Source organism: Pseudomonadota bacterium (genome assembly GCA_039196715.1).
In the GTDB taxonomy this organism is placed as follows: Bacteria; Pseudomonadota; Gammaproteobacteria; order CALCKW01; family CALCKW01; genus CALCKW01.
The window spans coordinates 1-43275 of record JBCCUP010000036.1; the positions used below are offsets into that span (position 1 = coordinate 1).

The 43275-nt window shown below is 67.2% G+C and carries 41 protein-coding genes and 1 riboswitch; of the genes, 10 read left to right on the forward strand and 31 right to left on the reverse strand.

All coding sequences use genetic code 11. From position 1 onward, the window contains the following. The 10 genes from AAGA11_13150 to AAGA11_13195 all read right to left on the reverse strand — a co-directional run. The coding region (locus AAGA11_13150; GenBank protein ID MEM9603806.1) for a cobalamin biosynthesis protein at window positions 1-1104 on the reverse strand (1104 nt) is incomplete at its 3' end. Then, window positions 1101-1820, reverse strand: coding sequence for a precorrin-2 C(20)-methyltransferase (cobI, locus tag AAGA11_13155; protein ID MEM9603807.1), 720 nt, complete (start codon window positions 1818-1820; stop codon window positions 1101-1103). The genes AAGA11_13150 and cobI, both read right to left, overlap by 4 nt. Further along, window positions 1813-2541 carry a sulfite exporter TauE/SafE family protein gene (locus AAGA11_13160; GenBank protein MEM9603808.1) on the reverse strand — a complete coding sequence of 243 codons (729 nt, stop codon included), beginning with the start codon at window positions 2539-2541 and terminating at the stop codon, window positions 1813-1815. The genes cobI and AAGA11_13160 overlap by 8 nt, the downstream gene beginning before the upstream one ends. 16 nt (window positions 2542-2557) lie before the next feature. Further along, entirely contained in the window at window positions 2558-3886 is a 1329-nt protein-coding gene (gene cbiE, locus AAGA11_13165) for a precorrin-6y C5,15-methyltransferase (decarboxylating) subunit CbiE (protein MEM9603809.1), read from the reverse strand. Then, window positions 3883-4533: a precorrin-8X methylmutase gene (locus AAGA11_13170; protein MEM9603810.1), complete on the reverse strand. Its 651-nt coding sequence runs from the start codon at window positions 4531-4533 to the stop codon at window positions 3883-3885. The genes cbiE and AAGA11_13170 overlap by 4 nt, the downstream gene beginning before the upstream one ends. Beyond that, window positions 4530-6137, reverse strand: a complete 1608-nt coding sequence (locus AAGA11_13175; protein MEM9603811.1) for an ATP-binding protein — start codon at window positions 6135-6137, stop codon at window positions 4530-4532. Before AAGA11_13175 ends, AAGA11_13170 begins: the two co-directional genes overlap by 4 nt. A 125-nt stretch (window positions 6138-6262) precedes the next feature. Continuing rightward, window positions 6263-6449, reverse strand: a riboswitch (cobalamin riboswitch). Window positions 6450-6573: 124 nt separating this feature from the next. Beyond that, window positions 6574-7491, reverse strand: a complete 918-nt coding sequence (locus AAGA11_13180) for a DMT family transporter (protein ID MEM9603812.1) — start codon at window positions 7489-7491, stop codon at window positions 6574-6576. 25 nt (window positions 7492-7516) lie between these two features. Next, entirely contained in the window at window positions 7517-8395 is an 879-nt protein-coding gene (locus AAGA11_13185) for an NAD(P)-dependent oxidoreductase (protein MEM9603813.1), read from the reverse strand. Between the two features lie 180 nt (window positions 8396-8575). After that, a complete protein-coding gene (locus AAGA11_13190) occupies window positions 8576-10078 on the reverse strand; it encodes an altronate dehydratase family protein (protein MEM9603814.1) in 1503 nt (500 codons plus the stop codon). Between the two features lie 24 nt (window positions 10079-10102). Then, window positions 10103-11044, reverse strand: coding sequence for a phytanoyl-CoA dioxygenase family protein (locus AAGA11_13195; GenBank protein ID MEM9603815.1), 942 nt, complete (start codon window positions 11042-11044; stop codon window positions 10103-10105). A 173-nt stretch (window positions 11045-11217) separates the two neighbouring features. Between AAGA11_13195 and AAGA11_13200 the strand changes: the two genes are divergently transcribed. Continuing rightward, window positions 11218-12615 (forward strand): DUF3179 domain-containing (seleno)protein, encoded by a 1398-nt coding sequence (locus AAGA11_13200; GenBank protein MEM9603816.1) that lies wholly within the window; start codon window positions 11218-11220, stop codon window positions 12613-12615. Window positions 12616-12640: 25 nt separating this feature from the next. Here AAGA11_13200 and AAGA11_13205 read toward each other — a convergent pair whose 3' ends face one another. From AAGA11_13205 to AAGA11_13230, 6 genes are all read right to left on the reverse strand, one after another. Beyond that, entirely contained in the window at window positions 12641-13246 is a 606-nt protein-coding gene (locus AAGA11_13205; protein MEM9603817.1) for a 2-dehydro-3-deoxy-6-phosphogalactonate aldolase, read from the reverse strand. A 3-nt stretch (window positions 13247-13249) separates the two neighbouring features. After that, window positions 13250-14161: a 2-dehydro-3-deoxygalactonokinase gene (locus tag AAGA11_13210; GenBank protein MEM9603818.1), complete on the reverse strand. Its 912-nt coding sequence runs from the start codon at window positions 14159-14161 to the stop codon at window positions 13250-13252. Between the two features lie 13 nt (window positions 14162-14174). After that, entirely contained in the window at window positions 14175-15338 is a 1164-nt protein-coding gene (locus AAGA11_13215; GenBank protein ID MEM9603819.1) for a mandelate racemase/muconate lactonizing enzyme family protein, read from the reverse strand. Between the two features lie 257 nt (window positions 15339-15595). Next, window positions 15596-17179, reverse strand: a complete 1584-nt coding sequence (locus tag AAGA11_13220; protein MEM9603820.1) for a TRAP transporter large permease subunit — start codon at window positions 17177-17179, stop codon at window positions 15596-15598. Between the two features lie 5 nt (window positions 17180-17184). Continuing rightward, a complete protein-coding gene (locus AAGA11_13225) occupies window positions 17185-17763 on the reverse strand; it encodes a TRAP transporter small permease (GenBank protein ID MEM9603821.1) in 579 nt (192 codons plus the stop codon). Between the two features lie 152 nt (window positions 17764-17915). Further along, entirely contained in the window at window positions 17916-18926 is a 1011-nt protein-coding gene (locus AAGA11_13230) for a TRAP transporter substrate-binding protein (protein ID MEM9603822.1), read from the reverse strand. 186 nt (window positions 18927-19112) lie between these two features. Here AAGA11_13230 and AAGA11_13235 point away from each other — a divergent pair, with 186 nt between their 5' ends. The 6 genes from AAGA11_13235 to AAGA11_13260 are packed head-to-tail and all read left to right on the forward strand — an operon-like array spanning window position 19113 to window position 25202. After that, window positions 19113-19793, forward strand: coding sequence for a GntR family transcriptional regulator (locus AAGA11_13235; protein ID MEM9603823.1), 681 nt, complete (start codon window positions 19113-19115; stop codon window positions 19791-19793). Between the two features lie 23 nt (window positions 19794-19816). After that, window positions 19817-20833, forward strand: coding sequence for a D-erythronate dehydrogenase (gene denD, locus AAGA11_13240; GenBank protein MEM9603824.1), 1017 nt, complete (start codon window positions 19817-19819; stop codon window positions 20831-20833). Window positions 20834-20845: 12 nt separating this feature from the next. Beyond that, window positions 20846-21589, forward strand: coding sequence for an SDR family oxidoreductase (locus AAGA11_13245; protein ID MEM9603825.1), 744 nt, complete (start codon window positions 20846-20848; stop codon window positions 21587-21589). Continuing rightward, window positions 21586-23379 (forward strand): IlvD/Edd family dehydratase, encoded by a 1794-nt coding sequence (locus AAGA11_13250; protein ID MEM9603826.1) that lies wholly within the window; start codon window positions 21586-21588, stop codon window positions 23377-23379. Before AAGA11_13245 ends, AAGA11_13250 begins: the two co-directional genes overlap by 4 nt. Window positions 23380-23392: 13 nt before the next feature. After that, window positions 23393-24238: a fumarylacetoacetate hydrolase family protein gene (locus AAGA11_13255; GenBank protein ID MEM9603827.1), complete on the forward strand. Its 846-nt coding sequence runs from the start codon at window positions 23393-23395 to the stop codon at window positions 24236-24238. After that, on the forward strand, window positions 24231-25202 hold the full coding sequence (locus AAGA11_13260; GenBank protein ID MEM9603828.1) for a 2-hydroxyacid dehydrogenase: 972 nt from the start codon (window positions 24231-24233) through the stop codon (window positions 25200-25202). The genes AAGA11_13255 and AAGA11_13260 overlap by 8 nt, the downstream gene beginning before the upstream one ends. A 13-nt stretch (window positions 25203-25215) precedes the next feature. Here AAGA11_13260 and AAGA11_13265 read toward each other — a convergent pair whose 3' ends face one another. Genes AAGA11_13265 through AAGA11_13290 form a run of 6 tightly spaced genes read right to left on the reverse strand, consistent with a single transcriptional unit; the run spans window position 25216 to window position 30756 of the window. After that, window positions 25216-26115, reverse strand: coding sequence for a DMT family transporter (locus tag AAGA11_13265; protein MEM9603829.1), 900 nt, complete (start codon window positions 26113-26115; stop codon window positions 25216-25218). After that, window positions 26112-26906, reverse strand: coding sequence for an ABC transporter permease (locus AAGA11_13270; GenBank protein ID MEM9603830.1), 795 nt, complete (start codon window positions 26904-26906; stop codon window positions 26112-26114). The genes AAGA11_13265 and AAGA11_13270 overlap by 4 nt, the downstream gene beginning before the upstream one ends. Further along, window positions 26899-27837 carry an ABC transporter permease gene (locus tag AAGA11_13275; GenBank protein MEM9603831.1) on the reverse strand — a complete coding sequence of 313 codons (939 nt, stop codon included), beginning with the start codon at window positions 27835-27837 and terminating at the stop codon, window positions 26899-26901. The genes AAGA11_13270 and AAGA11_13275 overlap by 8 nt, the downstream gene beginning before the upstream one ends. Beyond that, window positions 27834-28559: an ATP-binding cassette domain-containing protein gene (locus AAGA11_13280; GenBank protein MEM9603832.1), complete on the reverse strand. Its 726-nt coding sequence runs from the start codon at window positions 28557-28559 to the stop codon at window positions 27834-27836. The genes AAGA11_13275 and AAGA11_13280 overlap by 4 nt, the downstream gene beginning before the upstream one ends. After that, window positions 28553-29236: an ATP-binding cassette domain-containing protein gene (locus tag AAGA11_13285; GenBank protein ID MEM9603833.1), complete on the reverse strand. Its 684-nt coding sequence runs from the start codon at window positions 29234-29236 to the stop codon at window positions 28553-28555. Before AAGA11_13285 ends, AAGA11_13280 begins: the two co-directional genes overlap by 7 nt. Continuing rightward, complete coding sequence (locus AAGA11_13290; GenBank protein MEM9603834.1) at window positions 29233-30756, reverse strand: ABC transporter substrate-binding protein; 1524 nt, start codon at window positions 30754-30756, stop codon at window positions 29233-29235. The genes AAGA11_13285 and AAGA11_13290 overlap by 4 nt, the downstream gene beginning before the upstream one ends. Window positions 30757-30950: 194 nt before the next feature. On the opposite strand from AAGA11_13290, the gene AAGA11_13295 reads away from it, so the two are divergent. Further along, window positions 30951-31370: an Rrf2 family transcriptional regulator gene (locus AAGA11_13295; GenBank protein ID MEM9603835.1), complete on the forward strand. Its 420-nt coding sequence runs from the start codon at window positions 30951-30953 to the stop codon at window positions 31368-31370. Between the two features lie 6 nt (window positions 31371-31376). Here AAGA11_13295 and AAGA11_13300 read toward each other — a convergent pair whose 3' ends face one another. The 5 genes from AAGA11_13300 to AAGA11_13320 form a co-directional block, all read right to left on the reverse strand. Continuing rightward, entirely contained in the window at window positions 31377-32048 is a 672-nt protein-coding gene (locus tag AAGA11_13300; protein ID MEM9603836.1) for a hypothetical protein, read from the reverse strand. A 166-nt stretch (window positions 32049-32214) separates the two neighbouring features. Beyond that, entirely contained in the window at window positions 32215-33123 is a 909-nt protein-coding gene (locus tag AAGA11_13305) for a LytTR family DNA-binding domain-containing protein (protein ID MEM9603837.1), read from the reverse strand. After that, window positions 33120-34079, reverse strand: coding sequence for a DMT family transporter (locus AAGA11_13310; GenBank protein ID MEM9603838.1), 960 nt, complete (start codon window positions 34077-34079; stop codon window positions 33120-33122). The genes AAGA11_13305 and AAGA11_13310 overlap by 4 nt, the downstream gene beginning before the upstream one ends. A gap of 40 nt (window positions 34080-34119) precedes the next feature. Continuing rightward, window positions 34120-34308 (reverse strand): CPXCG motif-containing cysteine-rich protein, encoded by a 189-nt coding sequence (locus AAGA11_13315; GenBank protein MEM9603839.1) that lies wholly within the window; start codon window positions 34306-34308, stop codon window positions 34120-34122. A gap of 2 nt (window positions 34309-34310) precedes the next feature. Continuing rightward, a complete protein-coding gene (locus AAGA11_13320; protein ID MEM9603840.1) occupies window positions 34311-35471 on the reverse strand; it encodes an FAD-dependent oxidoreductase in 1161 nt (386 codons plus the stop codon). Window positions 35472-35541: 70 nt separating this feature from the next. On the opposite strand from AAGA11_13320, the gene aroQ reads away from it, so the two are divergent. Next, the gene (gene aroQ, locus AAGA11_13325; protein ID MEM9603841.1) at window positions 35542-36000 is read left to right on the forward strand and encodes a type II 3-dehydroquinate dehydratase; all 459 of its coding nucleotides are present in this window, start codon (window positions 35542-35544) and stop codon (window positions 35998-36000) included. A 14-nt stretch (window positions 36001-36014) separates the two neighbouring features. Here the strand turns inward: aroQ and AAGA11_13330 are convergent, their stop codons facing one another. From AAGA11_13330 to rpsO, 3 genes are all read right to left on the reverse strand, one after another. After that, complete coding sequence (locus AAGA11_13330; GenBank protein ID MEM9603842.1) at window positions 36015-36797, reverse strand: DUF547 domain-containing protein; 783 nt, start codon at window positions 36795-36797, stop codon at window positions 36015-36017. Window positions 36798-36996: 199 nt separating this feature from the next. Then, window positions 36997-39090, reverse strand: coding sequence for a polyribonucleotide nucleotidyltransferase (gene pnp / locus AAGA11_13335; GenBank protein MEM9603843.1), 2094 nt, complete (start codon window positions 39088-39090; stop codon window positions 36997-36999). 20 nt (window positions 39091-39110) lie between these two features. Beyond that, a complete protein-coding gene (gene rpsO, locus AAGA11_13340; protein MEM9603844.1) occupies window positions 39111-39383 on the reverse strand; it encodes a 30S ribosomal protein S15 in 273 nt (90 codons plus the stop codon). Window positions 39384-39773: 390 nt separating this feature from the next. On the opposite strand from rpsO, the gene glgA reads away from it, so the two are divergent. Next, the gene (gene glgA / locus AAGA11_13345; protein MEM9603845.1) at window positions 39774-41270 is read left to right on the forward strand and encodes a glycogen synthase GlgA; all 1497 of its coding nucleotides are present in this window, start codon (window positions 39774-39776) and stop codon (window positions 41268-41270) included. Between the two features lie 78 nt (window positions 41271-41348). Here the strand turns inward: glgA and AAGA11_13350 are convergent, their stop codons facing one another. Further along, entirely contained in the window at window positions 41349-43106 is a 1758-nt protein-coding gene (locus AAGA11_13350) for a hypothetical protein (protein MEM9603846.1), read from the reverse strand. Window positions 43107-43275: the final 169 nt, after the last annotated feature.

Sequence of the window (43275 nt, forward strand, 5' to 3'; positions counted from 1 at the left end):
CACCTGCTCCACCGCCGGCAAGCGCCAATCCGGCTGACCTGGACCGGTGCCGATCAGGTGCAGCGTGCCGCGCGACCGACCGAACTCGACCGACTCGAACACACCGCTCTGCCGCGTTGCCACCGCACAGGTAGCCCGTGCAGACTTGCATTTCTCGACCACCAGACGCCCCGCGGGCCCGACCGCTGCGAGGGCGGCCGCCTCGGCCACACCCGGCACGCCCACCTCGGCTGCGACAATCGCCGACGGGTTGGCCAGACGCGGCGCCTCGGCAGCGAGGGCCTCGCGTGAGAAAAACCGTGCCGGCACGCCGAGTTCCGCAGCCAGCGCATGGACCGCGGGTTCGTCGGACTTGAGGTCGAGCGACGTCACCGCGGCGATCGCGTGGCGCGAAATGCCGTGCGCCGCGAGCGTGTCGAGCGCCAGGGTGCGCAGCTCCTCGGCCGAGCAACCGCGCTCACAGCCGACACCGAGAACGTGATCGAGCGGTGCGTAGTGCAACTCACCACGCTCGGACGGCAACGCCTCCGAGGTCACGGTGATGCCCAGCGTGCCGTCGCCGCGCGGCAGGCTGTCGCCGCCTTCGCCCACCACTGGCGGTGCATCGCTGTCGTGGCGCAGGGGTTCCCCCGCCAGCAGCCGGGACACCGCGTTCGGATAGTGCTCGGGGGTGGCAAGGCGGTAGCCCGCACGTGGCTCGTCGAGCGCCACGCCGAGGGTGACATCCGCCGCCGTGGTGATCGCCGCGTGTCCGCCCAACGCGGAGGCGAGGTCGCGGGCGAGTGCGTTTGCCCCCCGGTGGCCACCGATCAACGGCACCACGCTCGATCCGTCGCTGGCGACCGCCAGCACCGGAGGTTCGCGGTGTTTGTCCGCAAGCGCAGGGCCGAGACACCGCATCAGGATGCCACTGGAGCACACGCCGACGATGCGCACGCCCTCGCGGTAGAGCTGGGGCAACAGCACACTGGCAAGCTCGAAGGCCTCGTCACAGTGCCGCACGCGATTGACGCGGCCGTAGACACGCGCTTCCGGCAAGGCGGTCTGCAGCTGCCGCACTGTGGGCTCGGCGATGTTCGCCAGGGTGACAATAGCGGTTCTCACACCGGCTCACTCCGTCGTCGGTTCACTTGTATCAGGGAAAAATACGGTGCGGTGACGTCGCCGAGTTCGGCGAGTGGCAAGCAGGCTTGCTGTGCCGTGCCCAGCCGTTCCATGTAGGTCGCGTGCGCGGTCAAACCCACTTCGGCGATGACGCCGCGCACCTTCTCGAGGTGACGTCCCACCTTCATGAACACCACGTTGTCGTGCGACGCCAGCAGCGCGACCAGCCGGTCACGCGGCAGTGGGGCGGGCGCGACAGCAAAGGTTTCAGACAGCGAGGCGAGCGGCGTCGACGCCGTTGCGCCACCGGCCATGATCGAGGACACGCCCGGCACTACGACACAGGGATGCTGCGCCACCATCCGACTGTGCAGGTACATGAAGCTGCCGTAGAAGAAGGGGTCACCTTCGCAGAGCACCACAACACTGTCCCCGGCATCAAGGGCAGCGCCCAGCGTGCGCGCCGCGTCGTCGTAGATCGATTGCACCGGAAAGCGGTCGGTCTTCATCGGGATGGTGATCGCGTACTCGCGTGTGCCCTCAGGCACGAACTCGGCGACGATCTGGCGCGCGAAACTCGGGCCGGTGTCGGGGGCCGGATAGGCGATCAGCGAGGCCGCGCGAATCAAACGCAACGCCTTGAGCGTCAGCAGTTCCGGATCGCCAGGCCCGACCCCGACGCCGTACAGTGTGCCCGCCACGTTCGTCTCAGCCATGCCAGGGAATCCCGTAGAGCGCCGCACCGCCGATCAGCACGTAGGCCACGGTGCGAAAGAGCTTCTCCCGCTCGGGGTCGAAGAGCCTCGCCCCGGTCCAGCAGGCGAGCATGTAGGGCGGTATCAACAGCACCCCGAGCAACAGCGGCTCGAGCGCAAGCATGCCGAAGCCGGCGAAGGCCGCGAAAACGATGGCGTCAAAGATCAGCAGGTAGAGGTTCACCGTGGCGCGCACCTCGGCGGCCCTTCCCGGCCCGCTCATGTACAGCAGGATCACCGGCGGCCCGGGCACACCGGCCACACCGCCGAGCAAACCGCCCAGAGCGCCGACCCCGACCACACCGGGCGGTTGCAGGTAGTGCGCGTAACGCCACCCCGAGACCAACACGGCGAGCAGCACGCCCGCAAGCAACGACGTGCCCCAGCGAAAGGCGGTTGGGTCAACGTCAGCCAAGAGCCAGACGCCAACAGGCACGCCGACGCACAAGCCCAACGCGAGCATCACGAGGTCAGGGCGGCGGGCGCTGCGCACCGATTCGGGCACCAGCGGCAGCGGCCCGATGAGGTCGTACACCAAGATCGTCATGACCACCCACACCGGCGGTATCACCAGCCCCGCAAGCGGCACGTAGACCAGCGCCGTGCCGAAGCCGGCAAAACCCCGCACAAGCCCGGCGAGGCCGACGGCGAAGCTCAACCACAGCAAATCAGACCCGCTCACGCTGGGCAGCCAGGTTTCAATCACGCCGGGCCCCGTCGTGCTGCGCGCGGTCCGCGGACGGCGCCGGCAGCCGCGTCCAGCACCACTGCAACACCGCCATCGACGGCTGCAGGGCGGTGTACCGCCCGACCGCCTGACTCGTCGAGACCATCAACCGTTCGAGATCGCCGCCGTGTCGTGCCTGCGCGGCCACCAACGCGGCCTCGGACGCCAATGTGACGGCGTTGGCCACCAACCGCCCGCCGACCGGCAAGGCCTCGATGCACCGCGCGATCAGCGCGAGCGCGCGCGCGGTGTCATCCGTACCGCCGTCGCCCCGCCACTGGGTCAGGCCGCCGCCGACGAAGATGGCCGAGGGGGGTGGCAAGCGGTCGATCACGTCCGCGGTGTCACTGGCGTACACCGCGAGTTGAGGGGTTCCCAGCGCCACGCGGTTGTGCTCGAGCATGCCGACCCTCGCCGGGTTGCGCTCGACCGCACAGGCCAGCACGGTGCCGGCCGGCGGCGTGCCGGGGGACAGGGCGAGCGCGGCACGCACCCACTCGATCGCCACCGAACCGCAGCCGGCACCGAGGTCCCACAGACACTGGCCGGGCAGCGGCCGCAACTTGGCCAGGGTCGCCGCCCGCACACTCCGTTTGGTCAATTGGCCGTCGTGGGCGAACGCCTCGTCCGGCAAGCCTGGCATCGCACCGACGGCGGTGTGCTGCACGGTGTCCGGCACATCGAGCGCCACCAGGTTGAGTTCGGCGTAGCACCCGATGCCGTCAGCCGGCGACAACCAGGCGCTGCTGGCCTGCCGTGGCCCGCCGAGGTGCTCGAACACCCGCAGCCGCACCGCGTCGAGTTTCAAGTCACGCAATCGCGCGGCTATCTCTCTCGGGGCGTCGGCGCCGTCGCTCAACAGCAACAGCCTGGCACCGGGGTAGCACCAAACAGCGAGCATGGCCAGGTCGTGTGCGTGCAGGCTGCGGCAGTGGGTCTGCTCGAGGGGCCACGACAGCGCCGCGGCTGCGAGGCTGAAAGCACCGACCGCTGGCACGACCGTCACCGCGTCGCCGCCATAACGCGCAATCAGTGTGGTAGCGATGCCGTGCCACTGCGGTTCGCCACTGGCGAGCACCACGACCGATTGACTGCCCCGCGCATCGAGACGTGCGAAGCTGTCCTGCAGCGGCCGCGACCACGGCACCCGCTCGACGGCTGGCAACGCGGCGTCAAGCAACTCGAAATGGCGCGCACCACCGAGCACCCAATCGGCGCCGGCCAGCGCGTCGCGCGCGCGCACGCTCAGGGCCGCATCGCCCGCTTCGGTGACCCCCACGACGGTGATCGGCGCGTTCAAGGCGCAGCGCCCAGCCGCGCCGCGACGGCGTTGACCACGGCACTGGCGACCGCGGACCCACCGAGGCGACCGCGCACGGTGACAAACGGCAGACCGAGCGCCTCGGCGTCCTCCGCAAGGGCAGCCTTGGACTCCGCGGCGCCCACGAAACCCACCGGGATGCCGATGACCGCCGCCGGCGACGGCCAACCGGCGTGCAGGCCCTCCAGCAGGGCAAACAGCGCGGTGGGTGCATTGCCAATCAGCACCACCGCACCGGCGAGTTCGTCGCGCCAGAGTTCGACGGCGGCGGCCGAGCGCGTCGTGCCCAATCGGTTTGCCAACGCCGGCACATCGGAGTGTGTCAGGCAGCACCGGGGGGCGCTCGCGGCCGTCGGCAGGATCCGCTCGATCACGCCGCGACGCACCATCTCGCAGTCGCAGAAGATCGGCGCCCCCGCGCGCAGCGCGCGCTCCACCGCCGGCACGAAACCGCCGCCAAACACCACATCATCGGCGATCGGCACGTGGCCGCAGGCGTGTACCATCCGCACGGCGATGTCGGCTTCGGCCGCATCGAAGCGCGCCAGATTGGCCTCGCGGCGCACGGTCGCAAAGCTCTCGCTGTAGATGGCCGCGGGGTCGCGCGCGTATTCGTAGCGGCTCATGCGGCGCGCCGCACGAGGCTGTCGAGTGCGCGGCTCTCGCCACCGAGCTGCGTGGCCAGGCGTCGGGCGTGGCCACCGGCGCCGCCGAGCGTGTCGACCACGGTCACAGCGCAACCCGGGTCAGGCAGTGTCTGTCGAGGCACCCGACCGTCGGTGAACAGCCAGAGTTGCCTGTCGGTGGCGTCACCGGCGGCGCGGTGCACGAGTTCGCGGACCGCGGCAAGCCCAGCCGCCAACGGCGTGCCCCCGCCGCCCTGAACGACCCGCACGCACAGTGGCGTCCGTTTGGGCGCGCGGCCGAGCGGCACCAGGGTCTCGACCCCGTCGCCACCGAACCGCAGCACAGCGATGTCACGGCGTTGCCAATACGCCTGGCGGACCAGGTCGGCTACCGCGCCCTGGGTGCGCGCGAGCACGCCACCGCGCAGCATGGACGCTGAACAATCGAGCAAGACAATCCAGGCACCGCCTTGTTTTCGATACCGCGCACGGTGGCGAATTGCCTCGATCGAGGTCGGCACGCCGCCCGCGTGACGCAGGGTGCTGGCCCAGGCCACGGCGGCGCCGGTCTCGACCCGGCGCGCTGCACCCGCGCGGTCGCGCGTGGCGGCAGTCTGCCCGCGCGCTCCCCGCCCGACACGGGCCTCCGCGCGCGCAGAGTCACCGTCTCGCGCCAACGATGGCACGCTGGCAGCCACCGCTGCGCTGTCCGGCCGCGTCGATTGCCGGCTGTCGTTCGGCCGCCGCCCGGTCGGTGGCTCGGGTGGCTGCTCCGGCAACCGGTGGCGCAAGGCCAAATCACGTGTCACGGCGAGGTCGTCGTCTTCAACCCGCGAACGGCCGTGGAGCGCCGCGTGGGCACGCGCTGCTGCCAGCCAGGCCAGGTCCCCGCGCAAGCCGTCAACGCCGGCGTCGGCACAGGCCACCGCCACGCGTTCACACATGTGTGCCACGGCCACCGCGGCCAAACCCGCCCGCGCTGCACGCAAGCGGGCCCGCGCCGCGTCTTCCGCGGCGGCGTGCTCGGCGGCAAAGCGTGCGCCGTCGTGTTGCGCCTGAAGGCGTTGGTGCAACACGGCGCTGCGCTCGCGCGGGTCCGTCGGCGTGAGCACGTCGACGCACAGACCGAAGCGGTCGAGCAATTGAGGCCGCAAGTCGCCCTCATCCGGGTTCATCGTGCCGACCAGCACGAAGGCCGCATCGAAACGCCGGCTCACGCCTTCGCGCTCCACCTGCACAACCCCGGACGCCGCGGCGTCGAGCAACAGGTCGACAAGGTGGTCCGGCAGGAGATTGACCTCGTCGGCATACAGTACGCCGCCGTCGGCACGCGCGAGCAAGCCCGGTTCGGCGCGCACGTGCTTGTCCTGCAACACCGCTTGCAGGTCGAGCGACCCGACCAGTTTGTCCTCGTCCGCGCCCAACGGAAGGTCGACGAAGGGCGCGCCGTCCAGCCAGGCCGCCAGCCCACGGGCCATCGAGGATTTCGCGGTGCCACGCGGGCCACGCAACAGCACACCGCCAAGGCTCGGGTCGATGGCCGCGAGTTGCAGCGCGAGCTTTGCCTCCGCTTGCCCGACGACGGCGCTCAGAGGCAGCCTCACCACGCCCTGCCCTGCCGCGCTGGGTTCACGGGATTCGGCTCAAAAGGCACTGGGATTCGGCAACGCATGGTTGCTCCGCACGGCCAGCTGGACGGCTGGCCGCATCTGACTGAAACACCCCGTCCAGAGTTACACGGCACACAGGCAGGTTTCCTGGCTCGGCGTCTCCGGCGTTGCGCGCCTTCCCAGGCCAAAGCCCAGTGGCACATGCGCAATCCTCAGCCTGACAGTCGCGGGGGCGGCACGGGATTTCCACCCGTTTCCCTCTCAGCCACCAACGGGGTTGGGGCCACCTGATGCAAGCCGTCTAGTATATCGCCCGCGCCCACTCCCGAGCCAGAACCGCGCACCGGGGCGGCGTTGTCAAACCGACACCCACTTGGCGCAGGACGACGGGAGTCCGACTCCCCCATCCCGTTGTTGCGGCACCGGGTTCTCACCCCAGCGGGCGGCTATCGGGCACAGCAGCCGACCGCCGCCGTTCACGCGCCCAGATCACGAGACCAGCCGCGATCACCGTGCCGGCACCCACCAGCGTCGCCACGTCGGGCACGTGGCCGAACACGGTGTAGCTCCAGAAGCCCATGAACGGCAGCAAGCTGTAGAGAAACGGCGACAGGACACTCGCCGGCGCGTGCGCGTGCGCACGCGTCATGATCTCGTGACCCACCCAGGCGAGCCCGCCCACGCCAAGCAACAGGGCCCAGTCGAGCCCGTTGTCGGGTGATTGCCAGACCGACAGCGTGACCGGCCCAAGCGCCAGCACGCCGAGCAGTCCGGTGTAGAGCTGTTGTGCCTCGGGCGAGACGCGGCCGGCGAGCTTCCGGGTCAGCAGCGTGTAGCCTGCAAACGACAAGGCCGTCGCCAACGACAACACCATGGCCCAGTGAAACTGCGCGGAGAACGGGCGCATCGCGATCAGCACCCCCACGAAACCCACGGCCACCGCGCCCCAGCGCCACGGCCCAACCCGCTCACCCAGCACGGGTCCGGACAGTGCGCAGACAATCAACGGCACGGTGAACATGATCGTGGCCGTCAGCGTGAGCGGCAAGTAGCGAATGGCGATGAAGTTCAGCACGGTGCTCGCCAGAATGCACAGCGCGCGCAGCACCACCAGCGCCCGTTCGGACGGCGCCACGTGCACCGCCCGTTGGCCGTGACGCACGACGACGGCGAGTGAGAGCACGGCGTGCCCGGCGTAGCGCATGAACGCGAGCTGAACTGCGGCAAAGCCAACTGCACTCAACCACTTGACGCTCGCGTCGACGCCCGAGAACAGGAAATAGGCGCAGAGCATCAGCCCGATCGCAAACACCACGCGGTCGGGCCCGCGCTGCGCTATTGCGTGCACCGCGGCACGTCCCGGTGGGGGCAGATCAGTCCGGCGCGAGTGTGTCGATCAGAGTCGACACCATACGGTCACCCGCTCCGGCGTCGACCGCTGCCTCGATCAGGCCGCGCGCCGCCGACCCGGTCTGCGACGTCAGCCCCGCGTCGGCCGCCATGTCGGTGGCGTAGCGCACGTCCTTGCGGGCGTTGACCAGACTGAACGCGAGCGCCTCGGGGTTGCCCTTCAGGGCGTACTCGGCGACGAAGCCCATCATGCCGGAGTGGTTGGGCCCGGCGGCGACCACGTCGTAAAACTGCTTGCGGTCGATGCCAAGGCCGTCACACAGCGCAAACGCCTCCGCTGTGGCCGAGGCAACGGTCATACCGAACAGGTTGTTCAGCAGCTTGATCGTGTGGCCGGTGCCGAGGGCACCGAGGTGAAAGACGTTTTCACCCACCACGTCGAACACGGGTTTGACGCGGTCAAACACCGCCTCGTCGCCCGACGCCATGATGTTGAGCTTGCCTTCGCGTGCGTGGCTTGGCGTGCGACCGAGCGGCGCGTCGAGCATGTGGCCGCCGGCCGCTGCAACGTCGGCGCCGAGCGCCCGCGTCGACCCCGGCAAGGACGTGCCGAAATCGACCACGACAGCGTCATTTTGCAAGCCTGCAATCACCCCGTCGTCGCCGCGCATGCGCGACTCGACGGACGCGGATGTGTCGACGCACAGCATGATCAGGTCGCAGGACTCGGCGAGGGCGCGCGCGCTGCCGTACTCGACCGCCCCGCGTGCCACGGCGGCGTCGACCGCCGTCCGGCTGCGGTTGGCAACCACGCCGAGCGCGAGTCCGGCACCTTGCAGGCACTCGACCATCGCCGACCCCATGAGGCCAAGACCAATAAAACCGATTCGCTCAAAAGACATAGGGGGCTTCCAGTTGGGTGTCGGGCGCACGGATCCGCGCGTGGGTCGCGCCGCGTGCATTCGAGAAATTGCGAATGCCTATTCTACCGCGTCGACCCGATGCTGCGCCGCCCTTTTGCGCCGCAGCGCCTCAGCGGGAGCACACGATGGCGGCCTGGGGTTGTGCGCGGCCGTAGCCGGTCACACCGTCGCGCCGATCTGCCAGGGCACGAACTCGAAGTCACCGAGCCCATAGGCTTCGGAGTGGGACGGATCACCGGAGGCCACTTCGAGCAACCGCGCGTAAATTTCACGGCCCACCGTCTCGACCGGCAGGTTCTCGCTCAGCACGCGCCCCGCATCGATGTCCATGTCATCTTGTTGCCGCGCATAGAGCTGACTGTTAGTGGACACTTTGATGCACGGTGCCGGCTTGGACCCGAAGGCGGACCCGCGCCCGGTTGTGAACACAACGAGGTTGCAGCCACCCGCGATCTGACCGGTCACGGACACCGGGTCATAACCGGGTGAGTCCATGAAGGCAAAGCCCGGTTCTGTGACCGCTTCGCCGTACTGATACACGCCGGTCAATTGCGTCGTGCCGCCCTTGGCAGCCGCGCCGAGGGATTTCTCCAATATCGTTGTCAAGCCACCTTTCTTGTTACCCGGGCTCGGGTTGTTGTCGAGGCTGCCCCCGTTGCGCGCCGTGTAGTCCTCCCACCAGCGGATGCGGTCGAGCAGCTTCTCACCGACGTCGCGGTTCACGGCGCGGCGCGTCAGCAGGTGCTCGGCCCCGTAGATTTCCGGTGTTTCAGCGAGCACACCGGTGCCGCCCTGCGCCGCGAGCAGGTCGACGGCATAGCCAAGCGCGGGGTTTGCTGTGACGCCAGACCAGGCGTCCGAGCCACCGCACTGCAGCGCGACTTGGAGATCGGATGCCGGACAGGATTCGCGTGCCACCGCGTTGGCGAGCGGCAACATCTCGCGCACCAGCGCCACCCCGCGCTCGACTGTCGCCCTGAGGCCGTTGCAATCCTGAATGTTCATGGCCTGAAACAGGGGTCCGGATTGCAAGCCGTAGCGCTCGAGCAGCGTGTCGATCTGCAACATCTCGCACCCGAGGCCGACCAACAGCACGCCCGCGTGGTTCGGGTGCTGCGCGTACCCGTGCATGACACGGCTCAAGGCCTCGAAGCTCTCTTTGCCGGACATGCCACAGCCGGTGCCGTGCACGTAGGCGACCACCCCGTCAACGTTCGGGTAGGCACCGAGATCCGCGTCGGTGAAGGCCTGCGCGATGTACCGCGCCGCAGTGGCCGAACAGTTCACTGACGTCAGTACCGCAATGTAGTTGCGCGTGCCGACCTTGCCGTTTGCGCGGCGGTACCCCTGGAAGGTGTCGACACGGTCGGGCGCAGCGGGTGCAATGGCGTCGGTGGCGAAATCGTAGGCCGTCGACACCGGCTGGAAATCGAGGTTGTGCGTGTGCACGTGGCTGCCCGCTTCGATGGCCCCGTTGGCCGTGCCGATGCGTTGCGCGTATTTGTACAACGGCGCGCCGTCGGCGATGTGTTGCGTCGCCACCTTGTGGCCTTGGGGCACGTCGTCGCGCAGCGTCAGCCCGTTGATGACGCTGCCTGCGGCCCCGTCTTCGGTCAGGGTGATCACGTTGTCCTGCTCGGACAGTCGCACAAAGGCGTCCATGTTCGGTCTCCGGGTTGCCCAGCGTCAGGCGCAGGCGGGTGTGTTGCCGTCCCAGCGGTGAATGGGAATGTGTGGCTGTTGCGCCAGCCGGTCGCGCGCAGCTCGCCAGGCGTCGCGCATCGCCTCCCAGTGCGCGACCGGCGTGTGATTCACACTGCGCACAACGAAACTCGGAAAATGCGCGCGGCCGCTCGGTTCGCCCAGGCGGTGGTAGCGCAGGTCGAAAGACCATCGTATCCCGGTGCTCCGGTTCGGCAGCGAGGCGTGCGGTGTCGAGGGGTGCAGGACCACCAGCGACCCCGCCGGCACCGGCAGCGGGCGGGCACGGTCCATGTCGAGCAGGCTCGCCGGAATGTGGGTCTGTCCGGCCGGACAGTGGTCGATCAGGCCATCGTCGACGGGCCCCGGGACGACCGTGAGACAGCCGTTCTCGACCGTGGCATCGGTCATCGCCACCCAAACGGTCACCATGGGGGTCCGGTCGGCGTCGGCGTGCGCCACGCCCCGATCCTGGTGCCAGGCCGTGAGCCCCACGTGGGCGCGGTCTTCGGTCGAGGCGAGCTCGTCGGCGGGCGGCTTCAGGCGCACGTGCTGAATCGGGTTGAGCGCGAGTTCGGGGCCAATCAACGCGGCGGCGACGTCGAGCAGCGTCGGGTGCGTCATGAGATCGAACACCGCCGGCCCGATGTGAAACGGCGTGTCCGCGTCGATCTCACCGCCTGGCAAGGAGATGTCGAGGGGCTGAAACCAGTCCACGCCGCCCTGGTGCAGCGCCCGCAACCGGGACAGGAACCCGCCCACCGGCGGCGCAGCCAGCTGCCTCCGCGCCAGCGCGCTGCCGACCAGCGGGTCCAGGAGACGGTCGTACTCGGCCTCGACCCGGTCCAACAGCGTCGGTTCGACGCACGCCGGCACCACAAGGTAGCCATCGCGTTCGAACGCCGTGCGTTGTGCATCGCTCAACATGGGGACGGTCTCCGCTTGCAAGACCCCCAGTATATCGCCCCACGGCGACGCGAACGGCCCTGGCGCGTGCGTCGCCACCACACGGCACGCCCGGTCGGTGTAGGGGTTTACCCTGATCTGAACTCGTGCACCGAGGGGGCATCCGAGACAGAGCCCCACTCGAGGATCGCGATATGTCTCATCTCATCCCAAGCCCGCGTTGGGCTCTGGTGGTCGCCACGTTGGGCAGTTCCCTGTTCGCCGCCACGGTTGGCCATGCCGCCGATGACACCATGGCCAAGCCCGACCCCCTGCCCGCATACGTGATCGAGCAGTTCGGCCCGCCGCCATCGGCCCGGGGCACCGTCGACGACGACACGCTGGTGCAGCACCTGCAGACAGCCTTCATCGACAGTGTGGTCGACAGCACCTGGCGCGAGCCGCAGGAAGCCGCCCTCGATGCCCTTGTCGCATCCGGCGACCCTCGGGTCGTGTGGCCGATGAGCGACTTGATGCGCTTCGTCGGCAACTCGGGTCTGAACGCGGTGCTGGCCGATGCGGCGTCGCAGCTTCTCGGCATCCAGTACCCGGACGGCAACATCTGGGGCAGCACCACCGACCACCTGATGGCGTGGCGTATCCCCGAGCCGCCGAACTACCTCGAGACCAAGCGCGCCATCTTCACCAACCTGGTGCCGGGCTGGGACAAGCTGTTCGTGCCCGGGGACATCGACTGGCGCCACGTCTCCTGGGGCGGCGTTCTGATCGACGACCGCGCCTTTGACGAGACCGACGAGCTGTGCAATTGCATCCCGGCGGCGGACAACCCGGACGTCACTGACGTGGCCGGCGCCGCGTGGCTGTCCGACGACGCCATCGTGTTCGGCCTCTCGGTCAACGGCACGCACCGGGCGTACCCCCGCCGCATCATGGAAGTGCGTGAGATGGTCAACGACACCCTGGGCGGCCGTGACTTCGGCATCCCCTACTGCACGCTCTGCGGCGCCGCGCAGGCCTACTACACCGACGAGGTGCCCGAGGGCGTTGCGCGCCCGGTGCTGCGCACGTCCGGCCTGCTGATTCGCTCGAACAAGGTGATGTACGACATCGAGACCCACTCCATTTTTGACACCTTCAAGGGCACCGCCGTCACCGGACCGCTGGCAGAGCAAGGCATCTCCCTGCGCCAGGCCAGCATGGTCACCACGACCTGGGGCGCCTGGCGCGATGCGCACCCCGACACCACGGTGCTGGCCGAGCACCTGGCGCTCGGTCGCGATTTCGACTTCCGCAACAACCGCGATGCCAACGGACCGATCTTTCCGGTCGGCGACACCGACCCGCGGCTGCCCGTTCACGAGGACGTGGTCGGGGTGATCAACGCCGCCGGACAACCCATCGCGTTTCAACGCAGCAACGCGATCGCCAGCCTGACGCGCGGCGAAACCGTCGTGGTCGACGGTGTCCACCTCACCCTCGACGGCGGCGGCGTTCGCGCAGTCGACGCGGACGGCACGGACCTCGGCAGCCACCAGGCCTTCTGGTTCGCCTGGTCGCAGTTCCACCCCGACACCCTGCTCTGGCCGATGTGAACACGCGGCGCACTGCCGCGTCGACTCAGTCGCCGTGGCAGGCGTCGTACGCTGACACCAGCGCGCGCGCCAACTGGGCCGTGTCGGTCGCGCTCTGGCCGGGTCGGTAGATCGCACTGCCCACACCGAAGCCGGTGGCCCCGGCCGCCAGCCACTCGCCAAGGTTTGCTGCCGACACCCCACCGACGGCGTAGACGCGCGTCTCCGGTGGCAACACGGCACGCAACGCGCGGATACCCCGCGGCTGCACCAGCTCGGCAGGAAACACTTTCAGGAGACTGGCCCCGGCCTGCAACGCCTGAAAGCACTCACTCGGACTGAACACACCCGGGCAGCTTTGCAGTCCGCGACTGACCGTGGCGTCGATAACCGCCGTGTCGCAGTTCGGCGAGACGATGAAGGTCCCGCCCGCCGACGCGACCGCGTCCACCTCGTCGGCGCGCAACACCGTGCCCGCGCCGATCTGTGCACGCCTGTCAAACGCGCGCGAGAGCCGCTCGATCGACACCAGTGGTTCCGGCGAATTGAGCGGCACTTCGATCTGGGTGACGCCCGCGTCGATCAACGCCGACCCAACGGCTTCGACCGCATCGGGCGTCACGCCCCGCAAGATCGCCATGAGTTCGCGCATGGGTCAATCCCCGTCGGTTTGGCGTGCCAGGGCCAAGCCGGCCAGCACGCAGTCGGTGGGGTCGTGCACGACACTGTCGACCTCGATCAGGGCCAGCGCGCGTGCGTATCGCTGAGCGAGCTCGAGCTCACCGATCAGGTGCACCGTGCCGTGTTGCCGGCACGACGACGCCATCGAGCCGATCTCGACACCGATCAGCCAACCCGACAAACGTGCCAACGCCGCATCGGCCGCGAGGCCATTGAGCAGCGCCTCGGCCCGCAACCGGAACGCGGCGGTCAACACGTGTCCGGGGGCGTCGAGGGCGTCCCGCACAGCCGCCTCGAACGCGGCCGTGTCGAACAGGCCCGCACGCGACACCGTCAGCCGCAGCACGGTGTGGTGCCGAAACGCGGCGAAGGCCTCGCCGGTCAACGCCGTCGTGAAGGCGGCCACGCGGCCGCCACGCACCGTGACCCATTTGCTGTGGCTGCCGGGCAGGCAGACAAGAGCGTCTGTGGTACCGGAGGTCACCAGCCCCGCGACCTGGGTCTCCTCACCGCGCATGACGTCGGCCGGTGTGCGTTGCGCCAAGCCCGGCACCACACGCACCGGCGAGCCGTTCAGTTGCCCGATTTCTGTCAACTCTTCTACGGCGAGTGGCGCCTGCCCCACCGCCCGGTAGGGCACTTCCTGCCACCCGCCGCGCGCGCCGAGCATGCCACAACACAGGACCGGCACACCGGGATGCGCGCTCAACCACGTACCCACAGCCCGCTCCAGCACCGCGGGAAAGTCGGCCGGTTGCAAGCCGCCCATGCCGGCGTCGTTCGTCACGGCACCCAGCACACCCCCGTGCCGACCAACCGCCCAGGCACGCAGACGACTCGTGCCCCAATCCACCGCCACGTGCGACAGCGCGTCGGTGGCGAGCACCGTGGTACCACCCTCAGAGGGCATAGCGCTCGAGCATCGCGCGGTCGGGGGTCACACCGAGGCCGGGGCCGTTCGGCACGGCGACGGTGCCGCCGTGGTCTTTCACCTGCTGTTGAATGCTCAGCGGCTCGCGCAGCAGCTCGTCGCGAAACCGATTGTCGGTGGTGTCGAACTCCAGCCAGGGCTCGCGCGCGAAAAGACCACCGGGCACCGGCGGCATCGCCGCGAGCAGGTGCAGGTTGGTGGCCACCGCAACCGCGGACCCCCACACGTGGTTGACCACCGGCGTGAGGTGGCTGTGCGCCATGCCCAGCACCCGCTGAAATTCGCTGATGCCGCCAAGCGCACAGACTTCCGTTTGCGCGATGTCGACACAGCCGCGCGACAGCAGTTCGCGCCATCCCCAGCGCGAAAATTCCGCCTCGCCACCGGCGATGTGGGTGTCGAGCCGGTCGCGCAAGTGCCGGTATCCGTCGAGGTCCTCCGGCGCCACGGGCTCCTCGAACCAGTAGGCCCGCAGCTGGTCGAGCGCACGACCCACCGTCAGCGCGTCGTGCGCCGTGTAGCAGTGGTTCGCATCGACCATGAAATCGAAATCGTCGCCGACGCCAGCGCGCACGGCCTCGCACAGGCGGATGTCATCGCGCGCGCCGAGACCGACTTTCATCTTGGTGGCGACAAAGCCGGCGTCACGGATCGCCGCGGCCTCGTCGCGGAACCGCGCGCAGTGCTCGGCCGTCGACTCGCGTTTGAGCATCATGCCGTAGCCGTACACCGGGACCCGCTCGCGGAAGGGCCCACCGAGCAGCCGGTGAACCGGTTGGTCGACGATCTTGCCGAAGAGATCCCACAGCGCGATGTCGACACCCGACAAGGCCTGCAGGGGCATGCCCTTCTGGCCGTGGTCGCGCAGAAGGTTGTAGACGCGGTGCCAGAGCACCTCGCGCGCCATCGGGTCCTCGCCGAGCAACAGCGGCTGAATCACCTGCTCGACGATCGCCTTGTTGGCTACCGCCACGTTGCCCGGCCCGAAACACTCGCCCCACCCCGTCAGCCCGGCGTCGGTTTCCACCTCGACAAGGTGCGCTGTCCGACGCGCGTAGTACTGCTGCGAGTAGCCGAGCTCTTCAGGCAGGTCGTAGCCGAGCACGTGGCTCGTGATGCGTGTGATTTTCAATGGCCCGCCCGCTCCCACACCGGCCAAACACACCGTGAAGCGTCGCTGCTCGGTGCCTCTGCAGCGTGACGAGATGACGACCGCGCTGAGGCGTGCCCTGTTGAGCACGAGGCAAGGCGGCGGCGACAAAAAAACGGACCGGGCTGACGCATCGATTTACTCACGGCAAATGGGCATGTTGACTGACACCGCCAACGCTGAGTCGTGCGGTCCGGCGGTCCGGCGGTCCGGCCAACAGAAGGCGCCTCTGCGTTTTCCTACCGCAGCATCATGGTCAGCTCGGGGAAAAACAGCACCGCCGTCAGGATCACGAGCTGCAGCAGGATGAACGGCAGGAAGCCCCGAAAGATCTGCGGCAAGGTGATGTGCGAGGGTGCAACGGACTTGAGGTAGAAGGCCGCGGGTCCGAACGGTGGCGACAGGAAACTCACCTGCATGTTGATGCAGAAAAGGATGCCGAACCAGACGGGGATGAAGGAGCGCGCGTCGACCAGCGGCGAGAACATGCCAAGGTCCGCCACCGGCAACTTCAACACGATCGGCAGGAACACCGGCATGACGAGCAACACGATGCCGACCCAGTCCATGAACGCCCCGAGAAACAGGAAGATCAGCATCATCATCAACAACACGCCGAGCGTCGGCAGTTCGGCACCGACGATCAGGTTGGCGACGTAGGTCGGGCCACCGGCTATCGTGTAGGCGCCGGCCAGCGCCGTGGCCCCGAAGGTGACCCAGATGATCGTGCCGGTGGATTTGAAGGTCCGCATCAGGGCTTCGTGCACGAGGTTGAAGGAGAACTCGCCGCGGAAGATGATCAGCACCAGCACCGCGATGCAGCCCATGCCCGCCGCTTCGGTGATGCCCGTGATGCCGCCGTAGATCGAGCCGAGGACCACAAACACCACCAACAGCGGCGCCACCAGGCCCTTGCCGATGCGCCACGCCTCGCGGACGCGGGCCGGTCCCATGACAAACAGCAGGTACGCCAACAGCACGCCTGCACCGATCAGCGCCTGGGTAACAAAGGCGTTGCTGACCATCGAGGTGTCGTCTTCGATGCGATCGAAGTACTGCAGGAACACCGCGCGCACGACCAGCAGTACCAGACCGCCCGTGACCAGCAACGAGATCAGGATCGAGCCGTTGATGAGCTTGGCGCGCCCGTCCATGTCGTCGGGGTTTGGCTCGGACAAGGGCGCGAGGTCCGGGTTGATGCGCGTGCGGATGATGATGTACACCATGTACAAGCCGGCCAACATGAAGCCCGGTACGAACGCGGCCTTGAACAACGCGTGGATCGACGTCTCCGTGATCAGCCCGTACATGATCAGCACGATCGAGGGCGGGATCATGGTGCCGAGCGACCCGGACGCGCAGATGGTGCCGATCGCCAGGTTCTGGTTGTAGCCAAGCCGCAGCATCTGCGGCAACGCGATCAGGCCGAGCAACACCACTTCACCGCCGATGATGCCGGACATCGCCGCCATCACCACGGCCATCACCGAGGTCACCAGCGCGATGCCGCCGCGGGTGCGGTTCAGCCAGAGGCTCAGGCTGCTGTACATGTCGCGCGCGATGCCGGAGCGCTCCAGCAAGGTCGCCATGAAGATGAACAGCGGCACCGATATGAGCACGTAGTCGGTGGTGAGCCCGTACATGCGCTGCGCGAGAATGCTGAGCGGGCCGCGGCCGAAGTCGCGAAACAGCAGGTCCGGCCCGAACTTCATGACCAGCACCGCAACCGCCAGAATGCCCGAGGCGAACCCGAGCGGCATGCCGATGGCGAGGAGCACCAGCATGCCAATCAGCAAGACCAGTGAGATGGTTCCGATATCCATGGCTGTCAGTCCCGGCTGTCGCTGTCAATGGATTGGGCGCGCCGGATCTCCTCGATCTCGGACACCCACTCTTCGTCGGCAATGCCGGGTTGGTCTTCCTTGCCCCAGTCCATGATCAGGTTTGACACCGCCTGGACAGTGACGAACACCATCGTGATGAGAATCAGGGGCTGTGATATCGCAGGGATGGGCGGTGCCCAGGCCGAGTCGTAACGCTCCCAGGTCAGGAAGGCCTTGACCGCTTCGTTGTAGCCGCCCCAGATCGTGGTGAAGGCCCAGACGACGATGAGCACCGCCGAGACGATGTCGAACACCCGCCGCAGCCAGAGCGGCACGATGTCGTACAGGAGCGTGATGCGGATGTGCGAGCGCTGTTGCATGGCGTAGACGCCGGCCGACAGGTAGATCCAGCCGCCCATCCACAGGCTCATCTCGTTGACCCAGATCGTCGGCTTCTCCAGCACGTAGCGCATGAAGACCTCATACACAATCATGGTGACGATCAGGGCCGGAAACAGGTACGTGATCCGGCTCAGGCGCCAGTTGATCTGATCAACCCACCCGCGTCTTTCGTGTTCGATCATGCTCAATCCTCGTCATCGGACGCCCGATCCCGACACCGACCGGACCTCTGCGCCGCACGGGCAACGGCGAACGCTGCCGGCCCGTCCGGCTGAAACAAAACAAGCCGGGATCACTCACGCAACCCCGGCTTGCAGTAGCACCCGTCGGTGCCTTACTTCATCAGACCCATGTTGGTCAGGAAGTCGATGTGCGACTCCAGCAGGGCTTTTGCGTCGTCGTTGTCGGCAAACTCGGTCCAGCCGATCTTGACCGCTTCACGGTACTTGCCGAGCTCTTCGGGAGACCACTCGTACAGGTTGACGCCCTTGGCACGAAGGTCCTTCGCGGTTTGCGCGTTCTTCACTTCGTTCGCGGTGGCGTTGCGCAGAGCGAGCGCTTCCATCGCGATCTTCATGATGTGCTGGTGGTGCGCCGGCATGTCATCCCACACGGCCTTGTTACACGCCAGGTGGTCCGCAGGCATGGAGTGGAAGCCCGGGTAGTTGGTGTGCTCGGCGATGTCGTAGAGGCCAAGACCGACGTTGTTGGTCAGGTTGGCCGCATCGGCACCGTCGATGATACCGGTCTCGAGCGCGGTGAAGATCTCGTTGAAATCCATCACGATCGGCGAGGCGCCCATGGCCGCGAAGACCTTGGTTGCCAGGCCCGGCGGAGAGCGGAATTTCCAGTCCTTGAAGTCAGCCACGCCGGCGATCGGCTTGGTTGACGACAGTGACTCGGGGCCCGGGATCCACCAGCCGACGAACTCCATGTCGTACTTGTTGTACAGCGCCTGAACCTTGTCGAAACCGCCAGCGTGCAGCATCCACGCGAGCTGCTGGTAGGGGTTGGTGTAGCCGCCGAGCAGGTCGCCGGCGAACTGGAACGCCGGGTTCTTGCCGGTCTGGTAGCCGCCGCCGGTCATGTCGCAGTCGAGGATGCCGTTGACCGCGGCGTCGAAGGTTTCAACCGACTTGACCACAGACGACGAGTAGAACATCTCGATCTGGATTTCGCCGTTCGACATCTTCTGGACGTCTTCGACCCACTCGGCCGCCATCTGACCGGACAGGGTTTCGGGTGAGAAGTGTGTCTGGATGCGCAACGACGTGGTGTCTGCAACGGCCGCCGTAGACAGTCCGGCAGCCAGCGCAGCCGTGAGCAAAGCGTTCTTGAGTTTCATCAAGCAAAGTCTCCCTGATGGTGCGCGTGGTTGCGCTGTTCTGAAAAAAAGGGTGGTGCCGCTTCTTGTCGTCGACTTGCACGGCACACTATCAGTGCATAACCTGCGAATCAACAAAGTTTCGAAATTTTCTCTTTTTTTCGAATCTCTGGCAGAATCGCCGGGAACGGCCTGCACAGGAGCCACATGGCAAGCCCCGAACCACAACTCGGACCCCCGCAAAGCAGTGCGTTCGAGCGCGTCAAGACCGCGCTCATGACCGGCGGCTTTCACGCGGGCAGCCGGTTGAAAGCCGAGCAGGTCAAGACCCGTTTCGGGCTCAGCGCCAGCGCTGCGCGCGAGATCCTGTTGCGTCTGACCGGCGAGGGTCTGCTGGTGCAAGAGGAGAACCGCGGTTTCCACGTGCCCGAGGTATCGATGCGGTCGCTCAACGACGCGATGGAATTGCGCTCGCTGCTCGAGTGCGCCTGTGTTGAAGGTTCGATTGCGCACGGCGACGTCGAATGGGAAGCACGCCTGACAGCCGCCCACCACAAGCTCGCACACGTCGAGCAGAAGATGCGCGAGGCCACGGTGCTCGACCCCTTCATCGAGATCTGGACCCGCACGGACAGCGAGTTCCATGAGACGTTGGCATCCGCGTGCCCGTCGACCACCCTGCGCGCGGCCCGGCTCAACGCGCACGAGCGCTCGCGCATGCACGCCATTTCCATCCTGCCCACCTACGGCTTCCGCGAACGCACCGTGCCCGAACACGCCGACATCCTCGCCAGCGCCCTCGCACGCGACACACCGCGCTGTCAGGCGGCCATCCGCGCGCACTTCCATGCGCTGGGCGAAGATGCCAACCTTCGGGGCCTGGCATAGCGACACCGAACGAGGTAACCCCCATGACTGAGCACGGCGACGCAGGCACGCGCATCCTGATCCTCGGCGGTGCCGGCATGCTCGGTCAGAAGCTGCTGCAACACCTCGCGACGCACGGCCTGCCCGGGCAGGCAATCGAATCGGTCTGTCTCTACGACATCGTCGAGCCCGCCGCACCGGAGGGCCTGCCCTTCTCGGTCAGCACGCGCACGGGCGCCCTGCACACGGCGGGCGAGGCCGACTGGCTGGCCGCGCAGCGCGCCGACGCGGTGTTCCACCTGGCCGCGATTGTCTCAGGCGACGCCGAGCGGCACTTCGATCGCGGTTGGGACATCAACGCCCGCAGCAGCTGGGCGCTGCTCGAGGCCCTGCGCAACGAGCACCTCGCCAGCGACGGCAGCTACCGCCCACGCCTGGTGTTCGCCTCGAGCATCGCGGTGTTCGGCGCGCCGTTCCCGGACAAGATCGGCGACGACTTCCACGCCACCCCGTTGACGTCCTACGGGTCGCAGAAGGCCATGACGGAGTTGCAGGTCGCCGACTACAGCCGCAAAGGATTCGTCGACGGCATCAGCGTCCGTTTGCCCACGGTCACGGTGCGCCCGGGGAAGGCCAACCTCGCCGCCTCCTCGTTCTTCTCGAGCATCATCCGCGAGCCGCTCAACGGCCAGCGTGCCGTGTTGCCGGTCGACGACTCGGTGCGCCATTGGCACGCGTCACCGCGCTCGGCGGCGGGCTTTCTGGCCCACGCTGCCACCCTCGCCCAAGCCGACCTCGGCGGTCGCCCGACGCTCAACATGCCCGGCTATTCCTGTACCGTTGCCGAGCAGATCGAGGCCCTGCGCAGCGTCGCCGGTGGCGACGTGGTCGCGCGCATCGTGCACCAACCGGACCCCGAGGTCGCGGCTATCGTGCACAACTGGCCGCGTAACTTCGACGTCCAGCGCGCGCCGGCACTCGGCTTCCGAAGCGAAGCGAGCTACGAAGACATCATCCGCGTCTACATCGAAGACGACTTGCCCCACCACCCGCCAACCTGAGGAACGCGCCCTGTGACCGAACGACTCGCCGGAAAACGCACCCTGATCACCGCCGCCGGCCAAGGCATCGGTCGCGCCACTGCGCTCGCCATGGCGGCCGAGGGCGCACACGTGATCGCGACCGACATCAGCGCCGACACCCTGGCTGAGCTGGCGCGAGACAGCGAAAACACAATCGAGACCGCGGTGCTCGACGTGCTGGACCCGGCCGCCATCCGCGCGATGCTGCCCGACCTCGCCGCGGACGTGCTGTTCAACTGCGCTGGCGTGGTGCACCACGGCAGCCTGCTGGACGCGACCGACGAAGACCTCGACTTCGCGATCGACCTCAACATCCGCGCCATGTGGCACACCTGTCGCGCTGTGCTGCCGGGCATGCTCGAGCGCGGCACCGGCTCGATCATCAACATGTCGTCGGTGCTGTCATCCGTGATCAGCGCGCCGAACCGCTGCGTCTACACGGTCACCAAGGCCGCCGTGGTCGGGCTGACCAAGTCGATCGCCCACGAGTACGTGACACAGGGCATTCGTTGCAACGCGATCTGCCCCGGCACCGTCGACAGCCCGTCGTTCCGCGAGCGGGTTGCCGCGACTGGCGACGCGGTGCAAGGCATGAAGGATTTCGTCGCCCGGCAGCCCATGGGACGGGTCGGCAAGGCCGAGGAAATCGCGGCGCTCGCGGTCTACCTCGCCTCGGAGGAAAGCGCGTTTACCACCGGCCAGGCCCTGGTCATCGACGGGGGCTGGACTTCGTGAGCGACGCCGAGCGGCCGCTGCGCTCGCGCGCCTGGTTCAACAACCCCGACGACCCGGAGATGACGGCGCTCTACCTCGAGCGGTACCTGAACTACGGCCTGACGCGCGAGGAACTGCAGGGCGGAAAACCCATCATCGGCATCGCGCAGACCGGCTCAGACCTGTCGCCCTGCAACCGCCACCACGTCGAGTTGGCCCGTCGCGTGCGCGACGGGGTGATCGAGGCGGGCGGCACCGTGATCGAGATTCCGGTGCACCCGATCCAGGAGACCGGCAAGCGCCCGACCGCGATGCTCGACCGCAACCTCGCCTACCTGTCGCTGGTCGAGTCGCTCTACGGCTACCCGATCGACGGCGTGGTGCTGAACATCGGCTGCGACAAGACCACCCCCGCCCTGCTGATGGCGGCTGCGACCGTCGACATCCCGGCCATCGCGCACTCGGTCGGGCCGATGTTGAACGGGTTCTACCGCGGCGAGCGCACCGGAAGTGGCACCATCGTCTGGAAAGCGCGGCAACTGCTCGCCGCCGGCGACATCGACGACAACGGCTTTACCGACCTGGTGGCCTCCAGCGCGACCTCGGTCGGCTACTGCAACACCATGGGGACAGCCACCACGATGAACTCGCTGGCCGAGGCCCTCGGCATGCAGTTGCCGGGGGCGGCCGCGATCCCCGCACCCTACCGCGAGCGCGGTCAGATGGCCTACCGCACTGGCCAGCGCATCGTCGAGATGGTGCGTGCCGACCGCAAACCGTCCGACGTGATGACCCGCGAGGCCTTCGAGAACGCCATCGTCGTCAACTCCGCGATCGGCGGCTCGACCAACGCACCGATTCACCTCAACGCGATTGCGCGCCACATCGGTGTGCCACTCGACAACGACGACTGGCAGCGCCTCGGGCTCGACATCCCGTTGCTGGTCAACCTGCAGCCGGCCGGCAGCTACCTCGGCGAGGACTACCACCGCGCCGGGGGCGTCCCGGCGGTGATCGCGGAGTTGCTCGAGGCGAACCTCCTGCCCCACCCGGACGCGCTGACTGTCAACGGCCGCAGCCTGGCCGACAATTGCCGTGGCGCCGAGATCATCAGCCCGGATGTCATTCACAGGGCTGCAACGCCACTTCAGCAGCAGGCCGGCTTCGTCAACCTGCGCGGTAACCTGTTCGATTCGGCGATCATGAAGCTCAGCGTGATCACACCGGAGTTTCGGGCGCGCTATCTCGAGAACGCCGACGACCCCAATGCCTTTGAAGGGCGCGCCATCGTGTTTGACGGGCCCGAGGATTTTCACCGGCGGATCGACGACCCGGCCTTGCAGATCGACGCCGACTGCCTGCTGGTGATGCGCGGCGCCGGACCGATCGGCTACCCCGGGGGGGCAGAGGTCGTCAACATGCGCCCGCCCGACTACCTGATCAAACAGGGCATCAGCGCTCTGCCGTGCATCGGCGACGGGCGTCAGTCGGGCACCTCCGGGTCGCCGTCGATCCTCAACGCGTCTCCGGAAGCCGCTGACGGTGGCGGGCTTGCGCTGCTGCAGACCGGCGACCGCGTGCGCATCGACCTCAACGCCGGCACCGCCGACATGCTGCTCGACACCGCGACGCTCGACGCACGGCGCGCGGCGCTGGACGCGGCCGGGGGCTACCAGAGCCCGGCGGACCAGACACCCTGGCAACGCCTGTTCCGGCGCGAGGTCCGACCTTTCAGCGAGGGCATGGTGCTCGGCGACGCGCCCGATTTCAAACGCATCGCGGCGGGCAGCCTGCCGCGCAACAACCACTGATGGAAGTCCACCCATGAAACTGCTTCGCTACGGCGACCCGGGCGCAGAACGCCCGGGGCTTCTCGACAACACCAACACGCTGCGCGATTTGTCCGGCCACGTGAACGACATCGATGGCCGTTGCCTCGGCCCGGCGGCGCTGTCGACGTTGGCCGGGATCGACCCCAGCACCCTGCCCGCGGTCGACGGCACGCCGCGCCTCGGCCCGTGCGTGGGTGACATCGGCAAGTTTCTCTGCATTGGCTTGAACTACCGCGACCACGCCGAGGAGACCGGCAACCCGATTCCCGACCACCCGATCCTCTTTTTCAAGGCCAACTCCGCCGTGGTCGGCCCGAACGACGATACGGTGTTGCCGCGCGGGTCCACCCACACCGATTGGGAGGTCGAGCTCGGCGTCGTCATTGGCACGATCGCCAAATACGTCAATGTCGAGGACGCGCTGAGTCACGTCGCCGGTTACTGCCTCGTCAACGACGTCTCGGAACGCCATTTTCAAACCCAGCTCAGCGGCCAGTGGACCAAGGGCAAGTCGTGCGACACCTTCGGCCCGACCGGCCCGTGGCTGGTGACTGCCGACGAAGTCGGTGACCCGCAGAACCTCGACATGGGCCTCGATGTCAACGGCGAGCCACGGCAGCGCGGCAACACACGGACCCAGATCTTCACCGTGGCCGAGATCATCTCGCACCTGTCGCAGCTCTTCACGCTGCACCCGGGCGACGTCATCAGCACCGGCACCCCGCCTGGGGTCGGGGCTGGCATGACACCGCCGCAGTTCCTCAAGGACGGCGACCGGGTCGATCTCTGGATCGACAAGCTCGGCGCGCAGTCGCAACGGGTGCGCGCCGATGACTGACACCGCACCTCAGCCTGCCGTGCTCTACGTCGGCGGCGTACCACCGCACGCACTCGACGCCTTGCACCAACACTTCCGCGTGCACACGCTGGCCGACATCGTCGATCGCGACGCGTTCGTCGCCGAACACGGCGCCACCGTCTTCGGCGCGGTCACCAACGGACACGACGGCTTCTCGACCGACTGGATGGACGCCCTGCCGGCGTTGAAGGTGATCTCCTGCTGCGGCGTCGGCTACGACGCCATCGACGCGAACGCCGCCGCCGACCGGGGCATCATGGTGACCCACACACCGAACGTGCTGAACGCCGACGTCGCCAATACCGCGATCATGCTCATGCTCGCCACCAGCCGGCAGTTGCTGCGCGACGACGCCTGGGCGCGCAGCGGCGCCTGGGCGGCCAAGGGTGCTGCTCCGCTGACGCGCTCGATCGAGGGGGCCACGGTTGGGATATTGGGGCTCGGCCGCATTGGCGAATCGCTGGCGTCCAAACTGCAAGCCTTCAATTGCCAGGTCCACTACCACACCCGGACCCGCCGGGACCACGTCGACTACACCCACCACACCAGCGCGGCGTCACTTGCCGAGGCCTCCGACTACCTCGTGGTGATCACGCCGGGTGGTGCGTCCACGCAACACCTGGTCAACCGCGAGGTGCTCGACGCGCTCGGCCCCGACGGGACGCTCATCAACGTCTCGCGCGGCTCAGTGGTCGACGAGGCCGCGCTGGTCGATGCCATCACCGAGGGACGCTTGCACATGGCCGGGCTCGACGTGTTCGAGCACGAGCCGACCATCCCGGAAGCCCTGACCCGGAGCGACCGCGTGGTGCTGCTGCCGCACGTCGGCAGCGCAACGGTCGAGACCCGCCGTGCGATGGGCGACCTCACCGTCGACAACCTCCTGAGCTGGCGGCGCGACGGCGCCGTGTTGACGCCGGTGCCCGAGTGCGCCGCGCACTGAGCGGCGCCGTGGCCTAGTCGGGTTGCGCGGCCGCGCGCCGCGTGCCCTCCAGTGCGGCCACCGCCGCCCCCGCCAACACGAGAGGTGCCGCCAACAGGAAGCTCGTGGAGAGAGGCAACCGAAAGATCAGAAGGTCGGCCAACAGCGGCCACAGCAGTGCGAGGTACTCGAACGGCGCCAGGCGGGACGCTTCGGCGTAGCGAAACGACAGTGTCATCGCGATGTGGGCGAATCCCCCGAACAACCCTGCGCTCACCAGCAACAGCAAGGTGCTCCCCTCAGCCCACACCCACCCGAGCGGTACCGTGAACATCGATCCCACCATGGACGCCAGTACGAAGTAGAGTGCAATGGCACCCGGACTCTCTGTCTTGTTCAGGCTGCGTACCATGATCAAGGCAAGGGCTGACAACGCGGCCGATGCCAGACCGAGCGCGATACCGAGCAGTCGCGTGCGCTCCAGTTCGCCACCGCCAAGCTCGGGCCACACGAGCATCAGCACACCGCTGAAACCCAGAATCAACCCGGCCACACGCCACACGGTCAACCGCTCTGACAACAGGATAACCGCTGCCACGGCAGTGAGCATGGGCGAGAGCTGCGCAATCAGAATGGCCTCGGCGATGTTGAGCCGGGCGAGGGCCGCGAATGCGGCAAACAACGCGAGTGCACCGAAGCTGGAGCGAAGAAAGTGATCGAACGGGCGCCGGGTCGCGAGCCCACCCGGAAACTCGTTGCGCCACCACAAGAAGAGAACCAGTGGGATCAAGGCAAAGAACGAGCGGAAAAACACGATTTCGCCGAGCGGCACATCCTCACTGACCGCTTTGACACTCACATACATGCCTGCCATGAACACGCCGGACAGAATGCGCAGCCCGATTCCGACTCCGGGTTGATCAGACAAACTCACGGTTCGACTTCATGCCGAGCCAGCGCGTCCCGAAGCGCGTCACCGCACAAGTTGATCGCAAGCACGCACACCACCACCGCCATACCCGGCCAGATCATCTGCAAGGGTGTCGAGCGCATGTGAATGCGCGCGTCGAGCAGCATGGTGCCCCACTCGGGTGTCGGGGGCTGCACACCGAAGCCGAGAAAACCGAGCGCAGAGATGCCGAGAATGGCGCGCGCGAACATGCCGGTCCAAACCACCGTCAGCGACGGGAGCAGCGACGGCAGGTAGTGCCAACGCGCGATCGCAAGCGGCGAGAGCCCTGCGAGCCGTGCCTGCACCACGTACCCACGGTGCTGCACCGACAACCCGATACCGCGTGCGACGCGGCAATATCGCATCCAGCTCACCACACTCAACGCAAAAACCAAGGTGCCGGTACCAGCGCCAAGCAATCCGGCGATCACCACGGCAGCAACAAGCTCCGGGAACGCGAGAAACGTGTCGGTCACGCGCATGATGGCCCAATCGACGGCCTTGCCACCCATCGCCGAGATCAGACCGAGTACCGTGCCGATCACCAGGCCGATGACGGACACCAGAAACGCAAGCCCGAGCGACCACCGCGCACCGTGCAGCAACCGCGACAAGATATCCCGTCCGAGCGCATCGGTGCCGAGCAACCAATCACCGCTCGGCGGCTGCAAGCGCTTGGGGATGTTGATCGCGGTTGGATCGTAGGGCGCAAGCAGCGGCCCGACCACCGCAACCAGCAGGCACGCGATCACCAACCACGCCACGCTACGCATCGCGATCACCCATCCGTGGGTCAATCACCCGGTAGAACACATCAATCAACAGGTTGACAACGACGAACAACACGGCCGCCAGGACCACAACGGCCTGCACCTTCGGAAAATCCCGCGCCTCGATCGCATCTACGAGAAAGCTGCCGAGCCCGGGCCGGGAGAAGATCACTTCGATCATCACCGCGCCCTCAAGCAGAAACGCGAGTTCCAGGCCGAGCACGGTCACGACCGGCACCGCCGCGTGCGGTGCAATGTGGTCCCGGTTGATGGCACGGGGTTCGACACCGCGTCGCTCAAACGCGGGCAGAAAGGGTTGCAGGCGCGCCTCGAGGATCCCGGAGCGGATGATGCGTGTCAGCGAGGCTGCCACCCCGAGCCCGAGTGTGGCGGCGGGCAGAATGGCGTGTGCCGCCGTGCGCGCGCCCATCGCGGGCAGCCAACTGAGCTTCACGGCAAACAGCAGAATCAGCAGCAGCCCGAGCCAGTAGGCCGGTATCGCGGCCCCGAGGGAGGCCACCGCGACGGCCGCCCGATCGAGCAGGCTGCCCGGGTGTCGCGCCGCGAGTATGGCGAGCGGCAGCGCGACAGCGAGACCGATCACGAGCCCGGCAAACGCGAGCGGGACGGTGTAGGCCGCAGCGGACGCGAGGTCCGGTCCCACGGGCCGACCGGACACCGACGAATAGCCGAAATCGCCGACCAGAAGCGGGCCGACCCAATCGACAAACGCCCCCCAGAACCCCTGGTTGAGCCCCGATTCCGCTCGAACCAGATCCACAACCTCTCGGGTCACCAGGGCATCATAGCGCGCGAGTGCGATCGCGAGCGCCGGGTCACCGGGCGCGAACCACAACAGCGCAAACGTCGCGAGCGCCGCCCCGCTCAGCACCACGGCCGCGCGGCAGAGAAACCCGATGAGCACGTGCCTCACGCCGCGCGCTCCACCGCACCGAGCGCCACCGCGGCGTCCAACAACCGTCGACCGTAGGCGGACTGCGGTTCGGCGATGAAGTCTACCGACCCGGTCACCTCTTCCATGTGCCCGTTGCGCAACACCGCGATGTTGTCGCTGTGCGCAGCGGCGTACCCCAGGTCGTGAGTCACCACCAAGGCGGTGAAGTTGTACTCCTGTTGCAACTCCGAGATCAGTCGTGCCGTGTGTTTTTGCGTCACAGCGTCGAGCGCGGACAACGGCTCGTCGAACAACACGAGTGGCGGTGCGGCAATCAACGCACGCAAGATCCCCACCCGTTGTGCCTGTCCGATGGACACCTCGTGGGGCCGCCGATCGAGCAAGGCCACCGGCAGCTCCAACCGACCACAAAGCCGGTCGAGTTGACTCGCGTCCGGCGCCGCGCCTCTGGCCACCACCGGTTCGAACACGGAGCGGCGCAAAGGCAAGGCCGGGTTGAATGCCGCGCGCGGTTCCTGCATCACGAGCGAGGGTCGACACGCCGACACCGGCGCACCGTTCCAACGCACTGCGCCGCTGGCCGGCTCCACGAGCCCGAGGACCGCCGCCAACAGGGTCGACTTGCCGGCGCCACTCTCGCCCACCACCGCGAGCGTTTGTCCGGGTTCGACGGAGAACGAGATGTCTGACAACGTCTGGTGTGCATCGCGCCGCACACAGAGCGCATCGGCCCTCAACATGGCAGTGACACCCAGCTTCGGTGTTGCGTCAGGGCAAGCGCCGCGTCGGTTTTCGGTTGAGCCAGCAACGCCGTGGTCGCTGCGTCCTCAACCACTCTGCCTGCGTCCATGACCATGAGCCGATCGACACGCCGCGCGGCCAGCCCGAGATCGTGCGTGATCAGCAACGCCGCGGTGTCGGTGTCCGCGAGCGTGGTGTCGAGCAAGTCCATGGTGTCCGCCGCGACAACGGGGTCGAGTGCGGATGTCGGCTCATCGAGCACGATCAGGGCCGGCGTGCCAATCAGCGCAAGCGCGATGACGAAGCGCTGTTGCATGCCTCGGCTCCAGCCCCAGGGTCGCTTGCCCAGGTCGCCGTGCTCGATGGCAAGCGTCGAAAACACCGACGCTCGACGCGCGTCGTCGGGTGCCAGGCCGAGTGCCCGCTCCGCTTCGCGCCAGTGAAACCCCATGCTGCGCAGCGGATCGAGCGCGTCGTCCGGGCTCTGTGGCACAAAGGCGACGTGCTCTCCGCGCGCGCGCATCGCATCGACGAGCGCGTGGCCGAGCGTGGACTTGCCGGATCCGGAGGCACCCACCAGTCCCACACGCTCACCGCGCTCAAAGGTCAGCGCCGTGTCGTGGAGGGTGATCCGGCCTGAGCGCACCGCGCTCAGGCCGGAAACAGACAAGCTCATTCCGTGAGTGTGGTCTCGTGGGTCACCCAATAGGTTTCGGTCGGGTGCACGGCGTAACCGCTCAAGCCGGCGCGCGCCACGTTGGTCTGACTCACGTGGAACACCGGAATCATCGCGGCGTCTTCGGCGATGATCGCCTGCACCTTGTCGAAGATGTCCTTCCGGGTTGCGTGGTCAAAGTTCTCGCGACCGTCGGCGAGCAGCTGGTCCAACTCGGGGTTGGCGTATTGCCCGGCGTTCGAACCGCCGTCCGACTTCAACAGCGCCTCGAGCACGGCACCGGGGTCGCCCTGCGGTGTGGTGACCCAGGCTTGCAGGAAGAGATCAGCCGACCCGTCGGCGACGGCATCGTTGCTCGCACCGTACTCGCCCACCTTCACGCTGGATGTCACACCGATTGCCTGCAGGTACGCCTGAGTGATTTCGGCTGTCGGCGCCAGCGCGGCGCGGCTGGAGTAGGTCACGATGTCAATCTCGAGCGGCTCGCCATCGAGCATCCACGTGCCACCGTCCTTGACGGCGCCCGCCTCGGCAAGCAATGCCTCGGCTTGCGCGGGGTCGTAGGTCGCGGGGATGTCAGCCGCCCAGCCTTTGCCATCCGGAAAAACCGTGCCAGCGGGCACACCGCCCACGCCGGAGAGCGCTGCGTCAACGATGCCCTGGCGGTCGATCGCAAGCGACACGGCGCGGCGGATCAGCGGATTGGCCAGCGGGCCGCTCGCCGCGTTGACCGTGTAGAAGTACAGGCGTGCTGTCGGGGACGCAAAGCCTTGGGCGCCGTCCGACTGGATACGCGCGAAGTCGGTCTCGGGGTAATTGATGACCATGTCGACTTCACCCGCCTCGAACGCGAGCGCGGAGGACGCCGGATCACCGGAGACGACCACGCGCACCTCGGACAAGCCGGGTGTGCCAAGACGGTAGTTGGCATTCGCTTCGGCGCGGTAGAGCTGTTTCGGCACCGCTTCCTTGAACACGTACGGGCCCGTCGCGTTGATCGGGAACGCGTCCGACGCCGAGCCGAGAACGGCAATCGCCGGCTCTGACAGCGTCCACGGAAAGGCCGCATTCGGGCTGTTGGTTTCGAACACGACGACCGCGTCGCCGTCAGCGCTCACACTGGCAAGGTCGAGCAGCTTGGAGACCCGGGCGTTGTGGCCCGCGTTGCCCTCTTCGGAAATGGCCGTGATGGCGTCTGCGACGGCTTGCGCAGTGACCGCCGTGCCGTCGTGAAACAGCACACCTTCTCGCAGGGTGACACGCCACGTGGTCGGCGACGCCTGTTCGATGCCGGCGGCAACGCGCGGGTAGAGGTTCAGGTCGTAGTCGATTCCCATGAGGGTTTCGGTAACGCCGGTCTGGTTTGACAACCAGCCGTTGTAACCTGCGCGCGGGTCGGGCACTTCGTCGCCCGGGCCCCAGGTGGCGGCGATGGTCAGCGTCTGTGCCTGGGCAGCAGCGCCAAGGCTCAGGCCGAACGCCACCGCCGCAGCGGTGATGAATCGGTTTATAGGTGTCATGCGGGTATTCCTGTATCGTGACTGAAAGTCTGTGGCGGTTGGTAATTGGCTGCCGGTTCAGGCGAACCACCGTGTCGGGGCGGTCAACGCCGTGACACGGTCGGCTGCGGAACAGCAAGCGCGAGGAAACTACCCGAGCCACCGGTTTCATGCAACCCCTTTTGTTACATGATGACAGCCGCTACACTCGCGCCATGAAACGCAACGGTCGGCTGGCGCTCGCTTTACACACCCTCAGCCACATGGCGAGCGATCCTGCACGCACCCAAACCTCTGCCGACATTGCCCAGCACGCCGGCACAAACGCCGTGGTCGTTCGGCGCGTTCTCGGGCGTCTGCGAGACGCCAATCTCCTGCATTCCGAGAAGGGACACGCCGGGGGCTGGCGGCTGGCGCAAAACCCCGACGACATTAGCCTCGCCGACGTGTACCTGGCACTGGACCAACGTACCGTCGACACCGTTGTCGACACCTGTTCACTGTCCTGCGCAATCGAACACGCCTTGCACGACCGCGTCTCGGCCGTGATGGCGGATGTCGAACAGACGCTGGTTGAACGGTTGGGCGAAACGACCATCGCCGATATCTGCAGTGCCCCTGCACGCACCGCATAGACACTTTCAGAACGCCCACCCCAGGTGCACTTGCAGCGACACCGGCTCGTAGTCGATCGGCCCGACGGTGCCGGTGCCGGACTCGGCGTCGAGGGTTTCACCGGTGAGCGACGCCACCCGCAGTTCGCCGCCGACAAACCAGCGCTCATTGAGCGGCCGGACCACACCGGCGAGCAGTTGGGCGCCCCAGGCCCCGCCTTGCTCGAAGGACCGCTCGCCGCCGGCCGGTTCGTAGTCGATATCGAGTTCCTGGGTGATGAACACGCCGGCACCGACGTAGCCCTCACCGCCCAACACCGGCCCGAAGTACCGCCGGGCGTTAAGGAAAAAGGTGTTTGACGCGTAGTTGCCGCCGCTGAGCGGCGTGCCACCGACGGTCGGCACGAGTTCCGTGTCGTTGCTCCGGTACTCCCAGGCGATCTCGCTTTCCCAACCGTTGGCGTAGCGGTGACGCAGTCCGAGACCGCCACTGAAGCCGCCGTCGTTGTGCACGCGGTAGGCGCCGTCGATGTCGCCCGTGCCGCTGATCTCGGTCGAGACGTCCGGCAGGTGGCTGGCGCCAACGCTGGCGACGAGACGCCAGCCCGTGGGGGGCTCGGCGTGAACGGGCACGCTGGCAACCGCGGCGGTCAGGGCGACGGCAACCGGGGCCGCCATTCGAGTCAGTGGGTGGATCATGGTGCTCTCCAAGGGTGAACTGAGGGTGGCACACGCCGCAACGGCCTTGCCTGTCGGTTACCCTAGCGACGCCCCTGCGGCAATCCGAGTGCCGGTCGCACGAGCGGTGCAAACGCTGCACGAACGGCGGGCCGTTGCACCAACGGCACCGACGGCACGGGCGGTTTCAGGCGTCGGGCGGGGTCGCGGCCGAGCGGTGCACGACGCCTTGGCCGAAGCGTTCGATCACGTCGCGCGCGCGACGCCGGCTCACCGGCACGCGGTCACCGGTGCTCAGCACACAGACCGTTGTGCTGCCCTGGCGGATAACCCGCTCGACGTGTGCATCGGCAATCCAGTGCGAGCGGTGAACCTGCAGACCGATGTCGGACAGCTCGCTGACCGCGTCGCGCAAGCGGCCGAGCACCGTGAAGCGCCCGGTTGTGGTCACGACCTGCAGGTAATGCAGGTCCGCCGAGATCGACACGAAATCACCGAGGGCGCGTGTCGGCAGCCGATCCCGCAACGATTCCGGCAGCACGGCGTCGGCAGGCGGCGGGCCGTCGTCCGGCGGTGCTGGCACGGCCGCCGCGTCGACGGCTGCAGGCCCCGACGCCGGTGGGCACGCTGGTGCCGTCGCTGGCGACACAGCGTCTCGCCAGAGCGGCCCGTTGATCAGCGCCCACCCGCACATGACCCACGGCAAGGTGCCGAGGAATTCGGCCAGCAGGGCCCCCGCCCCACTGCCCGCCGCCAGGCGGTCGAGCGCGCCGTCAACGTCGGCATCACCCGCCAGGGGCCAGAGCCACTCGAGTGCCTGGAAACCGGGCGCGGCAAAGGCCGTGCCGATCAGCCCGCACAACACCCACGTCCAGAGCGTCCGACCGGGCGCCGCGCGTGTGAGCAACTCCCCGGCGAGCCAGAGCGCTGCGAGACCGAGCAGTACGTGCAACGCCCAGTACACCGTCCGAGACGGCCAGGCCAACGCCCCGGTCTCTGCCGGTTGCGCAACAACGAGCAGCGCCACCAGGGCCACCGCGCCAAACGTCAGCCGTTGCGCAGTCAGCGAGACGAAGGCGGCTCGCACGGCGGTCATGGGGCGTCGTCGTGCTCTGAGCTGCGCATCGGCGCCGCGGCCACGCCGCGCACGTTGCGGGTGCGCAGGTTCGGTTGCACACGCGAGACCTGCACTTCGCGCACGACAATCAGCACGCCCGCGAGCACTGTGATCGCGGATCCGGCGACGGTCATGGCATCGATCGATTCGGCAAAGAAGACGTAGCCGAGGAGCACCGCCCAGATGAGCTGACTGTACTGCATCGGCGCGACCAGCGCCGCCGGTGCGGTGCGGTAGGCGGTCAGCAGGAGGTACTGCCCAATCATCGCCAACACACCGGTCAGGCACATGAGCGCGAGGTCCTGCAGCGGCATCGGCCGGTAGACAAACAGGAGGCCCACCCCCGACACCAGGATGTTGGCAAGCAGCGGGAACACCATCATCGTGCCCGCCTGCTCCTTGCCGCCGAGCCGCCGCGAGATCACCGAACCGAGCGCGATGTGGAAGGCGCCGATGATCGCCGCGAGGTGCCCCCAGTGCACCGATTCGACGCTCGGCCGCAGCACGATCAGCACACCGGCGAAGCCGAGCAGAATGGCCACACCCCGGAAGATGTGGATCCGCTCGCCGAGCATCGGCACCGCGAGCAGCGAGATCAGCAGCGGTGCGGTGAAAATCACCACGTACACCTGCACGAACGGCAGCACCGTAAATGCCGTGAACACCAGACAGACGGCTGCGACGGCGCAGTAGGCCCGCAACAGCACCCAACCGGGGTGTTTTGGGCGAAACGACCGTTCGGTGCGGTCAAACACCTGCACCAGAGAGAACGGCACGTAGCCGAACAACATCGCGAAGAAGAGCACCTGGAAGGCCGAGTAATTGCCGAGGCTCTTGACCAGCGCGTCCTGCACCGAAAACACCGCGAACCCGACCAGTGCGCACAGCACCCCGCGCGTCACACTGTCCTGGGCCGTTGTCCGCAACACCGTCATGCTCCCCTCGTGCTCACGACCACAGAGTGTAGCGGCGGCCTCACTCGTCGTCGCGGTACAACTGCACCTGTATGACGCCGTCCACGTCTTCCCATGTAGCGACGTCGATCGGGCGACAACACACCTGGCAGTCCTCGACGTAACGCTGATCCGGCACCGATTCGTCGATGATCAGGTCCAGCACCTCGCCACAATAGGGGCAGCCTTGTCTTGTTTCTCGTGTTTGCATACTCACCCCGTGCGGTCGATGCCGGGCGAGACCACGCCGGCCGAGGTTGGCCCGCCGTGAAAGGCACACAACCCCGACGCCGGAACCCGCCCCGCCACGGCATCGGCGACCACACCGCCGTGCACCGGCAGGTGCAGCACCGGCTCGGGCGAGGCCAACAACCAACAGCGCGCGGACGTGTCGAGTGGCGCGTAGCAGGCGCCGCCATCGGGCGCCACCGCACGGTCGCGGTGCCAGCTGCGAATCACGCCCACCTGGCCGACACCGGTGCACACCGCCGCGGCCCGCGTGCGCACGGCCACGGCGTCGGCGTCCACCGCCACACCGAGTGCCGCGGCGTCGAGCAACAGCGACCCGTCGCCGGCCTGGGTGAACTGGCTGGTGGCAAACGGCAGGAACGGTGCGAGCGCCTGGGTTTGCACCACACTGTGTGCGCTCGACCGCAGCCGGGGTGTCACGCCGTCGCCGGGCGGCACCAGCGCGGCGCCGTCGATCCCGCAGGCGATCGCCACACGACCGCACCCGACCGCCAGTCCGCGCGCCATCACCACCCACTCCCCACCCTGCTCGCGCACCCATTGCACACGGCAGTGGGGTCGGTAGTCCACCTTGAGCCGGACCAGGGCAAGCCCGAGCGCGCGCCGCACCGCCTGCGGGTTGACCCGGGCGTCATCGCGGCAGTAGCTCGCGCCAGCGAGCGTGCCGTCGAGCCGCGGCACCAATCGCCGCAAGGCGGCCGCGTCCAACATTTCAAACGCCGACGGTGCCGACGGTGCCGCGCGGTTCGACGCCAGCAACGCCGCCTGCCGGGCTGCACAGTCGGTCTCGGTTGCACAGAGGTGCAAGCCGCCGTCCCGTCGGTATTGCAGGTGGCAGCCGGCGATGTCGGCGAGTTCGGTGTCGAAATCCACCCAGCTCTGCACCGCCAACTGGGTGAGTTGCGCCGCACCCTCACCAGCCAGACGTGCGTCCTGCACCATCAGCGGCGCAACGGCCGGTGCGAGGTCGGTGAGCGGGTCGCGCGCGTCGAGCAGGACCACACGCAACCCGCGGCGCGCCAGACCGTAGGCCAGGGCCGCGCCGGTGAGCCCGGCACCGACGACGGTGACGTCAGCGGCGAGCGCGGTCATGTTGGCGTAGCGTTTGCGGAGACATGGGGCCATTGTACCCGCCGCACCAGTCGAAACACGCGGTGCCGGTATACTCTGCACACCGGTTTCGAGGAGAGCGCGCGTGAGCCGCACCGTCCACATACTCAATGGGCCCAACATCAACATGACGGGCCAGCGCGACGCGAGCCTGTACGGTTCGACCGGCTACACGGACCTCTGCAACACGCTGGTCGCCGAGGCGGCATCGCTGGGCCTGGAGGCGGTGATCCGCCAGACCAACAGCCAGGGCGAACTGATCACCTGGGTACAACAACTCGCCCGACACCCTGAACCGCTGATCATCAACGCCGGGGGGTACACTCACACGTCGATTGCCCTGATGGATGCCCTGGCGCTGTGCCAGGCGCCGGTGGTCGAGGTGCACATGTCCAACGTGCACGCCCGCGAAGAGTACCGCCGCCACAGTTTCGTGTCCCAGGTTGCGCGCGGCGTGATCGCCGGGTTCGGCGCCGAGAGTTACTCACTCGCGCTTGCGTGGGTCGCGCGCCAGCCGACCCCGCCCGAGGTCCACCACGCCTGACAGTGTGCTCGGATTCAACCCGAGAGGTCGTTCAGGTCCCAGTCGTAACTCAGGAAGTCGAGGTCGTAGGCCCCCTCCCGAATCAGCCGTTGCCCGGCTGCGTCGTCGGCGAGGATCACCGCGTGGCGCGCGAAAAAGGCCTTGAGGTCGTCCCAGTCGTCGCCGTACCAGTCGAAGATCTTCGAGACCTGCAAGTCGTCACCGCGCAGTCGGTTGCGTGACCGGTCGGACAGGAATCGGACAATGCTGTCTTCGAGCTGGATCTCCAGGCGCTCGGCGGTGAAGGCATCGGTGCGCAAGGCCGGGCAGCCGATCGAGGCACAGACCACCGCCGCGTGGATGCGCGGCTCGTCGAACACGCCCGCTTCGCGGATCATCTCGTGCTCGATCTCATCGAGCGTGCGGGGTTGACCCAGCAGTTTGCCGATCTCGATTTTCCAGGGACTCTTGAAAAACCCGCCGATCTGCTTGATCGATTTGAGATCGGGGTACTTTGTCAGCACCAGGTCGATGGTGAACGCGTTGTAGGCGTTGATCAGAAACGCGAGCTGCTGATCACGGCTCCACTTGCGGTAGGCGCGCGGCGTGACGGCGCTCAGGGTCTGCAGATACGCGTCGAGTGCCGCCTGGTCAGCGGCCATGCCGGCGTAGTCGACCTGCGACGCCACACCGTCGATCCAGCGCACGTGCTTGTCGAGCAACTCGGACCAGGCCGTGTGCTCGTGGTCGAAAGGTTTCGCGAGCAACGCCGGGCTCAACAGCAACAGCGCAATCAGCGACAAGACACGGCTGAACATGGGGGACCTCGCGGTGTGCATCGGTTGCCTCTGTGACTGGACACGCGCGAGAAAGTGCCGCGCCCGGTAGCAGGTGCGGCCGACGCAGTCGTGTCCTGTCCCCTGTATCGGCCGCCGCGCCCCAAACCAAAAAAGGGAGCACAGGGCTCCCTTCTTCGGCAGCGGACCGGTCGGCAGACCGCCCCGTATGGCGGTGGCCTCAGGCCTCGGCGGCGTCGGCCGCGAGGGCCTTCATGCTGAGACGGATTCGGCCCTGCTTGTCCACCTCGAGCACCTTGACCTTGACGGTCTGGCCCTCGGAGAGTTCGTCCGAGACGTTCTGAACGCGCTCCTCGGAAATCTGCGAGATGTGTACCAGCCCGTCCTTGCCCGGCAGGATGTTGACGAACGCACCGAAGTCCATGATTCGGACCACCTTGCCCTCGTACACGCTGCCGACCTCGACGTCCGCGGTGATCGACTCGATGCGCGCTTTGGCGTCTTCGCCGGCACTGCGGTCGACCGAGGCGATGCGGATCCAGCCGTCGTCCTCGATGTCGATGGACGCACCGGTCTCCTCGGTGATCGCGCGGATGACTGCGCCGCCCTTGCCGATGACGGCCGCGATCTTCTCGGGGTCGATCTTGATCGAGAGGTAGCGCGGCGCGAAATCGGAGAGCTCGGCCCGCGGCGCATCGATGCACTGGTTCATGGCTTCGAGGATGTGCAGGCGGCCCGCTTTGGCCTGCTCCAGCGCCTGCTGCATGATCTCGCGCGTGATGCCCTGGATCTTGATGTCCATCTGCAGCGCCGTGATGCCGTCAGCCGAACCGGCGACCTTGAAGTCCATGTCGCCGAGGTGGTCCTCGTCACCGAGGATGTCGGAAAGGACCGCGAAGTTGTCGCCTTCCTTGACCAGGCCCATCGCAATACCGGCCACCGGCGCGCTGATCGGCACACCGGCGTCCATCAGCGCGAGCGAGGAGCCGCAGACCGAGGCCATCGAGCTCGAGCCATTCGACTCGGTGATTTCGGACACCAGGCGAATGGTGTACGGGAAATCCTCGACGTTCGGCATCACGGCGAGCACGCCGCGCTTGGCGAGCTTGCCGTGGCCGATCTCTCGGCGCTTCGGCGAACCCATGAAGCCCGCTTCACCGACACAGTACGGCGGGAAATTGTAACGCAGCAGGAAGGGCTCCTTGTACTCGCCCGTGAGCGCGTCGATGATCTGCGAGTCGCGTGCGGTGCCGAGCGTGGCGGTGACAATCGCCTGGGTCTCACCGCGGGTGAACAGCGCCGAACCGTGGGTGCGCTTGAGCAATCCGGTCTGCATGTTCAGGGCACGCACGGTGTCGTGGGCACGGCCGTCGATGCGCGGTTCGCCCGCGCTCACGCGCGAGCGCACGATGCTCTTCTCGAGCGCGGAGAAAGCGCCACGCACATCGTCTTCGCTGTACCCGCCGTCGCTCACGACCGCGTCGATCGCCGCGTGGCGAAGCACGGACAGCTTCTCGAGACGCTCGGTTTTCTCGACAATGCGGTAGGCCTCGCCGATGCCGTCGCCGACAGCGGCCTTGACCTGGTCTTCGAGAGCCTGGTCTTTCGCCGGCGCACTCCATGCCCAGCGGGGCTGGCCGGCCTCGGCGACGAGTGCGTTGATGGCGGAGATGGCGACCTGCATTTGCTCGTGACCGAACATCACGGCACCGAGCATCACCTCTTCGGAGAGCAGCTTGGCTTCGGATTCCACCATCAACACGGCGTCCTCGGTACCCGCCACCGTCAGCAGCAGGTCGGAACTCTGCAGCGCAGTCTTGGTGGGGTTGAGGATGTAGTTGCCGTTCTGGTACCCGACCCGCGCGGCGCCAATCGGGCCGTCGAAGGGAATGCCCGAGAGCGACACCGCCGCCGACGCAGCGAGCATGGCAAGCACTTCGGTGCCGAGCTCCGGGTCGACGGACATCACGGTGATGATGACCTGAACTTCGTTCTTGAACCCTTTCGGGAAAAGCGGCCGCAAGGGGCGGTCGATCAGACGGCTGGTCAGGACCTCCTCTTCATTGGGGCGCGCCTCGCGCTTGAAGAACCCGCCGGGGATCTTCCCTGCTGCGTAGGTCTTTTCCTGGTAGTTGATGGTCAGCGGAAAGAAATCCTGACCGGGCTTGGCTTCGCGCCGCCCCACCACGGTTGCAAGCATTTGGGTATCACCCATGCTCGCCATGACGGCTGCGGAGGCCTGCCGGGCAATCTCACCGGTTTCCAGGGTGACGGTCTGGTCGCCGAAACTGAAGCTCTTGGTCGCTTTTGACACGGGTGTACCTGTTGGGTGGTTTATCGGCGCAGGCCGAGCTTTTTGATGAGGTCGAAGTAGCGGCCTTGATCCTTGCGCTTCAGGTAGTCGAGCAGCTTGCGGCGCTGGTTGACCATGCGAAGCAACCCGCGGCGCGAGTGGTGGTCGTGTTTGTGCGACTTGAAGTGCTCGGTGAGGTGCGAAATGCGACCGGACAGGAGAGCGACCTGGACTTCCGGCGAGCCTGTGTCGGTGGCTCCCCGCTGGTTGTCTGAGACAATTTGAGCTTTCTGCTCAGCGCTGAGGCATGACATCGTGTTATTGAACTCCGAACACGTGACGTGTTGAGTGGTGTGTGATCGATACAAGTAAACACGACATTATAACAATTACCCACCCACTCTGCGCAAGGCGCGCACACGGCCCGTCCGAACCGGCGTGTGGAGCCGCCCCGCCACCGAGCTCACCCCCGGGCGCCGCAAATTGACATCGACGTGTCAATTTGTTGGCTTTGACGCCGTCATCAACTCGAATCCGGCGCAGGGAACGCGAACCCACCGACAGCATCCTTCACCGGACTGAAAGCCGTCCGGCACCACATCTGGCGGGTGAATTGCAGGAGAACCGGGAACCCCGCTCGTCGCCTGCGTGCGACGTTGCCGATGTGAATGGGCCGCGAGGCCCCACGGACAAGGCGATTCACCGTGCCACTACAACACACCATCTTGTTTGCCGTCAGTGAAGCCGCACCGCTGGTGCGCACCGGCGGATTGGCTGACGTCGCAAACGGATTGCCACGCGCACTGCACGCCGCCGGTCACGATGTCCGCATCGTCCTGCCGGCCTACCCCGATGTCGCCAGCGGCGTGCCGCAGCAGCGCATCGTCGGCCAAGCGAACGTGGCGCTCGGCACGGCCACTATCCGGCAGGGCCTGATGCCGGACAGCAACGTGCCGGTGCTGACCGTGGACCACGCGTGCTTCTCCGCCCGAAAGGGTTCGCCCTACTGCGACGAAAACGGCCGCGACTGGGCCGACAACGCATCGCGCTTTGCTCTGTTCGCGCAGGTCGCCACCGCGATTGCCATGGGCCGCGCCGGCCTCGACTGGCGGCCGGATCTGGTGCACTGCAACGATTGGCAGACGGGCCTGATCCCGGCGTACCTCTCCGAGGAGGTCGACCGCCCCGCCACGCTGTTCACAGTGCACAACCTGCGCTACCAGGGGATCTACAGCCGCGAGACCTTCGACACCCTGAAGCTGCCCGCCCACTGGTGGGACATGGAAAAGCTCGAGTTCCACGGCGACTTCTCGTTCATGAAGGGTGGCCTGGTGTTCGCCGACCGCATCAACACCGTCAGCCCGAGCTACGCCAGCGAGATTCAGACCCCCGAGTTCGGCTGCGGTCTCGACGGTCTGATGCAGCACCGCGCCGAAGACATGTGGGGCATCCTCAACGGGATCGACACGGCGTTCTGGGACCCGTCCCAGTCACCGCACCTCGCGCACCACTACGACACCTGGAATCTCGTCGCCAAACGCGCCAACAAGCGCGACCTGCAGCGCGAACTGGGGCTCTCGCCCGACCCCGACAGCCTGCTGCTCGTGCTCGCGGCACGCCTCGACGAGCAGAAAGGCATCGATCTCGTGATCGACGCGCTGCGCAACAGCCCGGGCCTCAACTGCCAGCTGGCGGTGATGGGGCACGGCAGCAACCCGCTGGTCGAGGACCTGCTGGAACTCGCCGACGCCCAGCCCGACCGCATCGCGGTGCGCCTGGGCTTCGACCAGGGCTTCTCCCACCGGTTGTTCGCCGGCGGCGACGCCTTTCTGATGCCGAGCCGCTTTGAACCCTGCGGCTTGACCCAGATGTTCGCGCTGCGTTTCGGCACCCTGCCGATTGCCCACCGCGTCGGCGGCATCAGCGACACCGTGTTCGACAACGCCAGCGGCCACGCACGCAGCAACGGCTTCACGATTCGAAACCTCACCGGCCGTGCGGTGGCAACCGCCATCGAGCGCGCGATCCACTGCTACCGCAACGAACCCATCCGCTGGGCGCGCCTGCAACAGAACGGCATGGGCTGGGAATTCAGTTGGCGTCGCAGCGCGCGCGGCTACCTGGCGTGCTACGCCGAAACCCTCGCGGTCAACAACCACCGCAAGCGCCAGGGTTTCCGGCCGCAGCTGGTGCACGGCTAGGCGCCGCGAACCGGCCACCTCACGCCACGGCGCGACGCCACACGATCCGCTCGAGTAACGCCCGAGGCGGTTCGCTCACTAGGGGCGCTGCGGCCGCGAATAAAAGTGGAACTGCTGGCTGCTCAGCAACTGCGTGTCTGGTGCCACGGCCGGCGGCGCCCCGGTCTCGAAGTCCGGGAAGCGGTCGATCATGTAGCGCCGGCGGAACTCGGCTTCGGACAAGGTGCCGCAGCTGCCGTTTCGGTTCTGCTCTTCGAGCGATCCGGCCGGCGCGTAGTTGCCGGCAATCACGGAATCGAAGGCGTCGAACAGCGCGGGCAGCGATTGCGATTCCGGGTCCCCGCCGCCGCCGGATTCGGTGCGCTCGAACCAGTAGCTGTCACGGGCCTTGGCGATCAACCGGGCTGAGCCGGTGGAGCTCGGGCGCCCACCGGGCCCAAAGGACCGGTGGTTGATCGAGAACTTGAAGCCGGGCCGCGCGGCGGCGCTGCCGTCGGCGCGGGTGTACAGACACTCGAGGTAGTTTTCGATCACATCGATGACGAAGTCGCAGGCGCCTGTGCCGCGGCAATTGCTGTTCAGGCTCGCCGATGCGGCCGTGCCGCGGTAGTCCGCCCGCGTGACAAAGGTGTTCGCGCCACGCGAGCGCAGCACATGCCGTGGCGGAATCATCTGGGCGTCGGAGCCGTCGTGCGCCACCACAGTGAAGAACGCGTCGGCCGACCGGGCGATTTCGTTCCCGGCCGTGTCGTGCAGGAAGACGCGCCAGCGGTAGCGTTTGCCGATGTCGAGCGCCACGTCGCGGTCGTAGCGCGTCCTGACTTCCTCGTAGCCAATGAAGCTCGCGTCGAAGATGGAGGCGGCCGACCAGCTTTTCGTCGTCACACCGGTGCCGACACCGTCGGCCAGGTCGAAGGTGGACACGCGCAGCTCGGACGCGCCCGGGATGGTGACGTCGGACCCGGTCTCGTCGAAGGCGTTGACGCGCGCGAACAACGCGTACTCGCCGAGCTCGTTGTGGACCACGTTGGCCTCGGGCTCGGGCGTGATCTGTTCAAGCAGCGGTGCAGGCACCGTAAAGAGGTTGTCGGCCGAGCGCGCCAACTCGGCGCCATCGGCCGCGTGCGCAAACACGCGCCACCGGTAGCTGACACCGGGCGTCAGCAGGATGTCCCGGTGGACCCGATAGCGCGTGTTCGTGCCGTTCTGCGCGGCCACCGTCGTCACACCCGAATCCGTGCCCGCGTCCAGGTTGAAGGTGGACACGCGGTACTGCGCTACGCCCGCATCGTTCGAGCTGGTGAAATCGAAGCGGTAGCCCGCCGGTGTCCAGACCGGCACCGTGTTCGCGAGTGGCGCCACCGCGGACAGCGTCAGCGGCGCGGGTGCGGGCGCTGAACCGGGGTCGGTGCCTGTGCCCGAGTCGGTACCCGTGTCGGGGTCGGTGCCCGTGCCGGGGTCGGTACCCGTGCCGGGGTCGGTGCCCGTACCGGGGTCGGTGCCTGTACCGGGGTCGGTGCCCGTGCCGGGGTCGGTGCCGGAGCCTGAATCCGTACCGGAACCAGAGTCAGTGCCCGAGCCGGCATCGGTATCCGAACCGGTACCCGAGTCGGACCCGGTGCCACCCCCGCCACCTGAGCCGGTGGTGGTGCCGCCGCCGGCGGACGAACCCTGGCCCGCGCCCTGCCCGGTCGTCGATCCAGTGTCGGTCGACGCGGGTGTGCCCGAGCCGTCGCACGCCGCCAGGAGGGCAGCAAGCAGTCCGACGGCCAGCCACCGCGCGACCTGGGGAGAGAATCGGCGACCTCGCCGGTACCACAGCACAGCAGCGTCCATTGCCTTGGCTCGTGTGTTGTCCGAGCGCCACTCTAACAAGGCTGTAACCCCCCTAGCATGACCAAACGCCATTCAAACATGTCAGGTTCGTCATGTTCGGTCGGGCGCGGAGCCGGGTGGGCCACCGCACACCCCCGCGCGCCCCCACGCCCCGGTGGCGGGGGCGCCC

Bases quoted from the DNA above. Each gene is read 5' to 3' on its own strand.
- cobI (MEM9603807.1), bottom strand. From the start codon at position 1,820: ATGGCTGAGACGAACGTGGCGGGCACACTGTACGGCGTCGGGGTCGGG.
- AAGA11_13170 (MEM9603810.1), bottom strand. From the start codon at position 4,533: ATGAGCCGCTACGAATACGCGCGCGACCCCGCGGCCATCTACAGCGAG.
- AAGA11_13185 (MEM9603813.1), bottom strand. From the start codon at position 8,395: ATGTCTTTTGAGCGAATCGGTTTTATTGGTCTTGGCCTCATGGGGTCG.
- AAGA11_13190 (MEM9603814.1), bottom strand. From the start codon at position 10,078: ATGGACGCCTTTGTGCGACTGTCCGAGCAGGACAACGTGATCACCCTG.
- AAGA11_13195 (MEM9603815.1), bottom strand. From the start codon at position 11,044: ATGTTGAGCGATGCACAACGCACGGCGTTCGAACGCGATGGCTACCTT.
- AAGA11_13200 (MEM9603816.1), top strand. From the start codon at position 11,218: ATGTCTCATCTCATCCCAAGCCCGCGTTGGGCTCTGGTGGTCGCCACG.
- AAGA11_13205 (MEM9603817.1), bottom strand. From the start codon at position 13,246: ATGCGCGAACTCATGGCGATCTTGCGGGGCGTGACGCCCGATGCGGTC.
- AAGA11_13220 (MEM9603820.1), bottom strand. From the start codon at position 17,179: ATGGATATCGGAACCATCTCACTGGTCTTGCTGATTGGCATGCTGGTG.
- AAGA11_13225 (MEM9603821.1), bottom strand. From the start codon at position 17,763: ATGATCGAACACGAAAGACGCGGGTGGGTTGATCAGATCAACTGGCGC.
- AAGA11_13230 (MEM9603822.1), bottom strand. From the start codon at position 18,926: ATGAAACTCAAGAACGCTTTGCTCACGGCTGCGCTGGCTGCCGGACTG.
- AAGA11_13235 (MEM9603823.1), top strand. From the start codon at position 19,113: ATGGCAAGCCCCGAACCACAACTCGGACCCCCGCAAAGCAGTGCGTTC.
- denD (MEM9603824.1), top strand. From the start codon at position 19,817: ATGACTGAGCACGGCGACGCAGGCACGCGCATCCTGATCCTCGGCGGT.
- AAGA11_13255 (MEM9603827.1), top strand. From the start codon at position 23,393: ATGAAACTGCTTCGCTACGGCGACCCGGGCGCAGAACGCCCGGGGCTT.
- AAGA11_13260 (MEM9603828.1), top strand. From the start codon at position 24,231: ATGACTGACACCGCACCTCAGCCTGCCGTGCTCTACGTCGGCGGCGTA.
- AAGA11_13270 (MEM9603830.1), bottom strand. From the start codon at position 26,906: ATGCGTAGCGTGGCGTGGTTGGTGATCGCGTGCCTGCTGGTTGCGGTG.
- AAGA11_13280 (MEM9603832.1), bottom strand. From the start codon at position 28,559: ATGTTGAGGGCCGATGCGCTCTGTGTGCGGCGCGATGCACACCAGACG.
- AAGA11_13285 (MEM9603833.1), bottom strand. From the start codon at position 29,236: ATGAGCTTGTCTGTTTCCGGCCTGAGCGCGGTGCGCTCAGGCCGGATC.
- AAGA11_13290 (MEM9603834.1), bottom strand. From the start codon at position 30,756: ATGACACCTATAAACCGATTCATCACCGCTGCGGCGGTGGCGTTCGGC.
- AAGA11_13295 (MEM9603835.1), top strand. From the start codon at position 30,951: ATGAAACGCAACGGTCGGCTGGCGCTCGCTTTACACACCCTCAGCCAC.
- AAGA11_13300 (MEM9603836.1), bottom strand. From the start codon at position 32,048: ATGATCCACCCACTGACTCGAATGGCGGCCCCGGTTGCCGTCGCCCTG.
- AAGA11_13305 (MEM9603837.1), bottom strand. From the start codon at position 33,123: ATGACCGCCGTGCGAGCCGCCTTCGTCTCGCTGACTGCGCAACGGCTG.
- AAGA11_13310 (MEM9603838.1), bottom strand. From the start codon at position 34,079: ATGACGGTGTTGCGGACAACGGCCCAGGACAGTGTGACGCGCGGGGTG.
- AAGA11_13315 (MEM9603839.1), bottom strand. From the start codon at position 34,308: ATGCAAACACGAGAAACAAGACAAGGCTGCCCCTATTGTGGCGAGGTG.
- AAGA11_13320 (MEM9603840.1), bottom strand. From the start codon at position 35,471: ATGGCCCCATGTCTCCGCAAACGCTACGCCAACATGACCGCGCTCGCC.
- AAGA11_13330 (MEM9603842.1), bottom strand. From the start codon at position 36,797: ATGTTCAGCCGTGTCTTGTCGCTGATTGCGCTGTTGCTGTTGAGCCCG.
- rpsO (MEM9603844.1), bottom strand. From the start codon at position 39,383: ATGTCATGCCTCAGCGCTGAGCAGAAAGCTCAAATTGTCTCAGACAAC.
- AAGA11_13350 (MEM9603846.1), bottom strand. From the start codon at position 43,106: ATGGACGCTGCTGTGCTGTGGTACCGGCGAGGTCGCCGATTCTCTCCC.